Source organism: Stenotrophomonas sp. STEN087, assembly GCF_056759115.1.
This window is the reverse complement of the sequence record NZ_JBRRCR010000017.1, coordinates 1-55,096: the sequence shown is the minus strand read 5'-3', so window position 1 is coordinate 55,096 and position 55,096 is coordinate 1. Positions and strand designations below refer to the sequence as shown.

Annotated in this window: 56 protein-coding genes (1 of these 56 cut by a window edge); 36 read left to right on the top strand and 20 right to left on the bottom strand. The window is 67.4% G+C overall.

All coding sequences use genetic code 11. The annotated features are described in order from the left end of the window. The 9 genes from ACVOK1_RS06890 to ACVOK1_RS06850 all read left to right on the top strand — a co-directional run. Positions 1 to 1,476, top strand: partial view of a phospholipase D family protein gene (locus ACVOK1_RS06890; protein ID WP_481561534.1) — the 3' portion only. It extends 606 nt beyond the left edge of the window; 1,476 of the gene's 2,082 nt are visible here — the last part of the coding sequence; its start codon lies off the left edge, out of view; it ends in the stop codon at positions 1,474 to 1,476. 10 nt (positions 1,477 to 1,486) lie between these two features. Next, a complete protein-coding gene (locus ACVOK1_RS06885) occupies positions 1,487 to 1,921 on the top strand; it encodes a hotdog fold thioesterase (protein ID WP_108767261.1) in 435 nt (144 codons plus the stop codon). Positions 1,922 to 1,926: 5 nt separating this feature from the next. Beyond that, a complete protein-coding gene (locus ACVOK1_RS06880) occupies positions 1,927 to 2,946 on the top strand; it encodes a 3-oxoacyl-[acyl-carrier-protein] synthase III C-terminal domain-containing protein (RefSeq protein WP_481561533.1) in 1,020 nt (339 codons plus the stop codon). Then, positions 2,946 to 3,968 (top strand): NAD-dependent epimerase/dehydratase family protein, encoded by a 1,023-nt coding sequence (locus ACVOK1_RS06875; protein ID WP_481561532.1) that lies wholly within the window; start codon positions 2,946 to 2,948, stop codon positions 3,966 to 3,968. The genes ACVOK1_RS06880 and ACVOK1_RS06875 overlap by 1 nt, the downstream gene beginning before the upstream one ends. Next, positions 3,955 to 4,788: an MBL fold metallo-hydrolase gene (locus ACVOK1_RS06870; RefSeq protein WP_481561531.1), complete on the top strand. Its 834-nt coding sequence runs from the start codon at positions 3,955 to 3,957 to the stop codon at positions 4,786 to 4,788. Before ACVOK1_RS06875 ends, ACVOK1_RS06870 begins: the two co-directional genes overlap by 14 nt. A gap of 149 nt (positions 4,789 to 4,937) precedes the next feature. Then, positions 4,938 to 5,729, top strand: coding sequence for a lysophospholipid acyltransferase family protein (locus tag ACVOK1_RS06865; RefSeq protein WP_164074328.1), 792 nt, complete (start codon positions 4,938 to 4,940; stop codon positions 5,727 to 5,729). Between the two features lie 52 nt (positions 5,730 to 5,781). Continuing rightward, positions 5,782 to 6,771 (top strand): YheT family hydrolase, encoded by a 990-nt coding sequence (locus tag ACVOK1_RS06860; protein WP_200753213.1) that lies wholly within the window; start codon positions 5,782 to 5,784, stop codon positions 6,769 to 6,771. Positions 6,772 to 6,827: 56 nt separating this feature from the next. After that, entirely contained in the window at positions 6,828 to 8,900 is a 2,073-nt protein-coding gene (locus tag ACVOK1_RS06855) for a tetratricopeptide repeat protein (RefSeq protein ID WP_481561530.1), read from the top strand. A 10-nt stretch (positions 8,901 to 8,910) separates the two neighbouring features. Further along, complete coding sequence (locus ACVOK1_RS06850; protein WP_108767268.1) at positions 8,911 to 9,519, top strand: YbhB/YbcL family Raf kinase inhibitor-like protein; 609 nt, start codon at positions 8,911 to 8,913, stop codon at positions 9,517 to 9,519. 127 nt (positions 9,520 to 9,646) lie between these two features. Here ACVOK1_RS06850 and ACVOK1_RS06845 read toward each other — a convergent pair whose 3' ends face one another. From ACVOK1_RS06845 to ACVOK1_RS06835, 3 genes are all read right to left on the bottom strand, one after another. Further along, positions 9,647 to 10,294, bottom strand: a complete 648-nt coding sequence (locus ACVOK1_RS06845; protein ID WP_481561529.1) for an NADPH-dependent FMN reductase — start codon at positions 10,292 to 10,294, stop codon at positions 9,647 to 9,649. Between the two features lie 39 nt (positions 10,295 to 10,333). Further along, positions 10,334 to 11,155 carry a DUF4377 domain-containing protein gene (locus ACVOK1_RS06840; protein ID WP_481561528.1) on the bottom strand — a complete coding sequence of 274 codons (822 nt, stop codon included), beginning with the start codon at positions 11,153 to 11,155 and terminating at the stop codon, positions 10,334 to 10,336. 74 nt (positions 11,156 to 11,229) lie between these two features. Next, the gene (locus tag ACVOK1_RS06835; RefSeq protein ID WP_108767270.1) at positions 11,230 to 12,024 is read right to left on the bottom strand and encodes an undecaprenyl-diphosphate phosphatase; all 795 of its coding nucleotides are present in this window, start codon (positions 12,022 to 12,024) and stop codon (positions 11,230 to 11,232) included. A 224-nt stretch (positions 12,025 to 12,248) separates the two neighbouring features. Between ACVOK1_RS06835 and glnA the strand changes: the two genes are divergently transcribed. From glnA to ACVOK1_RS06800, 7 genes are all read left to right on the top strand, one after another. Then, on the top strand, positions 12,249 to 13,658 hold the full coding sequence (gene glnA / locus ACVOK1_RS06830) for a type I glutamate--ammonia ligase (RefSeq protein ID WP_108767271.1): 1,410 nt from the start codon (positions 12,249 to 12,251) through the stop codon (positions 13,656 to 13,658). A 348-nt stretch (positions 13,659 to 14,006) separates the two neighbouring features. Then, complete coding sequence (locus ACVOK1_RS06825) at positions 14,007 to 14,345, top strand: P-II family nitrogen regulator (protein ID WP_004134334.1); 339 nt, start codon at positions 14,007 to 14,009, stop codon at positions 14,343 to 14,345. Between the two features lie 21 nt (positions 14,346 to 14,366). Continuing rightward, complete coding sequence (gene amt, locus ACVOK1_RS06820; protein ID WP_108767272.1) at positions 14,367 to 15,794, top strand: ammonium transporter; 1,428 nt, start codon at positions 14,367 to 14,369, stop codon at positions 15,792 to 15,794. A 273-nt stretch (positions 15,795 to 16,067) separates the two neighbouring features. Beyond that, positions 16,068 to 16,814, top strand: coding sequence for an N-acetylmuramoyl-L-alanine amidase (locus ACVOK1_RS06815; protein ID WP_481561527.1), 747 nt, complete (start codon positions 16,068 to 16,070; stop codon positions 16,812 to 16,814). Positions 16,815 to 16,937: 123 nt separating this feature from the next. Then, the gene (mltA, locus tag ACVOK1_RS06810) at positions 16,938 to 18,089 is read left to right on the top strand and encodes a murein transglycosylase A (RefSeq protein ID WP_481561526.1); all 1,152 of its coding nucleotides are present in this window, start codon (positions 16,938 to 16,940) and stop codon (positions 18,087 to 18,089) included. Between the two features lie 108 nt (positions 18,090 to 18,197). Further along, positions 18,198 to 18,491: a hypothetical protein gene (locus ACVOK1_RS06805; protein WP_481561525.1), complete on the top strand. Its 294-nt coding sequence runs from the start codon at positions 18,198 to 18,200 to the stop codon at positions 18,489 to 18,491. Positions 18,492 to 18,595: 104 nt separating this feature from the next. Next, positions 18,596 to 20,641, top strand: a complete 2,046-nt coding sequence (locus ACVOK1_RS06800; protein WP_481561524.1) for a TonB-dependent receptor — start codon at positions 18,596 to 18,598, stop codon at positions 20,639 to 20,641. A gap of 90 nt (positions 20,642 to 20,731) precedes the next feature. Here the strand turns inward: ACVOK1_RS06800 and ACVOK1_RS06795 are convergent, their stop codons facing one another. After that, complete coding sequence (locus ACVOK1_RS06795; RefSeq protein ID WP_108767277.1) at positions 20,732 to 21,028, bottom strand: HigA family addiction module antitoxin; 297 nt, start codon at positions 21,026 to 21,028, stop codon at positions 20,732 to 20,734. A gap of 13 nt (positions 21,029 to 21,041) precedes the next feature. Beyond that, positions 21,042 to 21,323: a type II toxin-antitoxin system RelE/ParE family toxin gene (locus ACVOK1_RS06790; RefSeq protein WP_108757929.1), complete on the bottom strand. Its 282-nt coding sequence runs from the start codon at positions 21,321 to 21,323 to the stop codon at positions 21,042 to 21,044. A 139-nt stretch (positions 21,324 to 21,462) separates the two neighbouring features. On the opposite strand from ACVOK1_RS06790, the gene ACVOK1_RS06785 reads away from it, so the two are divergent. From ACVOK1_RS06785 to ACVOK1_RS06770, 4 genes are all read left to right on the top strand, one after another. After that, entirely contained in the window at positions 21,463 to 22,524 is a 1,062-nt protein-coding gene (locus tag ACVOK1_RS06785; protein ID WP_108767279.1) for a two-component system sensor histidine kinase NtrB, read from the top strand. After that, entirely contained in the window at positions 22,517 to 23,965 is a 1,449-nt protein-coding gene (ntrC, locus tag ACVOK1_RS06780; protein WP_481561523.1) for a nitrogen regulation protein NR(I), read from the top strand. Before ACVOK1_RS06785 ends, ntrC begins: the two co-directional genes overlap by 8 nt. Positions 23,966 to 24,059: 94 nt before the next feature. Continuing rightward, positions 24,060 to 24,629: a superoxide dismutase family protein gene (locus tag ACVOK1_RS06775; RefSeq protein ID WP_481561522.1), complete on the top strand. Its 570-nt coding sequence runs from the start codon at positions 24,060 to 24,062 to the stop codon at positions 24,627 to 24,629. Between the two features lie 31 nt (positions 24,630 to 24,660). Next, entirely contained in the window at positions 24,661 to 25,293 is a 633-nt protein-coding gene (locus tag ACVOK1_RS06770; RefSeq protein ID WP_481561521.1) for a superoxide dismutase family protein, read from the top strand. Positions 25,294 to 25,368: 75 nt separating this feature from the next. Here the strand turns inward: ACVOK1_RS06770 and ACVOK1_RS06765 are convergent, their stop codons facing one another. Next, complete coding sequence (locus ACVOK1_RS06765) at positions 25,369 to 26,256, bottom strand: hypothetical protein (protein WP_481561520.1); 888 nt, start codon at positions 26,254 to 26,256, stop codon at positions 25,369 to 25,371. A 93-nt stretch (positions 26,257 to 26,349) separates the two neighbouring features. Here ACVOK1_RS06765 and ACVOK1_RS06760 point away from each other — a divergent pair, with 93 nt between their 5' ends. After that, positions 26,350 to 27,645, top strand: coding sequence for an acetyl-CoA C-acetyltransferase (locus tag ACVOK1_RS06760; RefSeq protein WP_481561519.1), 1,296 nt, complete (start codon positions 26,350 to 26,352; stop codon positions 27,643 to 27,645). Between the two features lie 90 nt (positions 27,646 to 27,735). Here ACVOK1_RS06760 and ACVOK1_RS06755 read toward each other — a convergent pair whose 3' ends face one another. The 3 genes from ACVOK1_RS06755 to ACVOK1_RS06745 form a co-directional block, all read right to left on the bottom strand. After that, positions 27,736 to 29,031, bottom strand: coding sequence for a heme biosynthesis HemY N-terminal domain-containing protein (locus ACVOK1_RS06755; RefSeq protein WP_481561517.1), 1,296 nt, complete (start codon positions 29,029 to 29,031; stop codon positions 27,736 to 27,738). Between the two features lie 6 nt (positions 29,032 to 29,037). After that, complete coding sequence (locus tag ACVOK1_RS06750; protein ID WP_108767286.1) at positions 29,038 to 30,015, bottom strand: uroporphyrinogen-III C-methyltransferase; 978 nt, start codon at positions 30,013 to 30,015, stop codon at positions 29,038 to 29,040. A 104-nt stretch (positions 30,016 to 30,119) separates the two neighbouring features. Continuing rightward, the gene (locus ACVOK1_RS06745; RefSeq protein ID WP_481561516.1) at positions 30,120 to 30,908 is read right to left on the bottom strand and encodes a uroporphyrinogen-III synthase; all 789 of its coding nucleotides are present in this window, start codon (positions 30,906 to 30,908) and stop codon (positions 30,120 to 30,122) included. A 34-nt stretch (positions 30,909 to 30,942) separates the two neighbouring features. On the opposite strand from ACVOK1_RS06745, the gene ACVOK1_RS06740 reads away from it, so the two are divergent. The 7 genes from ACVOK1_RS06740 to ACVOK1_RS06710 all read left to right on the top strand — a co-directional run bounded on the left by ACVOK1_RS06740 (position 30,943) and on the right by ACVOK1_RS06710 (position 36,188). Next, positions 30,943 to 31,410, top strand: a complete 468-nt coding sequence (locus ACVOK1_RS06740; RefSeq protein ID WP_108767288.1) for a YiiD C-terminal domain-containing protein — start codon at positions 30,943 to 30,945, stop codon at positions 31,408 to 31,410. 32 nt (positions 31,411 to 31,442) lie between these two features. Continuing rightward, on the top strand, positions 31,443 to 31,874 hold the full coding sequence (locus ACVOK1_RS06735) for a hypothetical protein (protein WP_108767289.1): 432 nt from the start codon (positions 31,443 to 31,445) through the stop codon (positions 31,872 to 31,874). 57 nt (positions 31,875 to 31,931) lie between these two features. Then, positions 31,932 to 32,369, top strand: a complete 438-nt coding sequence (locus ACVOK1_RS06730; RefSeq protein WP_150454645.1) for a rhodanese-like domain-containing protein — start codon at positions 31,932 to 31,934, stop codon at positions 32,367 to 32,369. 99 nt (positions 32,370 to 32,468) lie between these two features. After that, positions 32,469 to 32,987: a protein-export chaperone SecB gene (secB, locus tag ACVOK1_RS06725; RefSeq protein ID WP_108767291.1), complete on the top strand. Its 519-nt coding sequence runs from the start codon at positions 32,469 to 32,471 to the stop codon at positions 32,985 to 32,987. A gap of 20 nt (positions 32,988 to 33,007) precedes the next feature. After that, positions 33,008 to 34,033, top strand: a complete 1,026-nt coding sequence (locus tag ACVOK1_RS06720; protein ID WP_324805926.1) for an NAD(P)H-dependent glycerol-3-phosphate dehydrogenase — start codon at positions 33,008 to 33,010, stop codon at positions 34,031 to 34,033. A 134-nt stretch (positions 34,034 to 34,167) separates the two neighbouring features. Continuing rightward, positions 34,168 to 34,839 (top strand): Ivy family c-type lysozyme inhibitor, encoded by a 672-nt coding sequence (locus tag ACVOK1_RS06715; RefSeq protein WP_481561513.1) that lies wholly within the window; start codon positions 34,168 to 34,170, stop codon positions 34,837 to 34,839. Between the two features lie 71 nt (positions 34,840 to 34,910). Further along, a complete protein-coding gene (locus tag ACVOK1_RS06710) occupies positions 34,911 to 36,188 on the top strand; it encodes a retropepsin-like aspartic protease (RefSeq protein WP_481561512.1) in 1,278 nt (425 codons plus the stop codon). A 54-nt stretch (positions 36,189 to 36,242) separates the two neighbouring features. On the opposite strand, the gene ACVOK1_RS06705 is transcribed toward ACVOK1_RS06710, so the two are convergent. From ACVOK1_RS06705 to ACVOK1_RS06695, 3 genes are all read right to left on the bottom strand, one after another. Further along, positions 36,243 to 36,602 (bottom strand): hypothetical protein, encoded by a 360-nt coding sequence (locus tag ACVOK1_RS06705; protein WP_108767294.1) that lies wholly within the window; start codon positions 36,600 to 36,602, stop codon positions 36,243 to 36,245. A 464-nt stretch (positions 36,603 to 37,066) separates the two neighbouring features. After that, positions 37,067 to 37,426: a hypothetical protein gene (locus tag ACVOK1_RS06700; RefSeq protein WP_481561511.1), complete on the bottom strand. Its 360-nt coding sequence runs from the start codon at positions 37,424 to 37,426 to the stop codon at positions 37,067 to 37,069. A 693-nt stretch (positions 37,427 to 38,119) separates the two neighbouring features. Beyond that, positions 38,120 to 38,362 (bottom strand): hypothetical protein, encoded by a 243-nt coding sequence (locus tag ACVOK1_RS06695; protein ID WP_481561510.1) that lies wholly within the window; start codon positions 38,360 to 38,362, stop codon positions 38,120 to 38,122. Between the two features lie 124 nt (positions 38,363 to 38,486). Between ACVOK1_RS06695 and ACVOK1_RS06690 the strand changes: the two genes are divergently transcribed. After that, positions 38,487 to 41,138 carry an excinuclease ABC subunit UvrA gene (locus ACVOK1_RS06690; RefSeq protein ID WP_481561509.1) on the top strand — a complete coding sequence of 884 codons (2,652 nt, stop codon included), beginning with the start codon at positions 38,487 to 38,489 and terminating at the stop codon, positions 41,136 to 41,138. A 180-nt stretch (positions 41,139 to 41,318) separates the two neighbouring features. Then, the gene (locus ACVOK1_RS06685; protein ID WP_481561508.1) at positions 41,319 to 44,312 is read left to right on the top strand and encodes a TonB-dependent receptor; all 2,994 of its coding nucleotides are present in this window, start codon (positions 41,319 to 41,321) and stop codon (positions 44,310 to 44,312) included. Positions 44,313 to 44,382: 70 nt separating this feature from the next. Here ACVOK1_RS06685 and ACVOK1_RS06680 read toward each other — a convergent pair whose 3' ends face one another. From ACVOK1_RS06680 to msuE, 3 genes are read right to left on the bottom strand one after another with little or no spacing between them, the layout of a single operon-like run. Then, positions 44,383 to 45,414 carry a methionine synthase gene (locus ACVOK1_RS06680; RefSeq protein ID WP_481561507.1) on the bottom strand — a complete coding sequence of 344 codons (1,032 nt, stop codon included), beginning with the start codon at positions 45,412 to 45,414 and terminating at the stop codon, positions 44,383 to 44,385. Positions 45,415 to 45,456: 42 nt separating this feature from the next. Beyond that, the gene (locus tag ACVOK1_RS06675) at positions 45,457 to 46,434 is read right to left on the bottom strand and encodes a DUF1852 domain-containing protein (RefSeq protein ID WP_481561506.1); all 978 of its coding nucleotides are present in this window, start codon (positions 46,432 to 46,434) and stop codon (positions 45,457 to 45,459) included. A gap of 17 nt (positions 46,435 to 46,451) precedes the next feature. Beyond that, complete coding sequence (msuE, locus tag ACVOK1_RS06670) at positions 46,452 to 47,042, bottom strand: FMN reductase (RefSeq protein WP_481561505.1); 591 nt, start codon at positions 47,040 to 47,042, stop codon at positions 46,452 to 46,454. Positions 47,043 to 47,117: 75 nt separating this feature from the next. Between msuE and ACVOK1_RS06665 the strand changes: the two genes are divergently transcribed. From ACVOK1_RS06665 to ACVOK1_RS06655, 3 genes are read left to right on the top strand one after another with little or no spacing between them, the layout of a single operon-like run. Next, entirely contained in the window at positions 47,118 to 48,029 is a 912-nt protein-coding gene (locus ACVOK1_RS06665) for a LysR family transcriptional regulator (RefSeq protein ID WP_108767302.1), read from the top strand. Beyond that, positions 48,029 to 48,898, top strand: a complete 870-nt coding sequence (locus ACVOK1_RS06660) for a methylenetetrahydrofolate reductase (protein WP_481561504.1) — start codon at positions 48,029 to 48,031, stop codon at positions 48,896 to 48,898. Before ACVOK1_RS06665 ends, ACVOK1_RS06660 begins: the two co-directional genes overlap by 1 nt. Then, complete coding sequence (locus ACVOK1_RS06655; protein ID WP_481561503.1) at positions 48,831 to 49,049, top strand: SDR family oxidoreductase; 219 nt, start codon at positions 48,831 to 48,833, stop codon at positions 49,047 to 49,049. The genes ACVOK1_RS06660 and ACVOK1_RS06655 overlap by 68 nt, the downstream gene beginning before the upstream one ends. Before the next feature lie 78 nt (positions 49,050 to 49,127). Here the strand turns inward: ACVOK1_RS06655 and ACVOK1_RS06650 are convergent, their stop codons facing one another. The 4 genes from ACVOK1_RS06650 to ACVOK1_RS06635 all read right to left on the bottom strand — a co-directional run bounded on the left by ACVOK1_RS06650 (position 49,128) and on the right by ACVOK1_RS06635 (position 51,471). Next, positions 49,128 to 49,817 (bottom strand): L,D-transpeptidase family protein, encoded by a 690-nt coding sequence (locus ACVOK1_RS06650; protein ID WP_481561536.1) that lies wholly within the window; start codon positions 49,815 to 49,817, stop codon positions 49,128 to 49,130. Positions 49,818 to 49,937: 120 nt separating this feature from the next. Then, positions 49,938 to 50,204: a hypothetical protein gene (locus ACVOK1_RS06645; RefSeq protein WP_079224744.1), complete on the bottom strand. Its 267-nt coding sequence runs from the start codon at positions 50,202 to 50,204 to the stop codon at positions 49,938 to 49,940. Between the two features lie 305 nt (positions 50,205 to 50,509). Continuing rightward, a complete protein-coding gene (locus ACVOK1_RS06640; protein ID WP_481561502.1) occupies positions 50,510 to 51,031 on the bottom strand; it encodes a hypothetical protein in 522 nt (173 codons plus the stop codon). After that, positions 51,028 to 51,471, bottom strand: a complete 444-nt coding sequence (locus ACVOK1_RS06635; protein ID WP_481561501.1) for a T6SS immunity protein Tdi1 domain-containing protein — start codon at positions 51,469 to 51,471, stop codon at positions 51,028 to 51,030. Before ACVOK1_RS06635 ends, ACVOK1_RS06640 begins: the two co-directional genes overlap by 4 nt. Positions 51,472 to 51,823: 352 nt before the next feature. Here ACVOK1_RS06635 and ACVOK1_RS06630 point away from each other — a divergent pair, with 352 nt between their 5' ends. Both ACVOK1_RS06630 and ACVOK1_RS06625 read left to right on the top strand, forming a co-directional pair. After that, on the top strand, positions 51,824 to 52,981 hold the full coding sequence (locus ACVOK1_RS06630; protein WP_164073832.1) for an MFS transporter: 1,158 nt from the start codon (positions 51,824 to 51,826) through the stop codon (positions 52,979 to 52,981). 57 nt (positions 52,982 to 53,038) lie between these two features. Continuing rightward, complete coding sequence (locus tag ACVOK1_RS06625; protein WP_481561500.1) at positions 53,039 to 53,608, top strand: DUF4291 domain-containing protein; 570 nt, start codon at positions 53,039 to 53,041, stop codon at positions 53,606 to 53,608. Positions 53,609 to 53,618: 10 nt separating this feature from the next. Here ACVOK1_RS06625 and ACVOK1_RS06620 read toward each other — a convergent pair whose 3' ends face one another. Next, positions 53,619 to 54,047, bottom strand: a complete 429-nt coding sequence (locus ACVOK1_RS06620; protein ID WP_333627938.1) for a hypothetical protein — start codon at positions 54,045 to 54,047, stop codon at positions 53,619 to 53,621. Between the two features lie 262 nt (positions 54,048 to 54,309). On the opposite strand from ACVOK1_RS06620, the gene ACVOK1_RS06615 reads away from it, so the two are divergent. Continuing rightward, positions 54,310 to 54,885 carry an OmpO family porin gene (locus tag ACVOK1_RS06615; protein ID WP_108767308.1) on the top strand — a complete coding sequence of 192 codons (576 nt, stop codon included), beginning with the start codon at positions 54,310 to 54,312 and terminating at the stop codon, positions 54,883 to 54,885. Positions 54,886 to 55,096 lie beyond the last annotated feature (211 nt).

Genomic DNA, 55,096 nt, shown 5'->3' with positions numbered 1-55,096 from the left:
GTGGTCGGTGGCCGCAACTACCAGGACGACTATTACGACTGGGACCGCGAGTACAACTTCCGCGACCGCGACGTACTGATCGCCGGGCCGGAAGCGCGGGCGATGGCCGCCAACTTCGATGCGTTCTGGCGCGCGCCGCGCAGCGTGCCCGCCGAACGCCTGAACGATGTCGGCCGCACCCTGCTCAACGCCGGCGTGCCGGCCATGCCGCCGGCACAGTTCCGCCGCCCCGAGCGGGTGGAACGGGTCAGCGAGGAAGCCAACGACACCGACTTCATCACCCGCTCGTTCGTCGATACCGCGCTGCCGGTGCACTCGGTGCGCTACGTCGCCGACCTGCCGCGCAAGCACCGCCGCGAGCGCGCCAGTGCGCCGCTGGCTGGCCAGCACGTCACCGAGCCGCAGCTGGATGCCCTCATTTCCGGCGCGCAGAAGGAAGTGATCCTGCAGACGCCGTACCTGGTGCTGTCCAAGCCGGCGCAGAAGCTGTTCCGCGAGCTGCGCAAGCGGCCCGAACCGCCGCGCGTGGTGGTGTCCAGCAACAGCCTGGCGGCCACCGACAACCCGATCGTGTATGCGCTGTCCTACAAGTACAAGCGGCGCAACATGCGCGAACTGGGCTTCAACATCTTCGAATACAAGCCGTTCCCGCTGGATGCGCCGGTCGACTACCGCAACCTGCTGCCCGACCCGCTGGGCAGTGGCGGCAGCACCGGGGGCGACGCGGGCGTGCGCAATCCGCTGATCGGCGGCAGCGCAGCCGGCAGCAATGCCGGCGGTGGCAACGACGATGCACCGTCAACGCCGGCCACCGCGGACAGCGACGGGCAGGGCGCCCGCCCGGCCGTGGAGCATCCGCGCCTGGGCAGCGCCTACGAGAACAGCCGGGCGCGCCGTCGTGCCGCCGGCAGTGAAGTGGAAACGCGCCTGCTGCGTACCGAAACGCGTCCCTCGTTCCTGGGCAGCAAGGCGGTCAACAAGCCGCTGCCGGTCACCCGCAAGGGCGCGCGCATGGGCCTGCATGCGAAGTCGCTGGTGGTCGACCGCCGCATCGGCGTGGTCGGCACCCACAACTTCGATCCGCGCAGCGAGAACTACAACACCGAAGGCGCGGTGATCATTGACGACCCGGTGTTCGCCGAGCAGCTGGCGCAGAGCATCCTGCGCGACACCCACCCGCAGAATTCCTGGACGGTGGCGCCGCGCGCCAAGCCGCCGGTGCTGTCGGGGCTGAACTACAGCGTGGGCAAGGCGTCCGAAGCACTGCCCATCCTCGATTTCTGGCCGTGGCGCTACGCCACCGACTACGAGTTCCAGCCCGGCGTGGACTGCCCGCAGCCGCTGCCGCGGCAGAGCCCGGATTTCCATCGCTGCTACGTGCCCGTCGGTGACTTCCCCGAAGTGAACGTCGGCCCGAAATGGCTGCTGGTGCGCATGCTGACCGCATTCGGCGCCGGCCTCGTCCCCATTCTCTGAAGGTGCTTGCATGACCCAGGTGTTCCGCGAAGCTGTTTCCATCGACCAGCTCAATGCGCTCAGCCGTGGTACGGCCATCGATACCCTGGGCATCGCCTTCACCGCCGCCGGTGATGACTGGCTGCAGGCCACCATGCCGGTCGACGAACGCACCCGCCAGCCGTACGGCATCCTGCACGGCGGGGCCTCGGTGGTGCTGGCCGAAACCCTGGGCAGCAGCGCCGGCAACCTCTGCGTGGATACCGGCAAGCAGGTCTGCGTGGGCCTGGAGATCAACGCCAACCACGTGCGCGCCGTGCGCAGCGGCACCGTCACCGGCACTGCGCGTGCGGTGCACGTGGGCCGCAGCACGCAGCTGTGGGAAATCCGCATCGAAGACGAACAGGGCCGGCTGGTGTGCATCTCGCGGCTGACCCTGGCGGTGGTGGCTGCAGGCCACGGCTGAGGCCGATGTCCGGGCTGCCTGCTCCCGCCGCGCTGCCGCTGCGGATCATCGCCAGCGGAGCCTGCCTGCCGCGCCTGCGGGTGCCGTCGCAGCACTTCGACCAGCGCTGGAACAAGCCGGACGGCTGGGTCGAGCGGCACAGCGGCGTGGCCAGCCGCGGCCATGCAGCGCCCGACGAGCGGGCCTCGTGGATGGGCGCGCAGGCCGCACGCCAGGCCCTGCAGCAGGCCGGCCTGGTACCCACCGACATCGACTGCATCATCTCCGCCTGCGGGGTGATGGAGCAGGCCATTCCCTGCCAGGCCGTGCTGGTGCAGCGCGCCCTCGGCCTGGGCGCCAGCGGCGTGCCGTCCTTCGACGTCAACGCCACCTGCCTGGGCTTCGTGGTGGCGCTGGAAATGGCCGGCAGCCTGCTGGCGCTGGGCCGCTACCGGCGCGTGCTGATCGTCTGCAGCGACATTCCCAGTGCCGGGCTCGACCCGGATGACCCGCTGACCGCGCCGCTGTTCGGCGATGGTGCGGTGGCGATGCTGGTTGAACGGGCCGGCGACGGCCAGGCCTCGGCGCTGCTGGCCACCCGCCTGCGCACCTATGGCGACGGTGCCGGACTGTGCCAGGTGCCGACCTGCGGCACCGGCATGCGCCTGTTCGACGATGTGGATGCCTACCGCGCAGCCCATCATTTCCAGATGCAGGGCAAAGCGCTGTACCGCGAAGCCGCGCGGCGCCTGCCCGGCTTCCTGCAGGATCTGCTGGACTGCGCCGGCACCTCGCTGGCCGCGTGCGATGTGATCGTGCCGCACCAGGCCAGCGGGCAGGCGCTGGACCATCTGCAGCGGGTGCTGGGCCTGCCGCCGCAGCGGCTGGTGCGCATCCTGCGCGAGCACGGCAACCAGCTGGCGGCCTCGCTGCCGATGGCCCTGCACCAGGCCCTGATCGACGGCCGCCTGCCGCGTGGCGGCCAGGCCCTGCTGATCGGTACCGGCGCCGGCCTGGCGCTGGGCGGCGCGGTACTGCGCTACTGATGGCCAGGGTCCTGGTCACCGGCGCCAGCGGCTTCATTGGCCAGCATGTCGCGCTGGCGTTGGCGGCACAGGGCTGGCAGGTGCGCGGCAGCGGGCGCGATGCGCTGCGGCTGCAGGCGCTGGCCGCGCACGGTATCGAAGTGATTGCTGCCGATCTTGCCGAGGACGCCCTGGCGCCGCTGCTGCAGGGCTGCGATGCGGTGGTGCACTGCGCGGCGATGTCGCAGCCCTGGGGAACGGCAGCCGCATTCCAGCGGGCGAACGTGCTGGCCACCACGCGCCTGCTGCAGGCCGCGCAGGCGGCCGGTGTTGCCCGGCTGGTCCACCTGGGGTCGCCCAGCATCTATTTCCGCTTCGCCGACCAGTACGGTCTGGATGAACGCTTCCAGCCGCCACGGCGCTGGATCACCGACTACGCCCGCAGCAAATGGGAATCGGAGCTGGCCGTGGCCGCAGCCGCACGCCAGGGGCTGCACACCGTGGTGCTGCGCCCGCGTGCGGTGTTCGGGCCCGGTGACCGCGCGATCCTGCCCCGCCTGCTGGCGGTGGCGGCCAGCGGCCGTTTCCCGCTGATCCATGGCGGCCGCGCGCTCATCGATGTCACCCCCATCGACGATGCCGTGCAGGCGGTGAGCCTGGCGCTGCAGGCGGATGCGCGCTGCAGCGGGCGCGCCTACAACATCAGCGCCGGCACCCCGCTGCACGTGCATGCGCTGGTCACCGGCCTGTTCGAAGCGATGGACCTGCAGGTGCGCCTGCGGCCGGTGCCGCGAATGGTGGCGTTGGCCGCGGCCAGTGTGGCCGAAACCGTGGCCAACCTGCGCCCGGGCCGCCCCGAGCCGCGCCTGACCCGCTATGGCGTGGGCGTGCTGGGCTACTCGCAGACCCTGGATATCAGCGCGGCGCGGCGCGACCTCGGCTACGACCCGCGTACCGGCGTGCAGGCTGCATTGCAGGCCTTCGCCACGCACTGGAAACAACACGACTGGAAGCAGCAGGGGGGCAGCGATGGCACGGCTTGAGTGGGAGCTGATCGAGGCCGGCCACTGCGTGCACCCGCAGCGCGCCGTGCGCCAGGGGGCCAGCTGGCATCGCTGCGAATTCCCGGCGCTGGTGGCATTGCTGCGGCATCCGCAGCGTGGCCTCATCCTGTTCGACACCGGTTACTCGGACGCCTTCCTGCAGGCCACCGCGCGCCTCCCCGAGCGCCTGTACCGCTGGGTTACGCCGGTGCACCTGGGCCCGGGCCAGAGCGTGCGCGCGCAGCTGCAGCAGCGTGGCATCGGCCCGGCCGACATCGGCCTGGTGGTGCTCTCGCACCTGCACGGTGACCATGTCGGTGGCGTGCTCGATTTCCCCGACGTGCCGCTGCTGTGTTCCCGCGCCGCGTGGCAGGACCAGGCCGCGCGCGGGCGCCTGCGTGCGCTCAGCGTGGGCCTGCTGCCCGCGTTGACCCGCGATGCGGCGCCGCGCATGGGCTGGCTGGAGAGCCTGCCGGAGGTGGACCTGCCGCGTCCCTTCGATGCCTTCGGCCGTGGCCGCGACGTGCTGGGCGACCGCAGCCTGCTGGCGGTGTCGCTGCCCGGCCATGCGGTGGGCCAGCACGGCCTGCTGTTTGAAGGGGCCGATGGCCGCCCGGTGTTCCTGGTGGCCGACGCCGCCTGGTCCAGCGCCGCCATCACCGATGGCGTGCCACCACCGCGGCTGGTCACCGCACTGCTTGGCCACACCGGCACCTACCGGCAGACCCTGCAGCGGCTGCAGCACACCCAGCGCCAGGTCAGCGACCTGCAGCTGGTACCGGCCCATTGCGGGCAATGGCGGCCTGCCGCGACCCTGTAGCGTCGAGCCATGCTCGACGGCTGTTCGCGGCCAGTCGCCCCCAACAGCCCCGCCAACAGGACACCGTGTTCCCGCCCATGGCCGCGGTCAATAGGACTTATGGCCAGAATCGGCTGGCAGCGGCTGCGGCCCTCCGGTATCGTGCGTGGATGACTTCCCCCACTCCGGCCCCCCGTGGCGGCGTGGCGCGTGTGTGCCGTTACCTGTACCGCGTACCGCTGCTGTTGGTCCACATCCTCGTGTTCCTGCCGTTGATCCTCATCGGCATGCTTCCGCCGTGGGGCGAACTGCGCGTGGGCGATGCCACCTTCGGCGCCAAGGTCGTCAACTGGTGGCAGGGTGGCCTGATGTGGATCTTCGGCTTCCGCCTGGTGCAGATCGGTTCGGCGCTGCCGGGCGCGGTGCTGTTCGTCGCCAACCACGTCAGCTGGGTGGATATCTCCATCCTGCACAGCCAGCGCATGATGGGCTTCGTCGCCAAGCGCGAGATCGCCAGCTGGCCGGTAGTGGGCTGGCTGGCCGCGCGCGGGCAGACCATCTTCCACCAGCGTGGCAACACCGAATCGCTCGGTGGGGTCATGCAGGTGATGGCCGACCGCCTGCGCGATGGCAAGGCGGTGGGCGTGTTCCCGGAAGGGCGTACCCGGGGCGGCCACGAAGTGGGCCCGTTCCATGCGCGCATCTTCCAGGCCGCGGTTGAAACCGGCGTGCCGGTGCAGCCGGTGGCCCTGGTCTACGGCGCCCATGGCGACGCGCAGACCATCGTGGCCTTCGGGCCGGGCGAGAGTTTCTTCGCCAATTTCCTGCGCCTGCTCGGTGAGCCGGCGCGACGTGCGGAAGTGCACTTCCTGGCACCGATCGGTGCACAGGACCTGGAAGGCCGTCGACGCATCGCGGAAACCTCGCGCGCGCGTATCGTGGCGGCGATGAGCGGGCAGTGAGCGTGCGGTGGCACTGATCCCGCCACCCCTGCTGGATGCCGGTACGCCGACGCTGCATGCGGCTGACTACCAGCCGCCGCGCTGGCTGCGCAATCCGCACCTGCAATCCATGCTCAGCTCCAGCCGCATGCGCCTGCAGCGTGGCCTGCTGCTGCTGGCCGCCACCGGTGCGGTCAGCGAAGAACTGATCCTCGACGGTGGCGACGGCGTGCGCCTGCAGGGTTGGCACAGCTACATCGAAGGCCGCGAGCCGAAGGGCATGGCCCTGCTGCTGCATGGCTGGGAAGGCAGCGCCGAATCCAGCTACATGCGCATGGCGGCCGCGCGCATGATCGACCAGGGCTTCGACGTGGTGCGGCTGAACTTCCGCGACCACGGCAATACCCATCACCTCAATCCCGGCATCTTCCACTCCAACCGCATCGACGAAGTGGTGCAGGCGGCCGGTGACATCGCGCGGCGCTGGCCGGACCTGCCGCTGGTGGCTGCCGGTTATTCGCTGGGCGGCAACTTCGTGCTGCGCCTCGCCCTGCGCGCCCCTGCGGCCGGCGTGCCGCTGCAGCGTGTGGCCTCGGTGTGCCCGGTGCTGGATCCGGCGCTGACCATGGACAGCATCCAGAGCGGCCCGGCGATGTACGACTGGTACTTCCGCCGCAAGTGGGCCGGCTCGCTGCGCCGCAAGCGCGACCTGTTCCCGGAACTGAGCGACTGCGACGACCGCGTGCTGAAGCTGGACATCCGCGCGCTGACCACCTGGCTGGTCGAGCGGCATACCGATTTCGGCACGCTGCAGGCCTACTTCGATGGTTACTCGATCGCCGGTGACCGCCTGTCCACCCTGCAGCTGCCGGCCGACATCCTGATGGCCCAGGATGATCCGGTCATTCCCTACGCCACCTTCCGCGACTGGCAGCTGCCGCAGCACGCGCGGCTGGAAACCGCCTGCTGGGGCGGCCACTGCGGGTTCCTGGAAAACTGGCGCGGCGATGGCTTCTCCGAACGCTGGGTGGCCCAGCGCCTGCAGCGGGTGCTGGCGGGCTGAACCGGCACCGGCGCGCAGCCCGCTACAATGCGGGTTTGCCATTGAACCGGACTGCCATGCAAGACCAGATTCTCCAGGCCCTGCGCCAGAACGACACCGCACAGGCCGTGCAGCTGGCACAGGCGTGGGTGCACGATGAACCCGGCCAGGCCCAGGCCCACCGCTGGCTGGCGCTTGCGCTGCAGCAGCAGGGCCAGCCCGAGGCCGCGCAGGAACCCCTGCAGCAGGCGCTGCTGCTGGCCCCGGACGATGCACAGCTGCACCTGCAGCAGGCCGGCCTGCTGCTGGCCCTGCACCAGTTCGAGGGCGCCGACGAAGCGCTGCTGCGCACCACAGACCTCAATCCCAACGCCTTCGAGGCGTACCTGATGCAGGCCCATCTGGCGATCGGCCGCAACGACATCGACACCGCCGCACGCCAGGCCACGCTGGCTGCCAAGCTGCAGCCGGAGCATCCGGAAGTGCTGGCGCTGCAGGGCATGGTGGCCCTGTACCGCGATGACGCCGACCGCGCGCTGCAGCTGCTGTCCGAAGCCGCCCGGCAGATGCCCAACGATCCGCGCGTGCTGTACGCCTTGGGTTCGGCCTACCAGGCCAAGGACATGCTGGCCTTTGCCGAGCAGGCCTTCCGCCGCGTGCTCGACATCAACCCGAAGATGACCAGCCTGCACGGCCTGGTGGTGCAGCTGGCGCTGCGCCAGGGCAACGTCGAGGCAGCCCACCAGCAGCTGCAGCAGGCGCTGCAGGTGCCGGGCCTGGACACGCCGGCGCTGCAGCGCCTCGGTGCCGAGATCGCCCTGCAGGCCGACCAACCGATGCAGGCGCTGGAGCAGCTGCGGCCGATGCTGAAGGCCAACCCGGGCGACCGCCGCGTGGTCGAGCTGCTGCTGGCCTGCTGGCAGCGCCTGGGCCGCGAGGAAGAAGCCCGCGCCGACCTGGACGACGTGCTGGCCGAGCAGCCGCAGCTGCCGCACCTGTGGCTGGCACGCCTGGCGCCGGAAGGCTTCGGCAGCCCGGGCGCGATTGCCGTGGCTGATCGCTGGATCGAGGCCATGCCCGAATTCGTCCCGGCCCTGGAAGCCCGCCTGCGCCTGCATGAAGCGGCCGGCGAAGCCGACGCCGTGGAAGCCCTGGCGGCCCGCATCGTCGCGCTGGAACCGGGCCGCATCAGTGGCGAAACCCGCCTGGTCGGCGCGCTGCTGGCGCGTGACCCGGCCGCCGCCGTTGCCCACGTACAGGGCCTGGTCGACGCGGTGCCCGAGTCCCGTCGCCGCGAGCTGCGCACCTGGCTGGGCGAGGTGCAGGACCAGGCCGGCCAGCCGCGCGAAGCGCTGCGCACCTGGCTGGAGCTGCATGCCGAGCAGAACGCCGAACGCCTGCCGTTGCCGCCGCAGGCCAAGGCACCGCCGAGCTGGCCCGACCTGGGCGAGGTCGATGCTGAAAGCGCTGCCTCCGCACCGATCTTCCTGTGGGGCGCACCGGGTTCGGGCGTTGAACGCGTGGCGGTCACCTTCGCCGGTGCAAGCCCGGTGATGCGCAGCGACCGTTTCGCACCGACCCCGCCGGATGACGCGTTCCAGAACTACTTCACCCTGCAGAAGCTCGCTTCCGGTGACCTCAGCCCCGAGGGACTGGTGAGCGGCTGGCGTGACACGCTGCGCCAGCGCGGCGTGCAGAACGACACCGTCATCGACTGGCTGCTGTGGTGGGACAACGCCCTGCTGTGGTCGCTGCGCCCGCACCTGCCACAGGGCCGCCTGCTGGTGGTGCTGCGCGACCCGCGTGACATGCTGCTGGACTGGATCGCCTACGGCGCGCCGGCACCGTTCGCGGTCAACAACGTGGCTGAAGTGGCCGAGTGGCTGGCGCGTTCGATGGCCCAGGTGGCGACGCTGCACGAGCAGGACCTGTACCCGCACATGCTGATGCGCATGGACGACGTGGGCGATGACCCGCGCGTGGTTGCCGGCATGCTGCAGGAGCTGTTCAACACCTCGATCCCGCCGGCCGAGCGCATCGGCCCGCCGCGTTTCCCGGCCGGCCACTGGCGCCGCTACACCGACGTGATGAGTGCAGCGTTCGATCTGTTGACCCCGGTCGCGGTGCGACTGGGCTATCCCGAAGCGTAAGGAGCCCCCCATGCAGCTGAGCAGCAACAGCATCACCGCCGGCGCGCCGATCGACCGCGAATTCGCGGCCGGTGATGCCGCTGGTTTCGCCCCGAACCGCAACCCGCACCTGGCGTGGAGCGGCGTGCCCGATGGCACCCGCGCGTTCCTGCTGGTGTGCGTGGATCCGGACGTGCCGACCGTGCCCGACACGGTCGGCCGCAGTGACATGACCGTGCCGCGCGACCAGCCGCGTTGCGATTTCGTGCACTGGGTGATGGCCGATATCCCGGCGTCGGTGCACGAGATCGCCGCGGGCAGCTGCAGCGATGGCTTCGTCGCCAAGGGCAAGCCGGCACCGGCCGGCCCGGCGGGCAGCCGCCAGGGCGTGAACGACTTCACCGGCTGGTTTGCCGGCAACCCGGACATGGCCGGTGATTATCTCGGCTACGACGGCCCGTACCCGCCGTTCAACGACGAGCGCGTGCACCGCTACTTCTTCCGCGTGTTCGCGCTGGACGTGGCGACGCTGGACCTGCCGCAGCGCTTCACCGCCGCCGATGCCTACCGCGCCATGCACGGCCATGTGCTGGCCGAAGCCACGCTGCACGGCACGTACACGCTGAACCCCGCGCTGTAACGGCAATCCGGTAACGCCGGCCGCTGGCCGGCGTTGCTTCTTTGTAGAGTCGAGCCATGCTCGACTGCGTTTTTTGTAGAGCCGAGCCATGCTCGGCTGCTCTCCGCACAGTCGAGCAAGCTCGACTCTACGGACGGCAGTACTCCGCAAACCCGTGCAGAAACGCTTCGGCCTCCGCACGATGCGCTTCCGAGCGCAGCACATCCGCCACCTGCTGCGGCTCCAGCCCCAGCACCGGCACGCGCAGGAACAGTCCGGCGTTGAACGCCGCACTCACCGTCGACAGCACCGCACGCAGCGCCTGCAGCATGTCCTCGCCACGATGCGAGGCGTGTACCAGCGCAATCGGCCGGCCCACGATCTGGTCACCGGAGACCAGCCAGTCGATGGCGTTCTTCAGCCCGCCCGGAATGCCGCGCACGTATTCCGGGCTGCACACCAGCACGCCATCGCTCTGCGCGACCGCCGCCTTGAAGTCGGTGACGCTGCCCGGCTCATCGGCGCCTTCGAGATCGGGCGAGAAAACGGGCAGATCGCCGATGCCGGTGTAGACCTCCAGCGCCATGCCCGTCGGTGCGATGGCCTGCAAGGCCCGCAGCAGGGCGGTGTTGGTGGAATGCCGGCGCACGCTGCCGGAGATGGCGAGAATCTTCATCGCCGCAAGGCTAGCACGCGGCTTTGCACCCTCCGGGTAGAGCCGGCCGCTGGCCGGCTGCACCTTTCTGCTGTCTGTAGAGCCGAGCCATGCTCGGCTGCTTTCCACAAAGTCGAGCATGGCTCGACTCTACAGAAGCAAGCCGCGCAATCGCCGGCCTTACCGTTCGGTCGCCGACTCGACCACCATGTCCAGCACGTACGCCTGCGACGGCGCATCGGCCGGCGGGTTCTTCACCGCGAAGCGCTTCACGCGCACCACGTTGCGCACGCCGTCTTCGTGGGTGTAGCCCTCGATGCTGCCGTAGAAGTTCTCGAACTTGCCGGGCTCGCCCTGCTTCAGGCCCTTGTCGTCGAACTTCACCTCACGCACCTGCAGGCACTGGTAATCCGGAATCAGCGGGTGCGAGCACTTCTGGGTCTTCGCGGCCACTTCCAGGAACACGGTTTCGCCCGGGCCGCCGTAGCGGGTCTCGGCGGTCGGTTCCGGTGCGAATACCAGCACGTCGCCCTTGCCGGTGGTCAGGGTCAGCGCGCCATCGGCACCCTGCGCGGCCTTCAGCTCGCCCTGCAGGCGGCTGGACACCGCTTCGTCCAGCGCCATCAGCGCCTTGTCGGTGCAGGCCATCATCGTCGACACCATCGCGCCCACCTTCAGCGTGCCGTTGTCGAGCGTGTAGCCACCGCCGAGGCGGTTGCAGGTGTTGCTCACCGACAGGCGGCCATCGGCGAAGTCCAGGGTGACCGGCTTGTCATCGCGGGCGAACAGCGCATCGATGCGCGTGCCATCGGCCGCGGTGGCCTGCTTCAGCAACCAGTGCTGGCTCTGCAGGCGCTGCGCATCCAGGTGCGCCAGCGTCTGCTGGTCGGCTGCCTTGGTGGCGGCCGGGGCCACGTCGTCGCCGCCGGTACCGGCGGGGGCCGTCTGGCTGCAGGCGGCCAGCAGGGCCAGCGGGAGGAGCAGGGTGAGCGTGCGGTTCATGGTGGTGAGTCTCCTTGAGGAACCTGGAAAAACGGGTCGGGACCGGGAATGGGGTTGCCCGGTCCCGGCGTTGTTCAGCTACCGGCAGGCAACCACAGCAGCAATGCAGCGCCCAGGGCGATGCGGTAGACGGCAAACGCGGTGAACGTGTGCGACTTGATGTAGCCCATCAGCCACTTCACTACGACGAAGCCGGTGATGGCAGCGGCAACGAAGGCCACGCCGACGTCGGTCCAGTTCTCGCTGGCCAGGTTTCCTTCCTTGGCCAGTTCCAGGAAGGTGTAGGCGCTGGCGGCGAACATGGTGGGAATGCCCAGCAGGAACACGAACTCGGCGGCGGCGGCGCGGCGGCTCAGGCCCAGCAGCATGGCCAGGAAGATCGCCGACGCCGAACGCGAGGTGCCGGGGAACACGCCGGCCACCACCTGCGCCAGGCCCACGCCGATCGCCACCGTCCAGGTCACCTGGTCACGGTCGGGCAGGCGTGCGGTGTAGGCCTCCACCAGCAGCATCCAGACGCCGCCGATGATCAGCGCCCAGGCCACCGGGCCCACGGTTTCCGGCAGCGACCAGCCGGCCTTGCGCACCACCAGGCCGACCACGGCAGTCACCAGGAAGGCCGCGCCCAGCTTGAACACGTACTCGCGGTTCTCGCGCTGGCCGAAGCCGGTGGCCAGCTGCAGCAGGCGCTGGCGGAACACCAGCACCACGGCCAGGATCGCGCCGGCCTGGATGATGATGTTGAAAAAGTCCGAACGCGCGCCCAGCCAGTGCTGGGCAATCAGCAGGTGGCCGGTGCTGGAGATCGGCAGGAATTCGGTGAGGCCTTCGAGGATGCCCAGCAACAGGGCGGAGAGCAGATCGGACATGGGTGGAATGGGCGCCGGCAGCGGAAGGAAGAAGGTCGAGAGGATAGACGATCCCTGCCGCACCAAACGGGTGCGGAAGGGGATGCATGCACCCCTTTGGTGCGCACCGCTGTGCACCGCGCCGGGGCGCTCTGTTTGAAATCAACGACTTGCGTTCTCGAAAAAGTTGGCACGGTCATTGCTCTACCTCAAGCAGGCATTCATCCCCATCCGAGGTCGTACCGATGTCCGTGGAAAACGTTGAGAAGCTGATCAAGGACAACCAGATCGAGTTCGTCGATCTACGTTTCGTGGATATGCGTGGCGTCGAGCAGCACGTCACCTTCCCGGTCAGCATCATCGAACCGTCGCTGTTCGAAGAAGGCAAGATGTTCGACGGCAGCTCCATCGCCGGCTGGAAGGGCATCAACGAGTCGGACATGGTCCTGCTGCCGGACCCGGCCAGCGCCTATGTCGATCCGTTCTACGCCGATCCGACCATCGTCATCAGCTGCGACATCCTCGACCCGGCCACCATGCAGCCGTACGGTCGCTGCCCGCGCGGCATCGCCAAGCGCGCCGAGGCCTACCTGAAGTCCTCCGGCATCGCCGAAACCGCGTTCTTCGGCCCGGAGCCGGAATTCTTCATCTTCGATTCGGTCCGTTTCGCCAATGAAATGGGCAACACCTTCTTCAAGGTCGATTCGGAAGAAGCCGCCTGGAACAGCGGTGCCAAGTACGACGGCGCCAACAGCGGCTACCGTCCGGGCGTGAAGGGGGGTTACTTCCCCGTTCCGCCGACCGACACCCTGCACGACCTGCGCGCTGAAATGTGCAAGACGCTGGAACAGGTCGGCATCGAAGTGGAAGTGCAGCACCACGAAGTGGCCACCGCCGGCCAGTGCGAGATCGGCACCAAGTTCAGCACCCTGGTGCAGAAGGCCGACGAACTGCTGCGCATGAAGTACGTCATCAAGAACGTGGCGCACCGCAACGGCAAGACCGTCACCTTCATGCCCAAGCCGATCGTCGGCGACAACGGCAGCGGCATGCACGTGCACCAGTCGCTGTCCAAGGGCGGCACCAACCTGTTCTCCGGTGACGGCTACGGCGGCCTGAGCCAGCTGGCGCTGTGGTACATCGGCGGCATCTTCAAGCACGCCAAGGCCATCAACGCCTTCGCCAACTCGGGCACCAACAGCTACAAGCGCCTGGTGCCGGGCTTCGAAGCCCCGGTGATGCTGGCCTACTCGGCCCGCAACCGTTCGGCCTCGTGCCGCATTCCGTGGGTGTCCAACCCGAAGGCGCGCCGCATCGAAATGCGCTTCCCCGATCCGATCCAGTCGGGCTACCTGACCTTCACCGCGCTGATGATGGCCGGCCTGGACGGCATCAAGAACCAGATCGACCCGGGCGCACCGAGCGACAAGGATCTGTACGACCTGCCGCCGGAAGAAGAGAAGCTGATCCCGCAGGTCTGCTCCTCGCTGGACCAGGCCCTGGAAGCGCTGGACAAGGACCGCGAGTTCCTCAAGGCCGGCGGCGTGATGAGCGATGACTTCATCGACGGCTACATCGCGCTGAAGATGCAGGAAGTGACCAAGTTCCGCGCGGCGACCCACCCGCTGGAATACCAGCTGTACTACGCCAACTGACCGGCCGGCGATGGCGGTGGGACCTCCCTCCCACCCGCCGCCATCGCCTCCGTTCTTCGCGGCTGGGGAGCCGCATGGCGGGCCCAGGCCCGTCGTGGTAGAGCGGACCGTTGGTCCGCTGCATTGGAAACGCGGGCCATTGGCCCGCTGATCCAGGGGCAAGAGAGAGACCGGATACGCGAATGGGCCGCCCTCCCTCCCGCGTCGGTCGTGCAAGGAGAGAGGCACGGCCGTCCCGGCCCATTACGTGTCCGGTGCAACAGCCACGGCCATCACCACGATGGCCCGTGGTTGCCTGATGCCATCGCGCGCTGGCGCGGTGGCCCCATCCACCATCGGGACATGCGCATGAAACTGATCTCCGCCATCATCCGACCGTTCAAACTCGACGAGGTCCGCGAGGCCCTCTCCGACGCTGGCGTGTCGGGCATCACCGTGACCGAAGTGAAAGGTTTCGGTCGCCAGAAGGGCCACACCGAGCTGTATCGCGGCGCCGAGTACGTCGTCGATTTCCTGCCCAAGATCAAGATCGAAACCGTGGTCACCGACGAGCGTGCCGACGCGGTGATCGAAGCGATCCAATCGTCCGCAGGCACCGGCAAGATCGGCGACGGCAAGATCTTCGTCACTGCCGTCGAGCAGGTCATCCGTATCCGCACCGGCGAAATCGGTGCCGACGCGCTGTAACCCCTTCCGGAGACTCCCCAAATGAAGATGCGCCTTCTCACCGGGTGGCAAGCCCGGTTCCATCTCGTGTGCCTGTTGATGCTGCTCAGCGCGCTCGCCGCCGGTGCCTGGCCGGGCACTGCGAACGCCCAGGCCCAGGTCTCGCCGCTGCCCAGCGAAACCGTGGCGGTCGAACCGCTGCAGGCTCCGGTCGCCGCGGCACCGGTTGCCGCCGAAGCCGCCGCGCCGGCCTTCGACCACGGCGACGTTGCCTGGATGCTGACCTCCACCCTGCTGGTGCTGCTGATGGTGGTGCCGGGCCTGGCCCTGTTCTACGGCGGCCTGGTGCGTTCGAAGAACGTGTTGTCGGTGCTCAGCCAGATCCTGGTGGTGTTCTCGCTGGTGCTGCTGCTGTGGGTGTCCTACGGCTACAGCGCGGTGTTCAGTGCGGGCAATCCGTTCTTCGGCTCATTCACCGAGTTCGCTTTCCTGAAGGGCTTCACCCCTGATTCGGTCGGCAACACGCCCATCAAGGGCCTGCCGGACTATCTGTTCGTCGCCTTCCAGTCGACCTTCGCCGGCATCACCACCGCGCTGATCGTCGGCGCCTTCGCTGAACGCATCAAGTTCCGCGCGGTGCTGCTGTTCTCGGCGCTGTGGTTCACGCTCAGCTACATCCCGATGGCACACATCGTCTGGGGTGGTGGTTACCTGGGTGAAATGGGCGCGATCGATTTCGCCGGTGGCACCGTGGTGCACATCAACGCGGGCGTGGCCGGCCTGGTCGGCGCGTGGTTCCTGGGCAAGCGCCTGGGCTATGGCCAGACCGCGCTGAAGCCGCACAACGTGCCGTTCACCTACATCGGCGCGATGCTGCTGTGGGTGGGCTGGTTCGGCTTCAACGCCGGCTCGGCCGCTGCGGCCGACACCGTCGCTTCGCTGGCCTTCCTCAACACCGTGCTGGCCACTGCTGCGGCAGTGCTGGGCTGGACCCTCACCGAAGCCATCACCAAGGGCAAGCCGTCGGCACTGGGTGCAGCTTCGGGTGCGGTGGCCGGCCTGGTCGGCATCACTCCGGCCTGCGGCACCGTGGGCCCGCTGGGCGCCATCGTCATCGGCCTGGTCGCCGGTGTGGTCTGCGTGTGGGGTGTCACCGGCCTGAAGCGCCTGCTGAAGGTGGACGACACCGCCGACGTGTTCGGTGTGCACGGCGTCGGCGGCATCGTCGGCGCCATCCTCACCGGTGTGTTCAGCGCGCAGTCGCTGGGCGGCACCAAGGCCGATCTGGATATCGGCCACCAGGTGTGGGTGCAGGTGGTCAGCGTCGGCCTCACCGTGGTCTGGTCGGCGGTGGTCACCGCGGCCATCCTGCTGCTGGTGAAGGTGGTGGTCGGCCTGCGCGTGACCGAAGAGGCCGAACGTACCGGCCTGGATGTCACCTCGCACGGCGAATCGGCCTACGAGGCCTGAGGTAACGGCGGGCAGCCTTCTGCCCTGGTGGGTGCCAGGCGCCGTGGGGGGGGCCGCCGGTGGGGAGGCACCCCCTGGCGCCCGTCTGTTGGGGGGGGGGCCATGTGTGGTGGGGGGGCCCGACGGTGGGTCGGCACTGCAGCCCTCCAGCCACGCATGGCGTGGCTCTACTGCATCCTTCATGGTCGGCACCGACCTCCGCCCTGGTGGGTACCGACCGTTGGTCGGTACCGCGTCATGCATCGTCGCGCGCGATCGCGCACAATCAAACGCATGCACCTGATCCGCACCCCCCTGATGCTCTCGGCCTGCCTGCTGCTGGTCGCCTGTGCTTCCGCGCCGCAGGAAAGCCGCAATCCGCTGGCAACCTGGGTGCCTTCGCCAAACCAGAACGCGCGCGATCCAGTCGTCATCGTCATCCACCACACCGAACAGGATTCGGTGCAGCAGAGCCTGCACACGCTGCGCACCGCCAACAGCGGCGGCCGGGTCAGCGCGCACTACCTCATCGGTGCCGATGGCCATCGCTACCAGCTGGTCAGCGATGAACGCCGCGCCTGGCATGCGGGTTCCGGCCGCTGGGGCACCATCACCGATCTCAACTCGGCCTCCATCGGCATCGAGCTGGACAACAACGGCAGCACGCCGTTCACGCCGGCGCAGATCGCATCGCTGATCCTGCTGCTGCGTGACCTCACCGAGCGCCTGAACATCCCGCCGCGGCAGGTGATCGGCCACGCCGACCTCGCGCCAACGCGCAAGGCCGACCCCAGCCGCTTCTTCCCGTGGCAGCAGCTGGCCGAGGCCGGCTTCGGCGTATGGCCGCGTGCCGGCGATGGCCCCGCACCGGACGGTTTCGATGCGTGGAATGCGATGGCCCGCTTCGGTTACCCGATGGAAGATCGCGAAGCGGCCGTCGCTGCCTTCCATCGCCGCTTCCGCGGCAGTGACGACCTGCCGAAGACGCTGGACGCCGAAGACGCCCGCATCCTGCACTCGCTGCTGCTGCAGACGCCGTAGCCATCTGGCGGTAGCGCCGGGCCATGCCCGGCGAGCGTGCAGCGCGGGATCCGCTTTCCGCTGGGCATGGCCCGGCGCTACCGAAGGTTGCTCCGCCACCATCGGCCCCACTACATTGCGACGATGATCACTGTTACGTCGCCGCGCGCGCTCCTCACCTTCCTGGCCGTTGCCCTGCTCGCCGGCTGCGCCACCACCGGTAACCGTCCGGGCGCACCGGCCGCCAAGCCTGCTGCCGCCACCTACGCCAAGGTCGACTGGAAGGCGCTGCCGGCGGTCTCCGATACCGACCTGCAGGCCGGCTTCATCGCCTGGCGCAGCAGCTGCACCCGCCTGAAGAACGATGCGGTCTGGGCCCAGCCCTGCGCGACCGCAGCCACGGTGTCCGACAAGGACCCGGCGGCGATCCGCCAGTTCCTGCAGCGCGATCTCGACGTGTACGCGCTGCGCGCCGGGGGCCACCAGGCCGATGGCCTGATCACCGGCTACTACGAACCCATCTACCCCGGCAGCCTGACCCGCACGGCCACCGCCACGGTGCCGGTGTATGGCACGCCTGACGATCTGATCGTGGTGCAGCTGGACAGCCTCTACCCCGAACTGAAGGGCAAGCGCCTGCGTGGCCGCCTCGACGGCAAGGTGCTCAAGCCCTATGACGACGCCGGCACCATCGCCAGCAAGGGTTCCAAAGCGCCTGTGCTGGCCTGGCTGACCGACCCGATGGACCTGCAGCTGCTGCAGATCCAGGGCTCGGGCCGCGTGCGCCTGGCCGATGGCAGCCAGGTGCGGCTGGCCTATGCCGAGCAGAACGGCCACCCCTACCGCGCCATCGGCCGCTGGCTGGTGGACCAGGGCGAGCTGAAGAAGGAGGACGTGACCATGGACGCGATCCGCGCGTGGGCGAAGGCGCACCCGGCGCGCGTGCCGGAGCTGCTGCGCAGCAACCCCAGCTACGTGTTCTTCGTGCGCAGCGCCGACAGCCCGGAAGGCCCGCGCGGTTCGCTCAACGTGCCGCTGACCGCCGGCTACAGCGTGGCGGTGGACCGCAGCGTGGTGCCGCTGGGCAGCCTGCTGTGGCTGTCCACCACGCGCCCGGATGGCAGCCCGGTGGTGCGCCCGGTGGCCGCGCAGGACACCGGCGGCGCCATTGCCGGCGAAGTGCGCGCCGACCTGTACTGGGGCAGTGGCGATGCCGCCGGCAAGCTGGCCGGTGACATGAAGCAGAAGGGCAACCTCTGGATGCTGTGGCCGAAGGGCGCGCCGCTGCCGAACTGAACCGGCAGGGGTCGGATCCCTTGCCGCAGGCAAGGGCTCTGACCCCGAATGGCTGATAATGGCGCCATTCCGAACTCTCCGGCCGCCGCTGCGGCCAGGACCCCTGCAATGAAGAACATCAAGAACAACTCCGCCAAGAAGCACTACAAGCACTGGGCCGAATCGGGCCTGGGCAAGGGCAACGTGCTGATGGAAGCCCGCGGCGAGAAGATCGTGCGCCAGGTGGAAATCTACGGCACCAAGCTGGTCTGGGCCGACGAGCACGGCCAGAGCGACGACCGTTTCCTGCTGGCCGACCAGCCGGTGTCGTTCCTCGATTTCGACGAGGACGATGAGATCTCCGCGCGCGAATTTGAAAGCGCCTGGAAGAAGGCCAGGGAAGCCACCGGCTACCCGGTGTAAGCACCGGTCCCCCCCGCCTTTGTAGAGTCGAGCCATGCTCGACTCTACATGGCCGGTGCATGAAATGTTATATGATTACATTTCATCCGCACCCTTCCACCCCCATGAAGACCTCCACGCTGGTGGCCGCCCTCGCGGCCGCCCCGTTCGCCCCTGAAGCTTTCGCACAGTCCGCCGATGCCGCGCTCACCCTCGGCAAGGTGCAGGTGCACCAGCACGGCGAAGGCCAGCTCAGCGCACACCAGGTGCTGACCTCGGTGGACGTGCTCGGCGCGGACCAGATCGAAGACCGCAACGTCTCGCACAGCTGGGAACTGCTGGGGCAGATGCCCGGCATCCAGCTCACCGAAACGCGGCAGGGTGCGGAGTCGGGCAAGGTCAGCTTCCGCGCCTTCAACGGCGAGGGCTACCTCAACGCCATCAAGACCCTCATCGACGGCATCCCCAGCAACGTCAACAGCGGCAACCAGCGCTTCATCGACATGCTGTTCCCGCTGGAAATCAGCTACATCGAAGTGGTGCGCGGGACCAACGACCCGCGCTACGGCCTGCACAACATCGGCGGCAACGTGAACTTCGGTACGCGCCAGGGCGGCAACTACACCGATGCGCGGCTGGCCTACGGCAGCTACAACACCCGCGATGCGCAGCTGGCGATCGGCCGCGAAAGCAATGGCTTCGCGCAGAACTACTTCATCGGCACCCAGGCCAGCGATGGCTACCGCGACCACGACACCTCGAAGAAGTACTCGCTGGGCGGCAAATGGTTCTACGGCTCGCTGGACGACGGCCTGCGCGTGGGCCTGACCGCGCGCGCCTATCACCACGAAGCGGACGAGCCCGGCTTCATGACGGCCGACGAACTGCGCACGCACCGCCGTGGCAGCGACCTGCGCAACGCCAACGATGGCGATGACCGCGATATGCGCCAGGTCGCCGCGCACGTGGATTTGAAGCTCACTGACGCGCTGACCTTCGGCACGCGGCTGTACTACAACCGCTATGAAGACGACCGCCGCGTAACCTTCAGCGACCTGCCCACCGGCAACCTGCCGCGCCAGCGCCGCGTGTGGGATGAGCGCCAGACCGGCCTGCTCAGCACGCTCACCTGGCAGGCCGGTCCCGCGCTCACCGTCGAAGGCGGCCTGAACTACGAGCAGCAGGACAACGGCTACATCCGCGAGCGCTACGCCTACGCCGAACCCACCGATTACAGCCAGGCGCCGGCGCGCGTGCAGAACGACGACCGCCACAGCTTCGACAACTGGGGCGCCTACGTGCAGGCCATCTACCAGCCGGCCGAAGCGTGGAAGATCGTGCCGGCCTACCGTATCGACCGCTTCAGTGGCAGCACGCACCTGATGAATGGCGTCAGCGGCCGCCTGCAGGACTACGGCACCATCGGCCAGCCCAAGCTGAGCGTCATCCACAGCCTGGGCCAGACCACCCACGTCTACGCCAACTGGGGCCGCACCTTCCAGGTGCTCACCGGCTCCACCGCGCCGGCCTACCTCACCCCGGGGCAGGCGCCGATGCAGCCGTCCACCAACACCGGCATGGAGCTGGGCCTGAAGTTCGAGCCGTTCGCCGGCAGCCAGGCGCGCCTGGCGGTGTGGCAGCAGGATGCGGAAAACGAGGTGTCCAACATGCCGGCCACCGGCACCACGGTCACCCTGGGCAAGACCCGCCGCCGCGGCGTGGATGCGCAGCTGAGCCTGCAGCTGGGCGATGACTGGACGGTGTGGGCCTCGCACGCCTACCAGGAAGCGAAGATCACCCGCGACGACCGCGATGCCGGCATTTCGCTGCAGGGCAGGGAAGTGGCCGCCACCCCGCGCCATATCAGCAACCTGGGCGTGGACTACCGCGCCAGCGACGCGCTGCGCCTCGGTCTGCAGGCCCGCGCGCAGGGCGATTACTACCTGGAAGAGCGCAACGAGGCCGGCAAGTTCGGCAGCTTCGCCGTGCTCGACCTCAGCGCCGCGTACCAGATCAACCCACGCTGGAGCGTGGACCTGCAGCTGAAGAACGTCACCGGCCGCGAGTACGCCTACGCCTGGTACGACAGCTTCTTCTGGGACAGCGCCCGCCCGATGTTCTCGCCGGCCCCGGGCCGCAGCGTGTTCGTCGGCCTGAACATGAAGCTGTAACCGGCCACCCACCCGGTAGTGGTCGAGCTTGCTCGAACTGCAGGGGTCAGAGCCCTTTCCTGACGGAAAGGGATCCGACCCCGGGCAGGTTCATGCCACCGCGTTGTAAGGCTCGATCCGCGCCAGCACCTCGGCCAGCTTCTCCTTGGTCATCGCCGCATCGAAATCCGCCTGCAGTCCGATCCAGAACTTGTCGGACACGCCGAAGTAACGGGACAGCCGCAGTCCGGTATCTGCAGTCACGGCGCGCTGGCCGGTAACAATCTCGCCGATCCGGCGCTGTGACACGCCGATCGCTTTGGCCAAGCGGTACTGGGTGATGCCCAGCGGCTCCAGAAACTCATGCAGCAGGATCTCGCCGGGAGCGGGGTAGGGGACGGTTCGCATGCGCGCGGCTCCTTCAGTGGTAATCGACAATTTCGACTTCGGCGGGGCCTTCTCGGGTCCAGACGAAGCACAATCGGAACTGATCATTGATGCGGATGCTGTACTGGCCGCACCGGTTTCCGTGCAACGGCTCCAAGCGATTGGCCGGAGGTATGCGCAGATCCCGCAGATCGGCCGCAACGTTGAGCATCGCCAGCTTGCGCAGGGCAGCGGCTTCGATGTGGCGCCACCTGGGCACGCGTTGGCCATCGAACAGCGCCTGCGTGCGTTTGCAGGCGAACGACTGGATAGGCATGGTAGTAACGATTGTCGATAGTATCGTAAGGCGTTAGTATTCGATCAGCAAGCCTGGCATGTAATTCCCCGGCACGACGTCCGGTGACGCATACGAAGTGATCTGATGCTCGCCCCCCGTTTTGCACTACATTGGTGCAATGTCCGACCCCGCACCCCCGCCGTCCCTCGATGCCCTCGGCACGCCGCTGGCCTGGGCCGGGGCCGATGGCCGCATCATCGGCTGCAATCCCGCCTTCGCCCGCTGGCTGGGCGTCAGCGTCCGCCGCCTGATCGGCCAGCCGCTGGCCGCGCTGGAAGTGCAGGGCGAGGCGCTGGCCCATTTCCTTGCCCGCGACGAGCGCGACAGTCTGCGGCTGAACCGCCTGGCGCTGGCCCTGCCGGGTGAGGGCGCGCGCTTCGCCGAGGGCTGGATGAGCCGCCGCGACGATGGTGGCTGGCTGCTGGAAGCGCATCCGGTCGACGAATTCCCGGGCCTGGACCCGACCCAGGCCCTGCCCAGCGCGCTCAGTGCCGCGCTGAAGGGCCTGGCCCACGAGCTGCGCAATCCGCTGGCCGGGCTGAAGGGCGCGGCGCAGCTGCTGGCCCGCCGTGCCGCCCAGCGCGATGCCAGCGAGCGTGAGCTGATCGAGCTGATCGGTTCGGAGATCGAACGCCTCAACGGCCTCCTCGACCAGCTGCTGTCGCCGGCGCCGGCCGCGCCGCATGCGCCGCTGAACATCCACGCCTCGCTGGAACGCGTGCTGCGCCTGGCCGAGAGCGAGGCCGGCTGGGCCGTGCGCCTGCAGCGCGACTACGACCCCAGCATTCCCGAACTCGATGGCGATGCCGACCGCCTCACCCAGGCGGTGTGGAACCTGGTGCGCAACGCCATCCAGGCCGGCGCCGGGGTCATCACCCTGCGCACGCGCGTGGAGCACGGCGTGCGGATCGCCGAGCAGCTGCACACCCTGGCCCTGCGCCTGGAAATCGCCGACGACGGCCGCGGCGTGCCCGAGGAACTGGCCGAGCACCTGTTCCTGCCGCTGGTCAGTGGCCGCGCCGAAGGCACCGGCCTGGGCCTGGCACTGGCCCAGCAGGTGGCGCGCGAACACCGCGGCACGCTCACCTATCGCTCGCGGCCGGGCCATACCGTGTTCACCCTGCTGCTGCCGATCGGCAACGGCGCCGCCCCGGCCGAGGAGGCCCCGCGCGATGTCTGATTCCCCTATCTCCGCGCAGCGCATCTGGGTGGTCGACGATGACCGCGCCGTGCGCTTCGTGCTGTGCACCGCGCTGCGCGAGGCCGGCTACCAGGTCGTCGATTTCGACAGCGCCGCTCCCGCCCTGCAGGCCTTGAACGAAGGCCCGGCGCCGGCACTGCTGTTCACCGATGTGCGCATGCCCGGCGACGATGGCCTGGTGCTGCTGGACAAGCTGAAGGCTGCGCTGCCGCAGCTGCCGGTGGTGGTGATGTCGGCCTACACCGATGTGGCCAGCACGGCGGGCGCGTTCCGCGGTGGCGCACACGAGTTCCTGTCCAAGCCCTTCGACCTCGACGATGCAGTCGCGCTGGCCCAGCGCGTGCTGCCGGCCGTGGCACCGGCACTGGCTGCACCGACGCCGGTGGCCGAAACGCCCAGCGACCAGCCGCCGCAGCTGGTGGGCGACACGCCACCGATGCGCGCGCTGTTCCGCGCCATCGGCCGCCTGGCGCAGGCACCGCTGGCGGTGCTCATCACCGGCGAAACCGGCACCGGCAAGGAGCTGGTGGCCAACGCCCTGCACCGCGAATCGCCGCGCGCGCAGGGTCCGTTCGTCGCGCTCAATACCGCCGCCATCCCGGCCGAACTGCTGGAAAGCGAACTGTTCGGCCACGAGGCGGGTGCGTTCACCGGTGCGCAGCGCCGCCACATCGGCCGCTTCGAGCAGGCCAACGGCGGCACCTTGTTCCTCGATGAAATCGGCGACATGCCGCTGCCGCTGCAGACCCGCCTGCTGCGCGTGCTGGCCCAGGGCGAGTTCTTCCGCGTCGGTGGCCGCGAGCTGATCCATGTGGATGTGCGCGTGGTCGCTGCTACCCACCAGGATCTGGAAGGGCTGGTCGCGCAGGGGAAATTCCGTGCCGACCTGCTGCATCGCCTCGATGTGGTGCGCCTGCAGCTGCCGCCGCTGCGCGACCGCCGCGAGGACATCGCGCAGCTGGCCACCACCTTCCTGGCCGCCGCCGCGCACAAGCTGGACACGCCGCCGAAGCGGCTCACCGCCGCGGCCCTGCAGGCGCTGCGCGAGCACGACTGGCCGGGCAACGTGCGCGAACTGGAGAACGTCTGCTGGCGCATGGCCGCACTCGCCGCCGCCGACACCATCGGCGTGGCCGACGTCGATACCGCGTTGAACCGCAGCCGCAGCCGTCGTGGCAGCAGCGCGGGTGCCGATCCGGGCCAGTGGGAAACGCTGCTGTCCGAATGGGCGCGGCGGCAGCTGGCCGAAGGCACCGATGGCCTGCACGCGCAGGTGCGCGAGCGCGTGGACCACGCCCTGCTGGAAGCCGCGCTGCAGATCACCCATGGCCGCCGCGCCGAAGCCGCTGCACGGCTCGGCCTGGGCCGTAACACGCTGACCCGCAAACTGGGCGCCGGCCGCCGCCGCGGGGGCCATTGAACGCCCCCTGCACGCGGTCCTCGCGCCCGCTTGCCGAACAGTTGATCCGCCATGGACGATGCCGTCCGTAGTGTTCCCTGCAAGGAGTTTCCTGATGCGCCTGTCATTTGCCCTCCTGCCGTTGTCTGCCGCCGTGCTGCTGTCTGCCTGTGGCAGCGCGCCGCAGAAGCCGCAGCCCACGCCGCCGCCGGTGGTCACTACGCCCGTGGCCCAGCTGGCCGAAGCCAACCTGGCGCCGGCCTCGGCCAGCATCGTCAGTGGCCGCCTGGTGCTGAAGACCGAAAGCGGTGGCGTGCACCTGACCGGCCTGGTCGGTGGCCTGCAGCCGATGCAGCAGGCGGGTTTCCATATCCACGAACGCGGTGACTGCAGCGCGGTGGATGCCAGCAGTGCCGGCAACCACTTCAACCCCGCCGCCAGCGCGCACGGTCGTGCGGGCAGCGGCAAGCATCACCTGGGTGACATCGACAACCTGCAGGCTGATGCCCAGGGCCGCGCGAATGTCGATGTGCACCTGAAGGGCGTTACCCTTGGGGGAGGCGCCGCCACCGATATCGCCGGACGTGCACTGGTCGTGCATGCCAACGCCGATGACTATCGCAGCCAGCCCGCCGGCAATGCCGGCGTCCGCATCGCCTGCGGTGTGATCCGGGTTACCCGCTGATCGCCACGGGCTTCATTCCAAGGAGAGTTCCATGCGTCTGATCCATACCTCGCTGTTCGCGGCCATCGCCGCCCTGGGCCTGGCGGCCTGCAACCAGCAGCCGGCAGCCCCGGAAGCCGAAGCCCCGGCGACCACCCCGGCCGAAGGTTCGGCAGCACCGGCTGATCCGGCTGCTGCCCCGGCCACCGAAGCCGCACCGGCGGCCGATGCCTCGGCCAGCGCCGAACTGGCACCGACCCAGGGCAACGAGACCAAGGGCAGCGTCACCTTCAAGGTCGTTGACGGCAAGGTGCACGTGACCGGCCAGATCACCGGCCTGAAGCCGGGCAGCGAGCACGGCTTCCACATCCACGAGAAGGGCGACTGCAGCGCGCCGGACGGCATGAGCGCCGGCGGCCACTTCAATCCGGGCAAGCAGGACCACGGCAACGTCTCGGCCGATCCGCACCACGGCGGCGACATGCCCAACATCAAGGCCGACGACAAGGGCGTGGCCACCATCGACGGCCCGGTCTCGAGCAACGTCAACATCGGCAAGGGTGATGACTTCGACATCATCGGCCGCGGCCTGATCGTCCACGCCGATGCGGACGACTACAAGACCCAGCCGACCGGCAACGCCGGCGCGCGCCTGGCCTGCGCGGTCATCCAGAAGGCCCCGTAAGGCAGAACGAAGAACGCCGGCGAAAGCCGGCGTTTTTTTCAGCGGTAGTGCCGGCCGCTGGCCGGCAATCGCAGATCAGCGCGCCAGCAGCTCGCGCGCGTTCTGACCGGCCTCGCAGTGCACGAACAGCACCGGCACGCCGTGTGCTTCCAGCACCGCCGCCATCTGCCGCTGGCGCATCAGGAACTGCTCGTAGATGCCCTGCAGGCGGTCGCAGTCGCCCTTGCTGTGGTTGTAGTACGCACACCAGCCGGCCGGATCGAACAGTGCCATGCGCGCCTCGCCCTGCGTATAGCGCAGCAGCGGCTCGGGTGCGTTTTCCAGCCACTCGTCCTGGCCCGGGGCCATGATCGCGGTCTCGATCAGCGGCCACAGCGCGGCCAGGCCCTGGTTGTCGTACTGCATCGACATCATCGCGGCCAGGTCGTTCACGGTGAAGTAGCGCGCGTGCTCGATGCGGGCACCGAAGCTGTTCTGCGCCATCAGCGCCGTATCGGCATGGGCCATGCCATTGGCCAGCAGCACGTCTTCCAGCGCATCGGCCACGGCCGCGGTGGTGGCCACGTCGCTGCCGGTCAGCAGGAAGGGCACCACGCGCAGGCCACCGCCCACCAGGGTCGCATCGGCCTGGAACGGCAGCGGCACTTCACCATCGGCGCCGGCACCGAAGGCCAGCAGGCGCGGGCCCTGGCTGCGGCCGGGGGCACGCATCTGCAGTTCTTCCAGGCGGCGGTGGATCGGCCAGCCCGGGCGCAGGATTTCAGCGGGGTCGAAATGGGCGGCGGCGAACACCAGGTCCAGTTCGGCCACCTGCGGCACCAGCTTGGCCAGGTCACGGCCGATACGGTCGGCCAGTTCACCGGCCTGCTCGGCGCTGAGCACCGCCTGGCGGGGGATTTCGCCGTTGGCCAGTTCCAGGGCCAGCACGCCAAGGGCATTCATCGCGGGGTCGGGTTTGCTCATGGTTCCACGGTTGGCCCATCACAGGGCGGCAGCTACACTTGGCTCCATTATGCCTGCTCCGTCGTGCAGGCCATGTTGCAGACACCCTCATCCATGCCAGGTATCTCCATGCCCAACGCTCGTCCCGTCGCCATCCTCGGTGGCGTCCGCATTCCGTTCTGCCGCCAGAACACCGCGTATTCGGATGTCGGCAACCTCGGCATGTCGGTGCGGACACTGGGTGCGCTGGTCGAACGCTTCGGCCTGCACGGCCAGCAGCTCGGCGAAGTGGCAATGGGCGCGGTCATCAAGCATTCCAGCGATTGGAACCTGGGCCGTGAAGCCACGCTGTCCTCGGGCCTGTCACCGTTGACCCCGGGCATCACCCTGCAGCGCGCCTGCGGCACCTCGCTGGACAGCATCATCACCGTGGCCAACAAGATCGCCTTGGGGCAGATCGAATCGGGCATCGGCGGTGGTTCGGACACCACCTCCGACGTGCCGATCGTGTACGGCAAGAAGCTGCGTGCGCGCCTGCTGGCGGCCAACCGGGCCAAGAGCACCGGCGACAAGATCCGCGCGCTGACCGCCGGCTTCAAGCTCTCCGAACTCAAGCCCGAGTTCCCCGGCGTGGCCGAGCCGCGTACCGGCAAGAGCATGGGCGACCACTGCGAGGACATGGCCAAGGAATGGAACATCTCGCGTGATTCGCAGGACGAATGGGCGATCTCCTCGCACAAGAAGCTGGCCGCTGCCTACGAGCGCGGTTTCTTCAATGACCTGATCGCGCCGTTCCGTGGCGTCGAGCGGGACAACATCCTGCGCGCCGATACCTCGCTGGAAAAGCTGGCCACGCTGAAGCCGGCCTTCGACAAGGTCTCGGGTCGCGGCACGCTGACCGCCGCCAATTCCACCCCGCTTACCGATGGTGCCGCCGCGGTGCTGCTGGCCAGCGAGGAATGGGCCCGCGCGCACGGGCACGAGCCGCAGGCCTACCTGCGCGATGCCCACGTGTCCGCGGTGGATTTCGTGCACGGCGAAGGCCTGCTGATGGCACCGACCGTGGCCGTGCCGGAGATGCTCAAGCGCAACGGCCTGACCCTGCAGGATTTCGACATCTATGAGATCCACGAAGCCTTCGCCGCGCAGGTGCTGTGCACCCTGCGTGCGTGGGAGAGCGAGGATTACTGCCGCAACCGCCTGGGCCTGGATGCACCGATGGGCCGCATCGACCCGGACAAGATCAACCTGCTGGGTTCGTCGCTGGCCACCGGCCACCCGTTTGCCGCCACCGGTGCCCGCGTGATCGCGACGGCGGCCAAGCAGCTGGCCGAACGCGGCGGCGGCCGCGCGCTGGTATCGATCTGCACCGCCGGTGGCATGGGCGTGGTGGCGATCGTCGAACGCTGATTGCATCCATCGAACAACAAAAAACGCCGCCCATCGGGCGGCGTTTCTTTTGGTGGGTGCCGACCGTTGGTCGGCACACCTCAGCCATGCTCACGGCACCCGCGGGTTGCCGAACTCGTCGCGCACCTCATTGGCGTCATACACCGGCGGCTGCGCGGCAGCAGGCAGCTCTTCCACCGTGCTGCGCGGCGCCACATCGGCCGCATGCACCAGCGCCACGCTGTCCTCGCCACGCTGCAGGCGCAGCGCATTGGCCAGACACTGCGCGGCCAGTGCGTGTTCGCCGCGCTGGGCAAACGCTTCACCCAGCGCCTCCCATGCCGGCGCACCGGCACCGGCCGCGATGGCCTCGTGCAGGAACGCATCGGCGGCATGCCACTGCTGCTGGGCCAGGGCAATGCGGCCCTGCGCCAGGCGCAGCGCAGCCGAATCGTCATGCACGTTGCGCCAGCGCGCCAGGTTGGCCTGGCGGGTGGCCAGGCGCTCGGCAGGCAGGCGGCCATACAGCGCCACCAGCTCATCGTCCCAGCGATGGTCCAGCGCCTGCTCCAGGGCCAGCAGCGCCGGCTCGTCCCAGTCCAGGGCCACCGCACGGGTGGCGTAGGCGGCCACCACGTCCGGGGTCGGTCGCAGCGCCTTCGGCGTGGCTTCCCACTGCGCGGCCAGCGCGTTCACATCGCCTGCTTCCAGCAGGGCCTGCGCAGCGAGGCGGGCTTCCAGTTCGCTGCTGGCATCGGTCGGCAGCACCTTGCTCTGCCGCAGCGCACCCAGCTGGCCGTACGCCTCGTGCGCGCGCCCGGCCTGCGCCAGCGCTTCGGTACGCAGCCACAGGCCACGCGGCGGCAGCGGCTGGATCGCCGCCACGTCCAGCGCATTGATCGCATCCACCGGCAGGTCGCGTGCCAGCAGCTGTTCGGCGCGCAGCAGCGCATGCAGCGTGGCATCACTTTCACCCAGGCGCTGCAGCAGTGCCTCGCCCGACGCGGCATCGGCACGCGACTGCGCGCTGCGCACCGCATTGGCCAGCGCCACCGCGCTCACTTCCGGGTCGGCTGCGGCGCCATCCAGCAGCTTCTCCGCGCGCTGCCAGTGGCCGTGTTCGTAGGCCTGCAGGCCATCGATCAGGCGCACGCGGCCCTGCTTCCGGCGGTAGCGGCCCCAGGCGCGGAACGGTGCCGCCACCAGGCTCCACAGCAGCCACAGCACCAGCACGCCGATCACCGACAGCAGGGCCACCTTGGGCAGGTTGCTGTGGTAGTCGTAGCCGCCGTAGCGCAGGGTCACTTCGCCGTAACGGTTCAGATCATCGGTGCCGAGCCATTGCGCAGCCACCACGCCGATGGCCACGGCCAGCAGCAGTACGACCAGGGATTGCAGGGGTTTCATCGGGCGTTACCTCCGGTCGGTCTGGGAGCGCAGTTGTTGCAGGGTGCTGCCAAGCACGCTGCTCTCGGCCTGCAGGGGGGCCTTGCGCAAGGCCTGAAGTTCAGCATGTTGCGCGCGCAGGCCCGGTGAATCCGGCCAGCGCCGCTGCGCCCAGTGGGCCACGCGGTTCAGCGCGGCATCACGGCCGCTGCGGTCGCCACGCTCGATGGCCGCGCGGGCCAGGGTCAGTTCCAGCTGCAGCGCGTCATCGGCGGCGGCGCGCTCGGCCTGGGTCAGCGGGCCGTTCAAGCGGGTCGGGGTGATATCCACGAAGGGCGCCAGCGCCGATTGCCACCACGGCTTGGCAGCCGCTTCGGCCGGCGAGGGCGGCAGCTCGGAGGGCAGTCCTTGCAGCGCCTGGGCAACGGCATTCAGTCGGTGCAGCGCCTGCACGCGCGGGCCCGTGCCCAGTGCATCCAGCGCGTCGCGTTCCTGCACCAGCGCCTGGCGCAGGTTCAGGCCTTCGTTGTCCGGCAGGTCGGCCAATGCGGTGGCGGCCTGCGCATACAGGCGGCGCGCGCCTTCCACATCGTCGGCAAAGGCCAGCCGTTGCGCGGCCTGGGTCAGCAGCAGCTCGGCCTCGTCGCGCTGCACGGCCTGGCGGCCCTGGTTGGCACTTTCAGTCAGCCGGGTCAGGTTCTCCTCCAGCAGCGCGCTGCGCTGGGACAGGCCCAGCATTTCATCGCGCAGCACGCGGTTGGTGGCGGCCGCATCCTGCAGGCGCTGGCTGGTCGCGCGCTGGTCGCGGCGCAGGGCCTCGACGGTGGCCTCCAGCCCCTTCAGCTGCACGTCCGTGCTCTGTGCCTGTGCCGCCCGGTCGCGCTGCTGTTGCTGCCAGTAATGCCAGCCGGCGTAGCCCGCGGCGCCCAGCACTACCACCACCGCAAGCGGCAGCAGCCAGCGTGCAGGACGGCGGGAGGGGGCAGGTGGCGGGGTGTCGTTCATCGGGCTTCCTTGTCGGCGGCGTCGCCGGCGGGGAGCCAGCAGGCAGCGTTGGACACAGCATTACCGTTGGCGCTGAACCCGGCAAGCGTGTGCCGGGTGCCTGTTCAGGTCGCTGCCGGGGCAGTGAGCGCGGCGTGTGCGGCCGCCGTCATCTGGGTGACGGTGGGCCCTTCGCTGCGGACTACGCTGGCAAACCCCAGCGCCCGCGCCTGCTCGGCCAGGCGTTCGCTGGCGGCCAGCACGATGGCCTGTTCACACAGGCGCTGCTGCCAACCGGGGGACAGCTGCTGCCAGAAGCGCTGCAGGGCCTCGCCGCTGCTGACGGCCAGCAACCACGGCGTCCCCGAGTGGGCCAATCGCGCCAGTCTTCGCCGCGGTATCACCAGCGGCACCCGCTGGTAGATGTCGGCACGAATGATCCGCGCGCCCGCCGCCTCAAGCTGTGCGGCGATCAGACCACGGCCGCCGGGCGCGGTCACCAGGCCGACATCCGTGCCGCGCACGTCGGCCAGCACCGGCAGGCGCAGCAGGCCTTCGCTGTCCATCCGCTGCGGTGCGTGCACGTCGGTGATGCCGTGCGCGTGCAGGGCGCGCGCGGTGCCTTCGCCCACGGTCAGCCACGGGCCACGCTGGGCCGCCGGCAGGTGCTGCAGTGCCGCAGCGGCCGCGACCGCCGCCGGGCTGGTGAACACCACGCGCGCGCAGGACAGCGCCCGGTTCAGCCGCTGTTCGACCGCCGCGCCCTGCAGCCGCTGCAGCCGCCACGGCGACAACGCCACGGTGGCCCCGCCCAGCCTGGCCGCAGCCAGCCTCAGCCCGGCATGCTGTCCCTGCGGCCGCAGCGAGATCAGGGTCCAGCCAGTGGGTATCGTATGGTTGGCCATTGACGTCATTATGCGGGCCCTTCGTTGTCGTGGTTGCTGCTCGATGTCCGCTGATGCCCTGACCTCCTCGCTGGCCTCCCTGCAGGACGTGCTTGACTGCATGCCGGCGGTCCGTGCGATGCAGATCCGCCTGGATGGCTACGCCGATGGCGTGCTGCGCATCACCGCGCCGCTGGCCGCCAACGTCAACGACAAGGGCAACGCCTTCGGTGGCAGCCTGGCCTCGGTGCTGACCCTGTCGGGCTGGGCGCTGGTCAGCCTGCGCCTGCGCCTGGCCGGACACGACGCCGAGGTCTACGTGGCCGACAGCAACCTGCGCTACCTGGCCCCGGTCTACGAAGACCTGCACGCCCACGCCGAAACCGCCGAAGCCAGCAGCTGGGATACCTTCCTGGCCACCTTCCGCCAGCGCGGCAAGGCCCGCATCAGCATCGTCGCCCGCCAGCCGGGGGCCGATGGCCGTTCGGCCGCCGAGCTGAGCGGTCGCTTCGTTGCCTTCGCCAAAGGGTAGGATGGCAGGCTGACGTCCTGGGGAAACCACCGATGCGCCGCCTGATCCAGTTCCTGATGTGCTCCCTGCTGCTGGTCAGTGCCGTGGCCGGTGCCGCTGCCGACGACCTCACCCGCAAGCAGCGCAAGCTGCTGGAAGAGACCCAGATCGCCTACGGGGCGACCATCCGCTGGGGCAGCATGGACGACGCCATTGCCTACCTGGACCCGGAGCTGCGCAAGGAAAAGCCGCCCACCGAGTTCGAGCTCAACCGTTACGCGCAGCTGCGCGTGTCCTCCTACCGCGAGCGCAGCAGCGCCTCGCTGGACGGTGGCCAGGTCGAGCGCCGGGTGGAAATCGGGGTGATCAACCAGAACACCCAGGCCGAGCGCACCGTGGTGGTGGTCGAGCGCTGGCGCTGGGACCCGGAAGCCAAGCGCTGGTGGCAGGCGGCCGGCCTGCCGGACCTGTGGAAGGGGCAGTGACGGCCCCCCTGCGGCTTGTGCGACAATCGGCGCCCGCTTAATCGACCCGTGACCTGAGTGAATTACGAAGAGTTGCTGGCCTTTGCAGGCCGAAACCCGATGCTGTCCGCTGCCCTGGTCGGCCTGACCGTGGCCCTCATCGTCACTGAAACCCGCCGCCTGTTCCGGGGCTACAAGGGCATCAAGCCGGCCGAGCTGACCCACCTGATGAATGCCGGTGGCGCGGTCGTGGTCGATCTGTCGCCCAGCGCTGACTTCGAAAAGGGCCACATCGCAGGCAGCCGCAGCGCCCAGGCCAGCGCCTTCAACGCCGAGCACAAGCTAGTGGCCAACGCCAAGCAGAGCCCGGTGGTGCTGGTGTGCCGCAGCGGCAACGCATCGGAAACCGCTGCCAAGACGCTGAAGAAGGCCGGTTTCGAGAAGGTCTTCGTGCTGGAAGGCGGCATTCCCGCCTGGCAGCAGGCCGAGTTGCCGCTGGTCAAGGGCCGCAACTGATTGCAGGGGATGGCGGAACTGGCCTTGTATGGGCCTGCCGCCGCCCCCAACCCTGTAGTTCGACACTCGTTTTCATTGCATTCATTGGAGTTACTGGAAATGTCCGAAGAGATCACCAACGGCGCCGCTGCGCCGGTCGATGCCGCCAACGGCCCCGCGTTCACCGTCGAGAAGATCTACGTCAAGGACGTTTCCTTCGAGTCGCCGAATGCCCCGACCATCTTCAATGACCAGGTGCAGCCGGAACTGCAGCTCAACCTGAACCAGCAGGTGCAGCGCCTGGGCGAGAACGCCTTCGAAGTCGTGCTGGCCGTCACCCTGACCTGCCAGGCCGGTGAGCGCACCGCCTACGTGGCCGAAGTGAAGCAGGCCGGCGTGTTCGGCCTGGTCGGCCTGGACCCGCAGTCCATCGACGTGCTGCTCGGCACCCAGTGCCCGAACATCCTGTTCCCGTACGTGCGCCAGCTGGTCAGCGACCTGATCCAGGCCGGCGGCTTCCCGCCGTTCTTCCTGCAGCCGATCAACTTCGAAGGCCTGTACGCAGAAACCCTGCGTCAGCGCCAGGAGCAGGGCGACGCACCGTCGCTGGCTGACTCCGAGCCGGCCGGCAACGCCTGATCCCCGCTGCGACGTCACGGATGAGCACTACCGCTGACAAGATCGCCGTGCTGGGCGCGGGTTCCTGGGGAACCGCGCTGGCCACCCTGCTTGCCCGGCACGGTCACCCGACCGTGCTGTGGGGGCGCGATGCCGCCGTGGTCGACGCCATCGACCAGCGCCACGAGAACCCGCGTTACCTGCCGGGCATCCCCCTGCCGGACAGCCTGCGTGCGACCACCGACATGGCGGCCGCCCTGCAGGATGCCGCCTGGGTGCTGGTGGTCACCCCGTCGCACGCGTTCAACGAAACCGTGCGTGCGCTGGCACCGCTGCGTCCGGCTGGTGCCGGCGTGGCGTGGGCCACCAAGGGTTTTGAACCCGGTTCGGGCCGCTTCCTGCATGAAGTGGCGCGCGAGATCCTGGGTGACGACGTGCCGCTGGCCGTGGTTACCGGGCCGTCGTTCGCCAAGGAAGTGACCCTGGGCCTGCCCACCGCCATCACCGTGCATGGCGACGTGCCGGAGTTCGCACAGACCGTGGCCGAAGCCATGCATGGCCCGGCGTTCCGCGCCTATACGGGCGATGACATGGTGGGTGCCGAGCTGGGCGGCGCGATGAAGAACGTGCTGGCCGTGGCCACCGGCGTGGCCGATGGCATGCAGCTGGGCCTGAACGCCCGTGCCGGCCTGATCACGCGTGGCCTGAACGAGATGCTGCGGCTTGCCGCCGCCATCGGTGCCAAGCCGGAAACCCTGATGGGTCTGGCCGGCCTGGGCGACCTGGTGCTGACCTGCACCGGCGACCTGTCGCGCAACCGCCGCCTGGGCCTGGCCCTGGGCCGCGGGCAGACGCTGCAGGATGCCGTGCGCGAAATCGGCCAGGTGGTGGAATCGGTGCAGACCGCCGACGAAGTGATGCGACAGGCACGCCGCCATGGCATCGACCTGCCGATCTCTGATCGTGTGCGTGCCGTGCTGCACGGCGAGCAGACGCCTGCAGAAGGCCTGCGCGCCCTGCTGGCGCGGGAACAGAAACCGGAATACCCGGACACGCTGTTCAAGTGAACCGAAAAACCCCGGCCACGTGCCGGGGTTTTTCTTTGCGGGTGAAACCCGACGGTAGCGCCGGGCCATGCCCGGCGGAATGGCCGCACCGCGTAGAATCCCACCGTCGCACACCACACACCCAAGGACAGGGAATGACGTCTCGCCATATCGGGCTCTCATGGATGATCGCGCTGCTGGCCGCGTGTTCGCAGGCCCCGGCACCGCAGGCGGGCACCGATTCCGCGCCGGCTGCTGCAACGCCCGCTGACGCGCCCGCCGCCGCCGCCGTGGTCGAACCCGAACCAAACATCGAAGACGATGTGGACCCTTCGGTGTGGGACAACGAAGGCGAGCCGGAAGAACAAACTCCCGGCGCGGAACTCACCTGCAAGGACAATCCGCTGGCCACCCACTTCTTCACCCTGGTGGGCGGTAACACCGTGGATGACTGCGGCCGCGAGGACCCGAAGGTGCTGGCCGCGTTCAACGCCCTGATGCAGAACACCGCAGCGGCCGAAGCCAGCGACAAGGACATCCCCTCGCTGCGCAAGCGCCTGCTGAGCGGGCCCAGTGGACCGGGCGAACTGGTGGTGCTGCAGGGCGAGCCGTGGTGGTTCTATACCGCCTGCCAGGCCCACGATTGCCCGGGTACCGCGCTGGCGATGCTGTACTCGCCCGAGCAGTCGAAGATGGTCGGCCGCCTGACCGCGCGCTGCCGGGTGTGGTGGCTGGGCGAACCCAGCGCCGAACAACGCGAGCAGATCGCGCAGCTGCGCCCGCTGGATGATGCTGCGCTGACGGAAGACAGCGCGCTCTGCGAGTGAGAGCGGGACTGGAATCAACGCCCGATTGCAGGGCAACTGATGGATGGTCCTGCCGATGCCAAGGAGAAAGCATGCAGAAGCTGGTAGTTGCCCTGATGATGCTGTCCCTCTTTTCCTGTGCGCGTGCGGCGAGCGCATCGCCTCACACGGATGCCGTGAGTGCAGCGCTCGTAAAGGCCCGGTTTGATCGTGCCTTGCCTGCTTTGGAAAAATGCCGGGAGGAACGCGAGCAAGGTCACGCTCTGATATGTGCCCACATGCATGCGGCAATCCTGAAAAATCAGGGCAGTGGACGCGAGTGGGCCCGAAGCATGATGTTCCTTCGCGGCACCGCGCACTTGGCCACGGGCACGGACGCTGCTGAGCTTTCCAGAAGCTTCGCCGGCGTCGACTTCCAGGCCATTGCGGCGCTGCCCCCGTACGCGCTGACCTGGCCGGACAGCAACCTGGTCATCCCCACGTTGGCTGCTGATGCTGCGGCGGGCACCCGCTGGTCTGGCAGCGTCGGCAAGAGCTATCTCGTCAGGATAAAAACCGAAGCGGGCCACTCGGTCGCGATGGTGGATACCGGTGCCCCCGCCGCATTGAGCATGTCAGGCCGTACTGCAGACGCGCTTGGCATCAAACGCGTCGTTGCAACCATCAAGGGTACGGCAATGCTGTTGGACGCCGACATCCCGGTGCACCAGGAAGAATTACGTTTTGCCGAACATGTTCGCATTGGACCCATAGAACTCCGTAATGTCCTGGTCCAGGTCAATCCACGCGATCAGGAAGATGGCGCAATTATCGGCATGGGCCTGCTCGCGAAGTTCAGCAACGTCAGCTTCACGGAAGGCGAGATTGCATTCGATCAGCCCAGGCCTATCGGGAGCAAGTCGGCACCCTTCAAGTTCGCGCACGACATGGGTCTGGGCGCAAGTCTCGTGATCTTCAATGTAGATACGCAGGGTGCTGTTCGTAAGGCGATGTTTGATACCGGCCTGACGGCATTGATGGCTTATACAAGCGAGCTGGCAGTGCGCACCGCGGGCGAAGTCACGCCTGAAGACCCACCTGATGTTGGCGGAAGAAGGGGCATCCCTTACAAGTTCTCCAGGCAGAGCGCTTCCTTCAACGGTATCAATCTGATCGACGCGCCCACCGTCCTGCTGTGGAAGTCGCCTCGCACTCTGCCCTTCGAAGTGATGTTGGGGGGGCAGATCCAGAAGGCCTTCAACGCCCAGATCGATTTCGACAACGGAAACCTGTACTTCTGGCCACCAACCGCAGAGCAGCAGCGGCTTGTGTGCGGGAAACAGCCCAAGGATGAGGGACCACCCGAGGACAACGCCACCTATTGCGGGTGACGCAACCGCACAGGTAGCGCCGGGCCATGCCCGGCGCATTGCCTGCACCGCGCGTCATTCCTCCGGGCGCATGCGCGCGGTGGCCTGCCCATTGATGGCCAGGCAGGCCATGATCAGACCCTCCATCACCCGGTCGCCGGGGTAATCCTCATCCGGGCCGTTCTGGCGGATGCGTTCGCCCGCCAGCAGCATTTCCAGGGCGATGGTCAGGCCGGCGCGTGCGCAATCTACATCGGCCAAGGCGATGCGGCGGCCGATGCGCAGCTCCGGTTCGGGCCAGGGCTGGCCATCGGCGGCGGCGCCGCAGCCGATGTCCTTCAGGGCGTTGATGAAGGCGCTGCCCGGGCGGGTCGACGGGGCGTCGTCGTCCTCGCTGTTGGCAGGCGTGTGAGCGGGAAACTTCGGTGTGGTCATGGCGAGAGCTCCGTGCAGACAGTCGGTAGCCGCCACACAAAGGTGGCGGGCGGAGACGTGGCTCGAAAACCGGGACATTGCGCAAGACCGGCAGGCACAAGGCCTCCACGCTCCGCCCGCCATAGCCGGCAGACGGATTGCCGGCCGGCGCCACGTGGAGTGACGCCGACCGGCAAGCGTAAACAACTTACGCAGTGTCACGGGTTTTCGATGCCCGGCCACCCGTTGTCGGTGGCACGTCATCTGTACTCGCTTGCTTGCGCAGCGCCCATCAGACAAGTTGCAAACCCGTTCGACGCACGACGCTTTCGGCATTCTTGCACGCTGTTAAGTCAGGCCGAAGCCACGCGCCGCAAGGACCGCCAACGCATGTGCAATATGCGACATGCGTTGAGGTTGATGATCCATGACAACGGACCACTGCACGCCGATAGCGACAGAGCTGAGTCCACCCGAGCGCGAAGTTACTTGCGCGAGAGAACGAGCTTCCCACCTGTGTTGGAAGAGATCTTGTACTTGCGCAGAGAATTGAGCGCACCGACACCACCGGACGCTACGGCAATAGCGACTGCTGACGTGGCAGTGGACAGCCCAAGGATCGACACTGCGCCTACGCCAACGACCGCGCTGGCGGGAGCGGCCGTACCCCCTGTGCCGAGCGCAACAATTACTGCTACAGCTATCGCACCTATGGCAATGGCCCATGCGACCTTCCCAGTGGCCTTTATTCTGACAACCTTCCTTGCCAGATCGCCTTCGATCTCTATCGTGTCATCTTCATTCTTGAGTGCTGCCCCAAGATCTTTCTCATTGCTGACTGCCATGGTGACTCTCTTTTTGATGATGCTTTGGTTGGGACGAGTATCTTGGTCAGTGGAAGATGTGTCAGACAGAGTGTCGCCTTACCTCCACGACCGAACGATGACCTTGCTTGTACAAGCCTCGGATAGAGCCATCCTTTGAGGAGCACCTCACAGCGTAATCCTCATCGAGAACCTTGCGTATCATGATGCTCTCTTCAACTTCCTCTCCTCGCCCCAGCGTGTTGCCAGCAGTGCCTCCACGTGAAATCCGGAAAGCTACATTTCCACTACTTCGACGCTTCATCTGCACCGGAAAGACTTCTGCACCGCTTTTAAGAATGAAGCTGAAAACAAGGGAGAAGCGCTCTTGGCTTGCTGCCATGGAAATTTCCTTGGTGAACGTGGAATGAGGTCAGAGACGCCCAGCGCTCCGGCGTAGTTGCATTGGTAGCACTCTGCCCGGACATTCTCGATGGAACGGGATCCTCCGAGAAAGATGGAAATCCTATGCCCCATGGTAAAAGTATGCTCGTAGCGTGTGTCAGGACGCGGCGGAACTGAGGACCAGCTCCTGCCACAGACTGCGCAGGGAGAAATGTCGGCAAGGCATGTGCCGCTCTGTGCGAATGCAGGGACGGTGCTTTCTAGCGTTCCTGTCTGAAAGACCGTAGAAAACGTGGCCCTTCTCGAACGCGGACTGGACGACTTGCCAGCCTACTTCCCCCTGCGCCATCCCGGCGGTGCGCCTTTCAGCCAGCAGACCAGCACAAGCACCAGAATCACCGCCCACGTGTACAGCTGGAACGCCACGGGCCGTTGGATCGGGGAGAACAGGAACGGGCCCGCCGGCAGCAGCACGAGTGCCACGGCATAAACCACCCAGCCCTGCCAGGCGCAGGGCAAGCCCCAGCCCCAGCCGTATCGCTTCCGTGTGAACCAGTATTTCCTGTCGTCCATGCGTGTGTTGTACCACCTTGTGGGTACCGCTCCAACCGTCACCCCCGTTCACCCCGGCAGCAGCGAGAATAGGGCGCCGGGCACGCGCTGATGCGTGCCACTCACTGCCTGCAGGATCGCAAACATGTCCAACACTCCTTTTGGCGAATCGTCATGCGCTGCTGCCGCCAGCGGTTGCGTCGAGGTCCGCGGTGCGCGCGAGCACAACCTTAAGAACGTCGACGTCTCCATTCCGCGCAACGCACTGGTGGTGTTCTCCGGCGTCTCGGGTTCGGGCAAGTCATCGCTGGCCTTCGGCACCGTCTACGCCGAAGCGCAGCGACGCTACTTCGAGTCCGTCGCGCCCTATGCACGGCGGCTGATCGACCAGGCCGGCGTGCCCGATGTGGATGCGATCGATGGTCTGCCGCCGGCGGTGGCGCTGCAGCAGCAACGCGGTGCCAGCAACGCACGGTCATCGGTGGGCAGTGTCACCACGCTGTCCAGCCTGGTGCGCATGATGTATTCGCGGGCCGGTACGTATCCGGCCAAGCAGCCCATGCTGTACGCCGAGGATTTCTCGCCCAACACGCCGCAGGGCGCCTGCACCACCTGCCACGGCCTTGGCCACGTGTACGAGGTGACCGAGGCGTTGATGGTGCCCGACCCGTCGCTGAGCATCCGTGAGCGCGCCATCGCGTCCTGGCCGCCGGCGTGGCATGGGCAGAACCTGCGCGACATCCTGGTCACGCTGGGCTACGACATCGATGTGCCGTGGAAGAAACTGCCGAAGAAGGACCGGGACTGGATCCTGTTCACCGAGGAAGCGCCGAGCGTACCGGTCTATGCCGGCTTCACCCCGGCCGAGACCCGTGCCGCACTCAAGCGCAAGCTCGAGCCCAGTTACATGGGCACCTACACCGGCGCGCGACGCTACGTGCTGCACACGTTTGCCAACACGCAGAGTGCGCTGATGCGCAAGCGCGTGTCCCGCTACATGGAAGGCAGGCTGTGCCCGGCCTGCGAAGGCAAGCGGCTGAAGCCCGAAGCCCTCTCGGTCACCTTCGCAGGCGTGGATATCGGCGAGTTCATGCGGTTGCCGCTGGATCAGCTGGCAGAGCTGCTGGATCCGATTGCGGCGGGGGATTTCAGCGCGCACAACCCGGGCGCAGGCACCAGCCGCACCGCTACGGGTCGCGATCGCCGCCAACGGGCGGCCGCTGGCCGTGCAAGCCACGCGGCAGCACCGGATGTGCGGCGTACGTCGGCAATGTCCGAAGAAAAGCAGCTTGCGGCACAGCGACTGGCTGCAGGAGTCATGGCGCGCGTGCATCAACTGCGTGACCTCGGCCTGGGCTATCTGTCTCTGGATCGCGCAACGCCGACGCTGTCAGCGGGCGAACTGCAGCGCCTGCGGTTGGCCACGCAGTTGAGCTCGCTGCTGTTCGGTGTGCTGTATGTGCTCGATGAGCCCTCGGCGGGCCTGCACCCTGCCGACAGCAAGGCGCTGTACGACGCACTGGACCGGCTGCGCGACGGCGGCAACTCGGTGTTCGTGGTCGAGCATGATCTGGAGCTGATGCGACGCGCGCAGTGGCTGGTGGATGTGGGCCCGGAGGCGGGCGAGCACGGCGGTCGTGTCCTTTACAGTGGCGAGCCCGAAGGCCTGCGCCAGATCGCGGAATCGCGCACGGCGCGTTACCTGTTCGACCAGGTCGCCGCCCCCGCCAGCCGGGAACGCAGCGCGGAGAGCTGGTTGGAGCTGCAGGACATCCACCGGCACAACCTTGAGGGTGTGGATGCGCAGGTACCGCTGGGCCTGCTGACCGCGGTGACCGGCATTTCCGGCTCGGGCAAATCCAGCCTGATGGCGCAGGCCTTGCCGGAGCTGATGCTGCTGCACCTGGGCCATGAGCCGGTGGAGGACACCGCCGAGAGCACACCGACCGATGGCCCGACGGTAATTGAAGCAACGCGCGGCCGGCTGGCTGGCGATGTGGATGCCATCCAGCGTGTCGTGCAGGTGGACCAGAAGCCGATCGGCCGCACGCCGCGTTCCAACCTGGCCACCTACACCGGGCTGTTCGACCATGTGCGCAAGCTGTTTGCCGCGACGCCGGCCGCACGCCGTCGAAAGTTCGACGCAGGGCGCTTCTCCTTCAACGTGGCCAAGGGCCGCTGCGAAACCTGCGAAGGCGAAGGCTTCGTCAGCGTCGAACTGCTGTTCATGCCCAGCGTCTATGCGCCGTGCCCCACCTGCCACGGTGCGCGTTACAACGAGGCCACGCTGAAGGTGCTGTGGAACGAGCGCACCATCGCCGAGGTCCTGCAGATGACGGTGGACGAAGCGCACGCATTCTTCAGTGCGGAAGATGCCATCGCGCGCCCGCTTCACCTGCTGCAGGAAATCGGCCTGGGCTATCTGCGGCTCGGCCAGCCGGCCACCGAGCTTTCAGGCGGTGAGGCACAACGCATCAAGCTGGCCACCGAGCTGCAGCGCAGCCAGCGCGGGCGCAGCCTGTACGTGCTGGATGAACCCACCACGGGCCTGCACGCATCCGATGCGGACCGGCTGATGGTGCAGCTGCAGCGCCTGGTGGAGGCGGGAAACACGGTGGTGATGATCGAGCACGACATGCGTGCGGTCGCGCAGGCCGACTGGGTGATCGACGTCGGCCCGGGTGCAGGTGGGGCGGGCGGCACCATCGTGGCGAAGGGAACGCCGCATCAGGTCGCCCGAGCGAAGGGCAGCAGGACGGCGCCGTTCCTGGCGCAGGAGCTGACGAGGAGCGCTTGAGTTGAGTTCTGCATGACCGAGCATGGCCAGCGGGGCAACCGGGTATGGCCATCGGCCAGCAGCACATAACCACTCGGCATTTCTGCATTGGGGCGCGAGCGGGGTTAATGAATGTGCAATGTCTGGCGCGCCCCTCGCGGCGCGCAGGCAGCGCTTCCCCCACTACCCGTACGCCCCACGATGACGACTGCTCGTTCCTCACTGCGCCCGCGATTGCTGGCGTTGGCGGTGTTGCTTGCCACCGCGTCCCCAGCACTGCATGCCCAGTCCACCACCGGCGCCATCGCCGGCCTCGCGCCTCCTTCGGCGCAGCGCATCTTCGTCCGCAGCGACACCGGGCTCACCCGTGAAGTGACGGTGGACGCGCGTGGCCGCTACACCATCGGCCAGCTGCCGTTGGGCCGCTATTCCGTGGAAGCACGCGACGCCGAGGGCAAGGTGCTGCAGACCCGCGAGGGTGTCGCGCTGACGGTGGGCACCAGTACCGAGGTCTCGTTCGGTGAGGTCACGCGCCTGGATGGCGTGCAGGTCAGCGCTGATCGCGCGGCGGCTGCGATCGACGTCAGCAGCGTGGATTCGCGCACGGTGATCACCGCCGAGGAGCTGCAGCGCCTGCCGCTGGGCCGCTCGGCCGAGGCCATCGCCCAGCTTGCACCGGGCGTGGTCGGCAACGGTGGCAACGGCAGCTATGCCGGCCCGACCGGTGCGCAGCTGGTCAGTTTCGGCGGCTCGTCGGCGGCCGAGAACGCGTACTACATCAACGGTTTCAACAGCACCGATCCGCTGCGCGGCTTGGGTGGCCTGACGCTGCCCTATGGCAGCATCGACCAGCAGGAAATCTACACCGGTGGCTACAGCGCCAAGTACGGTCGTTCCGATGGCGGTGTCATCAATGCCGTCGGCAAGCGCGGCACCAACGACTGGCACTTCGGCGGGCAGTTCACCTGGGAGCCGGCCTCGACCCGTTCGGACAAGGACGATGTGCGCTACCCGGGCAACGGCGCACTGTACTCGCCGGAGAGCAAGGACCGCGAGTGGGTGACCACGCAGAGCATCTACGCCGGCGGCCCGCTGATCGAAGACAAGCTGTTCTTCTTCGGCTCCTACGAACTGGAGCGCCGCGAAGGCACCGACGTCAAAAATGTCGAGGCGACCAATTCCTACTCGAAGTATGAGTACAACCGTCCGCGCTGGTACGCCAAGCTGGACTGGAACATCACCGACAACCACCTGCTGGAACTGACCGGCGCCTCCAGCCGCAACGTGTTCCGCGGCGACATCTTCGCCTACGACTACGACACGCTGACCCGTGGCGCGCAGCGCGGGAAGGAAGACACCACCAAGACCGGCGGCGACCTGTGGACGGCCAAGTACACCGGCTACCTGACTGATCGCCTCACCGTGAGCGCGCAGTACGGCGAGATGAAGACCGATGACTACATCGGCAACCCTGCCTACGATGGCACCCTGACCTACATCAACAGCGCCAACCTGCAGAACCCGGCGCTCAACGGCGGCACGCCGATCACCAACGCACAGACCACCTCGCTGCTGGTCGATCCTGCGCGTGGCAACCGCAGCAACAACCTGCGGCTGGATGCAAACTATGTGCTGGGAGACCACAGCATCACCGTGGGCATCGACAACCAGAACGCCCGCGCGCTCAACCGTGGCTCGGTGGCATCGGCCGATGGCTACTACTGGATCTACGGCCAGTCCAACCCGAACGTGCCGATCAACACCGGCCTGGGCGTGCCGGCCACCGGTGGCATCCGCAATGGCCAGGACGGTTACTACGTGCGCCAGTACATCTACAGTGCACTGGCCTCGGTGCGCGCCTCGCAGCGTGCGCAATACATCGAGGACAACTGGCAGGTGACCGACCGCCTGCTGCTGAACCTGGGCCTGCGCCTGGACCAGTTCACCAACTACAACCGCGATGGCGACGCCTACATCAAGCAGACCAGCGGGCAGTGGGCGCCGCGCCTGGGCTTCAGCTGGGATGTCGGCGGCGACGGCCGCTTCAAGGTGTTCGGCAATGTCGGCCGTTACTATCTGGCGCTGCCGCTGAACCCGGCATTCAACGCGGCCGGTGCAACGCTGGCGACGTCGACGTACTACACCTACGGCGGCATCGACAGCAACGGCTACCCGACCGACCTCACCCAGTTCTCCGATGCGGTGTCGTCCAACAACAACTACGGTCTGCTGCCGGACGCGAAGACGGTGGCCACCTCCGGCATCAAGCCGTCGTTCCAGGATGAGTTCATCCTCGGCTTCACCAAAGCGCTGGGCCAGGACTGGGTATACGGCGCGAAGGCGACGTACCGCGTGCTGCGCAGCGGCGTGGACGACTACTGCGATATCGACGCGGTGCTCGGCAAGGCCAGCAGTCTGGGCTACAACGTAACCAAGGACAGCAACCCGGTCAGCTGCTGGCTGATCAATCCCGGCCGCGCGAACACCTTCAACCTGGTCGACACCGGCGGCAACTACGTGAGCGTGCCGCTGACCAATGCCGAGATGGGCTTCCCGAAGTTCAAGCGCAACTACTATGCGGTGAACCTGTCGCTGGAGCATCCGTTCGATGGCCGCTGGTACGGCCGCGCGGACTACACGTGGTCGCGCAGCTACGGCACCACCGAAGGCCAGCTGCTGTCTGGCATCGGCCAGACCGCGGTGTCGACCACGCAGGCCTGGGATTACGCCCAGCTGATGGAGCACACCAACGGGCCGCAGAGCAACGACCACACCCACCAGTTCAAGCTGCACGGCTACTACCAGCTGACGCCGGAATGGCTGGTCTCGGCCAACGTGCGGGTGATCTCGGGCACGCCGTTCAGCGCACTGGGTTCGTATGGCCCGGACTTCGAAGATCCCTCCGGCTATGGCATCGCCTACCACTTCTACAACGGCCAGCCGGCGCCTCCGGGCAGCCAGGGGCGCCTGCCGTGGCTGAAGCAGCTGGACCTGGGCGTGTCCTACCGCCCGGCCGTGGCCGAGGGCCGACTGGGCTTCAACCTGGATGTGTTCAACGTGTTCAATAGCCAAGTGGCGCTGTGGAAGTCGCCGTATTCCGAGCTGGACCCGGGCCAGCCTGACCCGTTGTACGGCGCAGCGACCGTGCGCCAGGCACCGCGCTCGCTGCGGGTGAGCGTGAGTTACGACCACTGAGGGAGGGGCTCGGCGCTACCGGGGTCGGAAACCCCGTGTAGGGCCGAGCCCATGCTCGGCTCCACTGCGATCAACGCCCGGCCAGTTCCTCGCGTACGATCTGCGCGCCGGCACTCAGCGCACGCAGCTTGCCGCGCGCCACCTCACGCGACAGCGGCGCCATGCCGCAGTTCGTGCACGGATAGAGCTTGTCGGCATCGACGAACCGCAGCGCCTTGCGCAGGGTGTTGGCCACCTCTTCCGGCGTCTCCACCTTGCTGGAGGCCACATCGATGGCACCGACCATCACCTTCTTGCCGCGCACCAGCTCGATCAGGTCGATGGGCACGTGCGAGTTGTGGCACTCCAGCGAGATCAGGTCGATGCTGGATTTCTGCAGCTTCGGGAACGACTCTTCGTACTGGCGCCATTCCGAGCCCAGCGTCTGCTTCCAGTCGGTGTTGGCCTTGATGCCGTAGCCGTAGCAGATATGCACGGCGGTCTCGCACTTCAGCCCTTCAATCGCGCGTTCGAGGGTGGCCACGCCCCAGTCGTTCACTTCGTCGAAGAACACGTTGAAGGCAGGTTCGTCGAACTGGATGATGTCGACGCCGGCTGCTTCCAGTTCCTTCGCTTCCTCGTTGAGGATCTTCGCGAACTCCCAGGCCAGCTTCTCGCGGCTCTTGTAGTGCGCGTCGTACAGCGTGTCGATCATGGTCATCGGGCCGGGCAGGGCCCACTTGATCGGCTGCGAGGTCTGCCGGCGCAGGAACTTCGCGTCCTCGACGAACACCGACTTCGGGCGGCTGACGGCACCGACCACGGTCGGCACGCTGGCGTCGTAGCGGTTGCGGATGCGCACGGTCTCGCGCTTGTCGAAGTCGACGCCGTCCAGGTGTTCGATGAAGGTGGTGACGAAATGCTGCCGCGTCTGCTCGCCGTCGCTGACGATGTCGATGCCGGCGTGCTGCTGTTCCTGCAGGGACAGGCGCAGCGCGTCCTGCTTGCCTTCGGTCAGTGCCTCATCCTGCAGTTTCCAGGGCGACCAGAGCTTCTCGGGCTCGGCCAGCCAGGAGGGCTTGGGCAGGCTGCCGGCAGTGGAGGTGGGCAGTAGTTTCTTCATCGTGTTCGGGGTCTTTGTCCTGGGGGAGGGAGAAGCGGTGAATCAGCGGGCAGCCCACTGCTCGAGCACGGCGCCATAGGGCTTGATGAAGTGCTCTTCGGTGAACCTGCCCTGCTTGACCGCCAGCTGGCTGCGCTCTTCGCGGTCGTAGACGATGCGGGTGGACGAGTAGTCCTGGTGCTTCAGGCTGGGCTGGTAGACCTTGCCGGCCACCGAATTGGCGTTGTAGATCTCCGGACGGTAGATCTTCTGGAACGCTTCCATGGTGCTGATGGTGGCGATCAGTTCCAGGTTCGAGTAGTCGCCCAGCAGGTCGCCCTGGAAGTAGAACGCCAGCGGCGCGACGCTGCCCGGCGGCATGAAGTAGCGCACCTGCAGGCCCATCTTGTCGAAGTACTGGTCGGTGGGCGAGAACTCGGCCTGGCGGTACTCCACGCCCAGGATGGGGTGATGGTTCTCGGTGCGGTGGTAGGTCTTGCTGCTGGACACGCTGATGCAGATGACCGGTGCCTTGCTGAAGTTGGCGCGGTAGGCATCCGATTCCAGGAAGTGCTTGAACAGCTTGCCGTGCAGATCGCCGAAGCCTTCGGGGATGCCGAAGGTGGCCTTGCCTTCGTTGCTGGCCGGCAGCACGACGCTGAAATCGTAGTCGCGCACATAGGACGAGAAGTTGTTGCCGACGATGCCTTCGGTACGCGCACCGGTATGCGTATCGACGATGGTCGGGCGCAGCACTTCGATCAGCGGGAACGGATCGCTGCCGTCATCGCCATCGATGTGCATCTCCACCGAGATGATGTCCAGCTCGACCGCGTAGCGATCCGCGCTGGGGTTGTCCCAGTGCGCCAGATCGTTGAAGCGGTTGTTGATCATGCCGAGGGTATTGCGCAGGTTTTCCTGGCGCGAGGCGCCGCGGGCCAGGTTTGCGAAGTTGGTGGTGATGCGCGTGCCGTCGGCCGGCTGGTAATCCTCGTTGAACGGGATGCGCGTGATCTGGAAGGTGAAATTGTCGGCAGTCATGGCAGTGTTCCGGTTACTTAGAGGGCGTCAGCGGTTTCGGCGGGCAGTGGCGCGGGGCGATGGGACAGCGCCAGCAGGGGCAGGGCCCGCTGCACGGCCAGGCGTGCGCGCTGCAGCAGGGCTTCGTCATGCACGCGGCCATCGGCGAAGTCCTTGTCGGTGGCGTAGACGCCCAGCGGCAGGGTGCGTGCCTGGAAGAAGCTGAAGAGCGGCCGCAGCTGGTGGTCGATCATCAGCGCGTGGCGCTCGCTGCCGCCGGTGGCGGCCAGCAGGGTGGGAGTGTCGACCAGCGCGTCCTGGTGGATGAAATCGAAGAAGTGCTTGAACAGGCCGGTGTACGAACCGCGGTAGACCGGGGTGGCGACCACCAGCACGTCGGCCCGTTCGACCGTGGCCAGCGCCTGTTCGGCGGCGGCGGGCAGCTGCGAGCGCCACAAGGCACCGGCCAGCTGCGGGGCCAGCTCGCCGAGTTCGACCAGGTGCGGTTCGCTGGGAATGTGCTCGCCGATCAGGTCCAGCAGGTGCTCGCACAGGGTGGCAGCCCGCGAGGGGCGCTGCAGGCCGCCGGAGACGGCGACGATACGGAGGGGGCGGTGGGGAGAAAGCATGACCCGATCCTAGTGAGGCCTTCCCATGACGTAAAATGGTTTTACTTCACACATCCATGAGTGAGATTCATCGACATGCTGGAACGAATCCACCTGAGCATCGTGCAGCAGGTCGAACTGCAGGGTTCGCTGACCGCTGCCGCCGGCGTGCTCAACCTGACCCAGTCGGCGCTGAGCCACAGCATGAAGAAGCTGGAACAGCAGCTGGGCACCGACGTCTGGCTGCGCGAGGGCCGCAGCCTGCGGCTGACCCAGGCCGGCCAGTACCTGCTGGCGGTGGCCAACCGGGTGCTGCCGCAGCTGGACCTGGCCGAAGAGCGGCTGGGCCAGTTCGCCCAGGGCGAGCGCGGCTCGCTGCGCATCGGCATGGAGTGCCACCCCTGCTACCAGTGGCTGCTGAAGATCGTCTCGCCCTACCTGGCCTCGTGGCCGGATGTGGACGTGGACGTGAAGCAGAAATTCCAGTTCGGTGGCATCGGCGCCCTGTTCGGCTACGAGATCGACCTGCTGGTGACACCGGACCCGCTGCTGAAGCCGGGCCTGACGTTCGTGCCCGTATTTGACTACGAGCAGGTGCTGGTGGTGGCCAAGAACCACCCGCTGGCCAAGGTGGAGTACGTGAAGCCGCGGCAGCTGACCCAGGAAGTGCTGATCAGCTACCCGGTGCCGTTCGAGCGCCTGGACATCTACAACCAGTTCCTGCTGCCGGCCGGGGTGACCCCGCGCCGCCACAAGGCCATCGAAACCACCGACATCATGATGCAGATGGTGGCCAGCGGCCGCGGCGTGGCCGCCATGCCGCGCTGGCTGGTGGAGGAGTACGCGGCCCGCATGGACGTGGTGCCGGTGCGGCTGGGGGCCAAGGGCATTCCCAAGCAGATCTACCTGGGCGCGCGCGAGGCCGACACCGCCATCGATTACCTGCAGGCCTTCGTTGAACTGGCGCGGGGCAGCTCGATCGCCGGCGCGCCGCGCGGGGCCAAGTGATGCCTGCAGGAACCGTGCAGGGCGCACGCGCCTTCATCGATGCCTGTTCGCTGGAAGTCAGTGCGAAAGCCATGCCCGCGCTGCGCGCCGAGGCAGGCCGCAGCGCCCCGGGAACCACGATCTCGATTCCCTATCTCGCCAGCGAAGACGACGAGGCGCGGCTGGCCGCGGCACGCACCGTGCGCGAACTGGGGCTGCAGCCGATGCCGCACCTGTCCGCGCGGCGCATCGGTTCGCAGGCGGCGCTGGAGCACTTCATCGCCCGTGCGGTGGGCGAGGCCGGTGTCGAGCAGTGCCTGCTGATCGCCGGTGACCTGGCCACGCCCGCCGGTCCGTTTGCAGACAGCGCGGCAATCATCGAAACCGGCCTGCTGGAACGCGCCGGCATCAAGGTCGTTGCCGTGGGCGGGCACCCCGAGGGCCATCCGGTGATGGACGCTGCCGGGCGCTGGCAGGCACTGGAACGCAAATGCCAAGCCATCGAAGCGCGCGGCATGGCGCCGAAGATCATCACCCAGTTCGCCTTCGATGCCGACCTCGTGCTGGCCTGGCTGGATGCGCTGCGCGCGCGCGGCATCGGCCACCCGGTGCTGGTGGGCGTGCCCGGGCCGGCCAGCGTCACCCGGCTGCTGCGTTATGCGGCGATGTGCGGCGTGGGTGCCAGCGCCTCGATGCTGGCACGGTACGGGATCTCGATCGGCCGGTTGCTGGGCACCGCCGGGCCGGATGTGTTCGTGGATCGCCTGGTGGGGGGACTGACCGAAGCACACGGCCAGGTGAGCCCGCACCTGTTCCCGTTCGGTGGCATCGCGCCGTCGCTGGACTGGGTGGCGCAGTACCGGCGGCGCGCGGGTTCGCAGCAGCGCTGAAACCGCGCAGGCACAGAACAAGGCGCACCCGATCGGCCGCCTCGGCAAGCCGGAAGAAATCGCAGGGGGCGTGGTTGTCCTTGCGTCGTCGGCGGCCAGCCTCATGACCTGCGACGAGCTGGTGATCGACGGCGGCTTCAGTCAGGTCTGAATCAGCCAGGTCTGAACGCGCGTGCCATGGCGGACTGCGGTTCGCCATGGCAACGCTGCAACGCGGATCGAACAGGCCTTACTTGCTTGCCGAGCGCGAACCCTTCTCGTCGCTGTGTTCGGCACGGCTCTGTGCGAACGCGGGGAAGGTCTTCTCCAGCGAATCCTTGTCCGGCAGCACGTAGAACACGCCGCCCTTCTGGAACGTGGACTGGACGACCTGCTCGTAGAAACCGGGGCTGACGTTGATGCAGCCGTGGGTGACGCGGTTGTCATCCGGGGTCGGCGTTGCCAGGCGTTCGGCGCGCTTTTCCTTCGGCGTTCCCGGCGGCAGCGGGTGCATCGAGACTGCCGAATCGTAGTCCACCCACAACACGCGGCCGGCGTCGTCGGACGGGCCGTAGCCACCAATGAAGCGGCCGGCGGGGGTCGTGCGGTCGTGGCCGGGAATCGCGCTCAGCGCGACCTTGGCAACGTTCGGTGCGGAATGATCGCCCTTGGCCGAACCAAACAGCGCCGGGGCCGCGCCACGCAGCTTGCCGTCACTGCCGAAGATCAGCACCTGTGCGGCGGCCTTGTCCATGATCGCGAACGGATAGCCTTCGCTGTCCTTGCTGGCGACCACCCAGCCTGCGAGTTCGATCACCGTCTCGGACACTTCCTGTCCTTCCGGCAGTTCATCGACGGCAGCGGTGGGTTGCGTAGCGGCATCCTTGGCGCCCTTGGCGCTGGCCACGCCGGTACCGGCCAGTGCCAGCGCAAGGGTCAGCGCGACGCAGGCGGTGCGGATTGCGGGGGATGAGTGCGTACGAATGGCACGGTTCCTCGAATGAATACGGTGACTCAAGGGAACCAGTGGCCGGGGGAGACCACTGGTTCCCGGTTCAGCTTAGCCGCGCGGGGTACGGCGGGGGGCCGATTCGAGCTGCTGGACGCGACCTTCGATCTGGTCGAGACGCTGGTTGGCCTGCTGTGCGGACTGGTTGGCGGACTCGGCGCTCTGCGCCGCGCCCTGGACCTTCACGTCAAGCGCGTCGAGACGCGTGTTGACCTTCGCGAAGTCTTCTTTGTAGCTGGCGCACGCGCCGAGGCTGAGGGCAAGGATTGCCACGCCGAGGGGACGAGCGATCTTCAGGTGCTGCGTGGAAAGGGTCATTGCATTCCCTCCTTCGTCTGGGGAGTCTGGAATATAGCGGGCTTTTTGTTAGTTCCATGAATGCCTTTTCAGCTGCAGTTCGCGGACGTGCAGACACTGTGAAGAGAGCGCAGTCATGTTCGATTTGCCGCGAATTCAGCTGTCTGAGCCGGGCATGTGCTAGCCGCTTCCACCCCTGAATGAGCGCAGTGTTCGTTGTGCGGTGTCAGTGCATCGCGCGGACGCATCGCGCAGTGCGCGTAGAAAAGCGATCGTGCATTTGTGGCGGGCGGAGGCCACTGATAGCCTGATCCACTGATGATCGATCAGCGGGGCGGTGGCGGGGTGGGGCAGGAGACGGTGGCTTCAAGCCGGTAACCGCCGGGGAAATCCGCAGGCAGCGGTTGGCCTGAAAGATGGTCCTGCACGGGTTCGATGGCACCCGTTTTTCCAGCACCGCCCTTCGCTTCGAAGTCATCGCTGACGATGATGACCGACTGGTCACCGGGGACCAGCTCAAGCACCGTCGCATCGTTCGATACAGCGGCCAGGTAATAGTCGCCTACGCTCAGTTTCGGATTGCAGCAGCCGATCGAATAGGTGACGCCGGATGCCTTCGGCGCGCCACCCTTGAGCGTGCGGACCACAGTGATGCGGCCGCTCAAGGTGCTGTAAAAAGGCTTCCCGTCGGCGACCTCGAGCGACATGAGCCGGAACACATAGACGTGGCTGGCGCGGTCCAGGCTCTGCACGAACGTCGGTGTATCCGACGGCGGGCAGGCGAAGGCCACCATGGGTGATGCGGCCAGCGAAAGGAGAAGTGCCAACGTGGTCGTGGTGGTCGTCATTCGACCACGCTCAGCTTCACTTGGGCACCTTCGGGCAGCCCATCGATCTGTTGCGCCATGCTGCCCGACGCGCCGATCAGTTCGGCCAGTGGCACCGTGGCGAGATTGCCGCCGCCGTACTCACCGCCCAGCGCGCCGGGAATCTTCAGGCAATACGCGTAGCTGGGCTGCAGCGGGCCGAGGCGCTCTTCCGCCTGCTGCACCAGCGCGGCCATGTACCAGTCCTGCAGGAAATCCTGATCGCGCGCGAGTGCATCGAGTTCGGCGCGCGACCGGGCGATGACCGTGCAGTAGAGATCTTCCGGGCACAGCCGCCAGTAGCAGCCGCCGTGGTCCTCGATCATCAGGTTGCCGAACGGGTTGTCGCCGACGATCTGCGCCGGCGCGATGCCGGTCCAGCCCCAGGCATCGGTGACGAGGGTGATCAGATCCGTGGACATTGAAGCGCGCTCGCTGGTTCCAGTGGTCATTCTAGCGACGCGCCGCCCCGCGGACGAAGCACGCCGGGAGGTGGCCGATGAACAAACGCGCCTGCCTACGCCCTCGGCGGAAAGGCCTGCACGCCACGTTTGCTATCATGCGCGCCGATGGCCGCCCGCCAGATGCCGATCGTGCGCCCGCGCGCGTTCCCTCTTCGAAAGAGGACGCATCTGCGGCCAGTCGCAGCGAAACCTTGCCCGGCCAGGCCCCTGCCAGCCGGGCCCCCGTACAGATCGAACAAGGAAAGCCGGCCGCTGCCTGCGGCCGTAATACATGAATTCACCTGCAACTTCGCGTCCCGGGTTGATCCCGGTGCTGGCCCTCCTGCTGGTCGGCCTCAACCTGCGCCCCGTGCTGGCCGTGGTCAGCCTGCTCACCGATTCCATCCGTGCCAGCAATGGCATGAGCTTCGAACAGATCGGCTGGCTCACCAGCCTGCCGATGATGGCCATGGGCCTGATCGCCATGGCCGGCGGCCTGGTCTATCGCATGGGCTATCGGCGCGGCGTGGCCATCGGCCTGGCCCTCACGGCCGCCTCGGCGCTGGCCAAGCTGGCTTCGCATGAACCGCTGTGGCTGATGGGTTCCAGCGTGGCCGCGGGCCTGGGCATCGGCATCGTGCAGTCGCTCATCCCCGGCTACATCAAGACCCGCTTCCCGCACCGCGTCGACCTGCTGATGGGCCTGTACGTGAGCATGATCATGGGCGGCGCGGCACTGGCGGCGGCCAGCGCATCGGCCCTGCTGCACTGGCTGGACTGGCAGGGCACGATGGCGTTCTGGGCGGTGCTGGCCATCGCCGGCATCGCGCTGTGGCTGCCCAACAGCGGCCACGCCGATGCGCCGTCCACCGGCAGCTCCGCCAAGGCAGCCACGTCCTCCGCATTCCGTCCCTGGCAGCACGGGCGCACCTGGTTGCTGGTCGCGCTGTTCTGCGTGTCCAGCAGCTGCTACACGCTGTGCCTGGCGTGGATCGCGCCGTACATGATGGAAGCGGGCGTGCGCGCCAACGAGGCCGGCTTCATGCTGGCCGCGTTGAGCCTGTCCGAGGTGGCCGGTGGCTTCCTCGTCTCCTGGCTGGCCCCGCGCTTCCGTGACCGCCGCGTGCTGCTGGCGCTGTTCCTGGCCGCTACCGCACTGACCTACGTGCTGATCGGCGTGGCGCCGATGTATGCCCCGTGGCTGATGATGTGCCTGCTCGGCCTGTCGATCGGCGGCCTGTTCCCGATGACCCTGATCCTGGTGATGGACCACTGCAGCCAGCCGGCCAAGGCGGGCATCCTGGTGTCCTTCGTGCAGGGCGTGGGCTATCTGGTCGGCGGCATCCTGCCGTTCGTGGCCGGTTCGATCCGCGACACCGTGGGTGACCTCAGTGTCGCGTGGGTGGCGATGGCCTGCGTGACCGCTGCAGCACTGGTGCTGGCGGCAAGGGCAACGCCGGCCAGCGCCGCGCGCTTCGACGCGCGCTGATCGTGCATGATGCAGCGGCGTGGCGTCTGGCCACGCGCTGCCAGGGAAGGTGAATCAATGGATGGGATGCCGGCGCGACAGATCCGCGCGCAGTACGACGACCGCGTGATCCGCGTGTACCAGGCCTACTCCGATGCCATCGCCGACAGTGCGCTGGAGCGGCAGACCTTTGTCGCGCCGCCGTTCAAGATGGAGCGGATGACGTGGATCAAGCCGTCCTTCCTCTGGATGATGTATCGCGCCGGATGGGGCGAAAAAGAGGAAGGCCAAAAGCGGATCCTGGCAATCGACATCCGTCGCGAAGGCTTCGAGTGGGCGCTGACCCATGGCTGCGACAGCCGTGCCGAGCCCGGGATGGATGCGGCGGCGTGGGAGCAGCTCAAGGCTCGTTCCCCGGTGCGCATCCAGTGGGATCCCGAGCGCGATCTGCTGCTGCGGCCGTTGCCCCACCGCGCGATCCAGATAGGTCTGGGCAGGGAAGCGGTGCGTGCCTATGTCGATGAATGGATTCAAGGCATCACCGATATGACGGCGCAGGCACACGCCATTCATGCGCTGGTGAAGGCCGGAAGGATGGAGGACGCGCAGTCTGCGCTCCCTCGCGAGCGGGCCTATCCTTGGGGTTAGGCCCCGCCGGTCAGCCTTCGTAGAAGTAACGGCGACGATCGCGCGACCACTGCTCGATATCCGCCTGTGAATCCTCGGCCAGGCACTCTTCGATGTAGTCAGCGGCTTCGTCGGCGCCTTGCAGCTGCAGGTACTCGATGGTCTGCCCGACACCGGCGCCCACCATGTTCTCGACATCGAAACCGCAGCCCGTATCCATGTTCAGATGCTTGGCGGCCCACATCGGCTCGACGTCACGCAGGTCTGCCACATGGAACAGCAGATACGCGCACCAGTAGAGGTTCTCGAAGTACGGCTGGTCGCCTTCGCTCTGCCTGTACTCCATCTCCCGGCGGAAGATCTCCTGCAGGAGTGGCTGATGCTGCTTCGCATCCTCCGGGAGGATGTTGCGAAGTGCCTGTTCCCGCGCGGAAGGAGAGCCGATATCAACGTCCTTCATGGATCGAACCGGGCGGGAGACGGGCCAGCGCTGGATACTAGCAGGAAGACAGGTGTTCCCCCTTGGACCGCTGGGAAATGGCGTCGGCACTGCTTCGAGAGAGTTCCCTGAACAGCAACTTCATTCATGTACTGGTCAGTTCAATATTCAGGGTCGATTTCATCAGCAAACGGATAATTCACACCTGTCGACCGCCTCTTCTCTCCCTCTCTCTCCCGGGGAGGCGGCCGGCGAAACCAAAAATAATTAAAGGTGTGTCCCGATGAACAAGAATTCGCTGCTCGCCCTGGGTCTGCTGGCTGCCCTGCCGTTCGCTGCATCGGCTGCCGATGGCCTGTCGTACAACTACGTTGAAGGCGGTTACGTGAACACCGATGCCAAGGGCGGCGACGCTGATGGCTGGGGCGTCAAGGGCTCGGTTGCCGTGCACCCGAACTTCTCGGTCTTCGCTGATTACAGCAAGCAGGAAACCGACACCTTCAAGAACGACGTTGACCAGTGGCGCATCGGCGCCGGCTACAACTACGGCATCGCACCGAACACCGACTTGGTAGCTCGTGTTGCGTACCAGAAGTTCGACCTGGAGCATGGCCTGGACTTCAACGGCTACTCCACCGAAGTGGGCCTGCGCACCGCGTTCAACCCGTACCTGGAAGGCTACGCGCTGGCCGGCTACGAGGACTACAGCAAGAAGCACGGCGTCAACCCGGACGGCGAGTTCTACGGCCGCGTCGGCGCCACCGCCAAGTTCACCCCGAACTGGGGCCTGAGCGGCGAAGTGAAGCTGGCCAAGGCCGGCGACCGCGAGTGGTTCGTGGGCCCGCGCTTCACCTGGTAATAAGCAGTACTGCAGTAGAAAAGCGTTACCGGCGTGTGCTCTCTCTCTCTCCCGCACGCCACCCGAAGCCCGGCCTCGCGCCGGGCTTCTTTTTTTGGCGCAGACCGCGCTCCCCTAGAGCCCCCGCCCCCCCCGCCGGAGTGGGCATCCACCACGGCGGGGGGGGGACCAGCGCTCTGCCCGGCCCGCAGCCCGCACGGTCAACAGGCCC

Coding starts and splice junctions, on each gene's coding strand:
- ACVOK1_RS06885 (WP_108767261.1), top strand. CDS start 1,487: ATGACCCAGGTGTTCCGCGAAGCTGTTTCCATCGACCAGCTCAATGCG.
- ACVOK1_RS06880 (WP_481561533.1), top strand. CDS start 1,927: ATGTCCGGGCTGCCTGCTCCCGCCGCGCTGCCGCTGCGGATCATCGCC.
- ACVOK1_RS06875 (WP_481561532.1), top strand. CDS start 2,946: ATGGCCAGGGTCCTGGTCACCGGCGCCAGCGGCTTCATTGGCCAGCAT.
- ACVOK1_RS06870 (WP_481561531.1), top strand. CDS start 3,955: ATGGCACGGCTTGAGTGGGAGCTGATCGAGGCCGGCCACTGCGTGCAC.
- ACVOK1_RS06865 (WP_164074328.1), top strand. CDS start 4,938: ATGACTTCCCCCACTCCGGCCCCCCGTGGCGGCGTGGCGCGTGTGTGC.
- ACVOK1_RS06855 (WP_481561530.1), top strand. CDS start 6,828: ATGCAAGACCAGATTCTCCAGGCCCTGCGCCAGAACGACACCGCACAG.
- ACVOK1_RS06850 (WP_108767268.1), top strand. CDS start 8,911: ATGCAGCTGAGCAGCAACAGCATCACCGCCGGCGCGCCGATCGACCGC.
- ACVOK1_RS06845 (WP_481561529.1), bottom strand. CDS start 10,294: ATGCTCGACTTTGTGGAAAGCAGCCGAGCATGGCTCGGCTCTACAGAC.
- ACVOK1_RS06840 (WP_481561528.1), bottom strand. CDS start 11,155: ATGAACCGCACGCTCACCCTGCTCCTCCCGCTGGCCCTGCTGGCCGCC.
- ACVOK1_RS06835 (WP_108767270.1), bottom strand. CDS start 12,024: ATGTCCGATCTGCTCTCCGCCCTGTTGCTGGGCATCCTCGAAGGCCTC.
- glnA (WP_108767271.1), top strand. CDS start 12,249: ATGTCCGTGGAAAACGTTGAGAAGCTGATCAAGGACAACCAGATCGAG.
- ACVOK1_RS06825 (WP_004134334.1), top strand. CDS start 14,007: ATGAAACTGATCTCCGCCATCATCCGACCGTTCAAACTCGACGAGGTC.
- amt (WP_108767272.1), top strand. CDS start 14,367: ATGAAGATGCGCCTTCTCACCGGGTGGCAAGCCCGGTTCCATCTCGTG.
- ACVOK1_RS06815 (WP_481561527.1), top strand. CDS start 16,068: ATGCACCTGATCCGCACCCCCCTGATGCTCTCGGCCTGCCTGCTGCTG.
- mltA (WP_481561526.1), top strand. CDS start 16,938: ATGATCACTGTTACGTCGCCGCGCGCGCTCCTCACCTTCCTGGCCGTT.
- ACVOK1_RS06805 (WP_481561525.1), top strand. CDS start 18,198: ATGAAGAACATCAAGAACAACTCCGCCAAGAAGCACTACAAGCACTGG.
- ACVOK1_RS06800 (WP_481561524.1), top strand. CDS start 18,596: ATGAAGACCTCCACGCTGGTGGCCGCCCTCGCGGCCGCCCCGTTCGCC.
- ACVOK1_RS06795 (WP_108767277.1), bottom strand. CDS start 21,028: ATGCGAACCGTCCCCTACCCCGCTCCCGGCGAGATCCTGCTGCATGAG.
- ACVOK1_RS06790 (WP_108757929.1), bottom strand. CDS start 21,323: ATGCCTATCCAGTCGTTCGCCTGCAAACGCACGCAGGCGCTGTTCGAT.
- ACVOK1_RS06785 (WP_108767279.1), top strand. CDS start 21,463: ATGTCCGACCCCGCACCCCCGCCGTCCCTCGATGCCCTCGGCACGCCG.
- ntrC (WP_481561523.1), top strand. CDS start 22,517: ATGTCTGATTCCCCTATCTCCGCGCAGCGCATCTGGGTGGTCGACGAT.
- ACVOK1_RS06775 (WP_481561522.1), top strand. CDS start 24,060: ATGCGCCTGTCATTTGCCCTCCTGCCGTTGTCTGCCGCCGTGCTGCTG.
- ACVOK1_RS06770 (WP_481561521.1), top strand. CDS start 24,661: ATGCGTCTGATCCATACCTCGCTGTTCGCGGCCATCGCCGCCCTGGGC.
- ACVOK1_RS06765 (WP_481561520.1), bottom strand. CDS start 26,256: ATGAGCAAACCCGACCCCGCGATGAATGCCCTTGGCGTGCTGGCCCTG.
- ACVOK1_RS06760 (WP_481561519.1), top strand. CDS start 26,350: ATGCCAGGTATCTCCATGCCCAACGCTCGTCCCGTCGCCATCCTCGGT.
- ACVOK1_RS06755 (WP_481561517.1), bottom strand. CDS start 29,031: ATGAAACCCCTGCAATCCCTGGTCGTACTGCTGCTGGCCGTGGCCATC.
- ACVOK1_RS06750 (WP_108767286.1), bottom strand. CDS start 30,015: ATGAACGACACCCCGCCACCTGCCCCCTCCCGCCGTCCTGCACGCTGG.
- ACVOK1_RS06745 (WP_481561516.1), bottom strand. CDS start 30,908: ATGACGTCAATGGCCAACCATACGATACCCACTGGCTGGACCCTGATC.
- ACVOK1_RS06740 (WP_108767288.1), top strand. CDS start 30,943: ATGTCCGCTGATGCCCTGACCTCCTCGCTGGCCTCCCTGCAGGACGTG.
- ACVOK1_RS06735 (WP_108767289.1), top strand. CDS start 31,443: ATGCGCCGCCTGATCCAGTTCCTGATGTGCTCCCTGCTGCTGGTCAGT.
- secB (WP_108767291.1), top strand. CDS start 32,469: ATGTCCGAAGAGATCACCAACGGCGCCGCTGCGCCGGTCGATGCCGCC.
- ACVOK1_RS06720 (WP_324805926.1), top strand. CDS start 33,008: ATGAGCACTACCGCTGACAAGATCGCCGTGCTGGGCGCGGGTTCCTGG.
- ACVOK1_RS06715 (WP_481561513.1), top strand. CDS start 34,168: ATGACGTCTCGCCATATCGGGCTCTCATGGATGATCGCGCTGCTGGCC.
- ACVOK1_RS06710 (WP_481561512.1), top strand. CDS start 34,911: ATGCAGAAGCTGGTAGTTGCCCTGATGATGCTGTCCCTCTTTTCCTGT.
- ACVOK1_RS06705 (WP_108767294.1), bottom strand. CDS start 36,602: ATGACCACACCGAAGTTTCCCGCTCACACGCCTGCCAACAGCGAGGAC.
- ACVOK1_RS06700 (WP_481561511.1), bottom strand. CDS start 37,426: ATGGCAGTCAGCAATGAGAAAGATCTTGGGGCAGCACTCAAGAATGAA.
- ACVOK1_RS06695 (WP_481561510.1), bottom strand. CDS start 38,362: ATGGACGACAGGAAATACTGGTTCACACGGAAGCGATACGGCTGGGGC.
- ACVOK1_RS06690 (WP_481561509.1), top strand. CDS start 38,487: ATGTCCAACACTCCTTTTGGCGAATCGTCATGCGCTGCTGCCGCCAGC.
- ACVOK1_RS06685 (WP_481561508.1), top strand. CDS start 41,319: ATGACGACTGCTCGTTCCTCACTGCGCCCGCGATTGCTGGCGTTGGCG.
- ACVOK1_RS06680 (WP_481561507.1), bottom strand. CDS start 45,414: ATGAAGAAACTACTGCCCACCTCCACTGCCGGCAGCCTGCCCAAGCCC.
- ACVOK1_RS06675 (WP_481561506.1), bottom strand. CDS start 46,434: ATGACTGCCGACAATTTCACCTTCCAGATCACGCGCATCCCGTTCAAC.
- msuE (WP_481561505.1), bottom strand. CDS start 47,042: ATGCTTTCTCCCCACCGCCCCCTCCGTATCGTCGCCGTCTCCGGCGGC.
- ACVOK1_RS06665 (WP_108767302.1), top strand. CDS start 47,118: ATGCTGGAACGAATCCACCTGAGCATCGTGCAGCAGGTCGAACTGCAG.
- ACVOK1_RS06660 (WP_481561504.1), top strand. CDS start 48,029: ATGCCTGCAGGAACCGTGCAGGGCGCACGCGCCTTCATCGATGCCTGT.
- ACVOK1_RS06645 (WP_079224744.1), bottom strand. CDS start 50,204: ATGACCCTTTCCACGCAGCACCTGAAGATCGCTCGTCCCCTCGGCGTG.
- ACVOK1_RS06640 (WP_481561502.1), bottom strand. CDS start 51,031: ATGACGACCACCACGACCACGTTGGCACTTCTCCTTTCGCTGGCCGCA.
- ACVOK1_RS06635 (WP_481561501.1), bottom strand. CDS start 51,471: ATGTCCACGGATCTGATCACCCTCGTCACCGATGCCTGGGGCTGGACC.
- ACVOK1_RS06625 (WP_481561500.1), top strand. CDS start 53,039: ATGGATGGGATGCCGGCGCGACAGATCCGCGCGCAGTACGACGACCGC.
- ACVOK1_RS06620 (WP_333627938.1), bottom strand. CDS start 54,047: ATGAAGGACGTTGATATCGGCTCTCCTTCCGCGCGGGAACAGGCACTT.
- ACVOK1_RS06615 (WP_108767308.1), top strand. CDS start 54,310: ATGAACAAGAATTCGCTGCTCGCCCTGGGTCTGCTGGCTGCCCTGCCG.